At 72.3% G+C, this 57671-nt stretch carries 45 protein-coding genes (1 of these 45 running past the window's edge); 19 read left to right on the forward strand and 26 right to left on the reverse strand.

Annotation, left to right across the window (positions count from 1 at the left end; genetic code table 11):
- The first annotated feature begins 526 nt into the window (after positions 1-526).
- The 5 genes from HPY23_RS32170 to HPY23_RS32190 all read left to right on the forward strand — a co-directional run bounded on the left by HPY23_RS32170 (position 527) and on the right by HPY23_RS32190 (position 7085).
- A complete protein-coding gene (locus tag HPY23_RS32170) occupies positions 527-2296 on the forward strand; it encodes a methanol/ethanol family PQQ-dependent dehydrogenase (protein ID WP_091889931.1) in 1770 nt (589 codons plus the stop codon).
- Between the two features lie 55 nt (positions 2297-2351).
- Positions 2352-3560 (forward strand): lytic murein transglycosylase, encoded by a 1209-nt coding sequence (locus tag HPY23_RS32175; protein ID WP_091889934.1) that lies wholly within the window; start codon positions 2352-2354, stop codon positions 3558-3560.
- A gap of 206 nt (positions 3561-3766) precedes the next feature.
- Entirely contained in the window at positions 3767-4975 is a 1209-nt protein-coding gene (gene repA, locus HPY23_RS32180) for a plasmid partitioning protein RepA (protein WP_091889937.1), read from the forward strand.
- A gap of 282 nt (positions 4976-5257) precedes the next feature.
- Complete coding sequence (repC, locus tag HPY23_RS32185) at positions 5258-6544, forward strand: plasmid replication protein RepC (RefSeq protein WP_091889940.1); 1287 nt, start codon at positions 5258-5260, stop codon at positions 6542-6544.
- Between the two features lie 88 nt (positions 6545-6632).
- A complete protein-coding gene (locus tag HPY23_RS32190; RefSeq protein WP_082742733.1) occupies positions 6633-7085 on the forward strand; it encodes a MarR family winged helix-turn-helix transcriptional regulator in 453 nt (150 codons plus the stop codon).
- A gap of 10 nt (positions 7086-7095) precedes the next feature.
- Here HPY23_RS32190 and HPY23_RS33745 read toward each other — a convergent pair whose 3' ends face one another.
- Entirely contained in the window at positions 7096-7221 is a 126-nt protein-coding gene (locus HPY23_RS33745) for a hypothetical protein (protein WP_268926729.1), read from the reverse strand.
- A gap of 357 nt (positions 7222-7578) precedes the next feature.
- Between HPY23_RS33745 and HPY23_RS32195 the strand changes: the two genes are divergently transcribed.
- Positions 7579-8652: a catalase family protein gene (locus tag HPY23_RS32195; protein ID WP_200602159.1), complete on the forward strand. Its 1074-nt coding sequence runs from the start codon at positions 7579-7581 to the stop codon at positions 8650-8652.
- A 10-nt stretch (positions 8653-8662) separates the two neighbouring features.
- The gene (locus tag HPY23_RS32200; protein ID WP_060846062.1) at positions 8663-9061 is read left to right on the forward strand and encodes an MAPEG family protein; all 399 of its coding nucleotides are present in this window, start codon (positions 8663-8665) and stop codon (positions 9059-9061) included.
- Positions 9062-9081: 20 nt separating this feature from the next.
- On the opposite strand, the gene HPY23_RS32205 is transcribed toward HPY23_RS32200, so the two are convergent.
- Both HPY23_RS32205 and hydA read right to left on the reverse strand, forming a co-directional pair.
- On the reverse strand, positions 9082-10110 hold the full coding sequence (locus HPY23_RS32205) for a sensor histidine kinase (RefSeq protein ID WP_060846061.1): 1029 nt from the start codon (positions 10108-10110) through the stop codon (positions 9082-9084).
- 198 nt (positions 10111-10308) lie between these two features.
- Positions 10309-11697: a dihydropyrimidinase gene (gene hydA, locus HPY23_RS32210; protein ID WP_091889945.1), complete on the reverse strand. Its 1389-nt coding sequence runs from the start codon at positions 11695-11697 to the stop codon at positions 10309-10311.
- A gap of 59 nt (positions 11698-11756) precedes the next feature.
- Between hydA and HPY23_RS32215 the strand changes: the two genes are divergently transcribed.
- Complete coding sequence (locus HPY23_RS32215) at positions 11757-12410, forward strand: aspartate/glutamate racemase family protein (RefSeq protein WP_091889948.1); 654 nt, start codon at positions 11757-11759, stop codon at positions 12408-12410.
- A gap of 17 nt (positions 12411-12427) precedes the next feature.
- Here the strand turns inward: HPY23_RS32215 and HPY23_RS32220 are convergent, their stop codons facing one another.
- The 8 genes from HPY23_RS32220 to HPY23_RS32255 all read right to left on the reverse strand — a co-directional run bounded on the left by HPY23_RS32220 (position 12428) and on the right by HPY23_RS32255 (position 22003).
- Entirely contained in the window at positions 12428-13354 is a 927-nt protein-coding gene (locus tag HPY23_RS32220; RefSeq protein ID WP_091889951.1) for an N-carbamoyl-D-amino-acid hydrolase, read from the reverse strand.
- 218 nt (positions 13355-13572) lie between these two features.
- On the reverse strand, positions 13573-15231 hold the full coding sequence (nikE, locus tag HPY23_RS32225; protein ID WP_091889954.1) for a nickel ABC transporter ATP-binding protein NikE: 1659 nt from the start codon (positions 15229-15231) through the stop codon (positions 13573-13575).
- Positions 15231-16106 (reverse strand): ABC transporter permease, encoded by an 876-nt coding sequence (locus HPY23_RS32230; protein WP_060846056.1) that lies wholly within the window; start codon positions 16104-16106, stop codon positions 15231-15233. The genes nikE and HPY23_RS32230 overlap by 1 nt, the downstream gene beginning before the upstream one ends.
- Before the next feature lie 18 nt (positions 16107-16124).
- A complete protein-coding gene (locus tag HPY23_RS32235) occupies positions 16125-17156 on the reverse strand; it encodes an ABC transporter permease (RefSeq protein WP_060846055.1) in 1032 nt (343 codons plus the stop codon).
- A 1-nt stretch (position 17157) separates the two neighbouring features.
- On the reverse strand, positions 17158-18756 hold the full coding sequence (locus HPY23_RS32240) for an ABC transporter substrate-binding protein (RefSeq protein WP_091889957.1): 1599 nt from the start codon (positions 18754-18756) through the stop codon (positions 17158-17160).
- 125 nt (positions 18757-18881) lie between these two features.
- Positions 18882-20270 (reverse strand): NAD(P)-binding domain-containing protein, encoded by a 1389-nt coding sequence (locus HPY23_RS32245; protein ID WP_091889960.1) that lies wholly within the window; start codon positions 20268-20270, stop codon positions 18882-18884.
- A 9-nt stretch (positions 20271-20279) separates the two neighbouring features.
- Positions 20280-21026: an SDR family oxidoreductase gene (locus HPY23_RS32250; protein WP_091889963.1), complete on the reverse strand. Its 747-nt coding sequence runs from the start codon at positions 21024-21026 to the stop codon at positions 20280-20282.
- Positions 21023-22003 carry an NAD-dependent epimerase/dehydratase family protein gene (locus HPY23_RS32255; protein ID WP_091889966.1) on the reverse strand — a complete coding sequence of 327 codons (981 nt, stop codon included), beginning with the start codon at positions 22001-22003 and terminating at the stop codon, positions 21023-21025. The genes HPY23_RS32250 and HPY23_RS32255 overlap by 4 nt, the downstream gene beginning before the upstream one ends.
- A gap of 437 nt (positions 22004-22440) precedes the next feature.
- Between HPY23_RS32255 and HPY23_RS32260 the strand changes: the two genes are divergently transcribed.
- The 4 genes from HPY23_RS32260 to HPY23_RS32275 all read left to right on the forward strand — a co-directional run bounded on the left by HPY23_RS32260 (position 22441) and on the right by HPY23_RS32275 (position 29777).
- Positions 22441-24651, forward strand: a complete 2211-nt coding sequence (locus tag HPY23_RS32260) for a type I secretion system permease/ATPase (protein WP_091889969.1) — start codon at positions 22441-22443, stop codon at positions 24649-24651.
- On the forward strand, positions 24648-26168 hold the full coding sequence (locus HPY23_RS32265; protein ID WP_091889972.1) for an HlyD family type I secretion periplasmic adaptor subunit: 1521 nt from the start codon (positions 24648-24650) through the stop codon (positions 26166-26168). Before HPY23_RS32260 ends, HPY23_RS32265 begins: the two co-directional genes overlap by 4 nt.
- Positions 26169-26329: 161 nt before the next feature.
- Positions 26330-27280 carry a class I SAM-dependent methyltransferase gene (locus HPY23_RS32270; protein WP_091889975.1) on the forward strand — a complete coding sequence of 317 codons (951 nt, stop codon included), beginning with the start codon at positions 26330-26332 and terminating at the stop codon, positions 27278-27280.
- Between the two features lie 247 nt (positions 27281-27527).
- Entirely contained in the window at positions 27528-29777 is a 2250-nt protein-coding gene (locus tag HPY23_RS32275) for a TonB-dependent siderophore receptor (protein ID WP_091889977.1), read from the forward strand.
- Positions 29778-29808: 31 nt separating this feature from the next.
- Here the strand turns inward: HPY23_RS32275 and HPY23_RS32280 are convergent, their stop codons facing one another.
- A complete protein-coding gene (locus HPY23_RS32280) occupies positions 29809-33468 on the reverse strand; it encodes a glycosyltransferase family protein (protein WP_091889980.1) in 3660 nt (1219 codons plus the stop codon).
- Positions 33469-33479: 11 nt separating this feature from the next.
- The gene (locus HPY23_RS32285) at positions 33480-34448 is read right to left on the reverse strand and encodes a CgeB family protein (protein WP_091889983.1); all 969 of its coding nucleotides are present in this window, start codon (positions 34446-34448) and stop codon (positions 33480-33482) included.
- 330 nt (positions 34449-34778) lie between these two features.
- Between HPY23_RS32285 and HPY23_RS32290 the strand changes: the two genes are divergently transcribed.
- Positions 34779-37535, forward strand: coding sequence for a PAS domain-containing protein (locus tag HPY23_RS32290; RefSeq protein WP_175540053.1), 2757 nt, complete (start codon positions 34779-34781; stop codon positions 37533-37535).
- A 39-nt stretch (positions 37536-37574) separates the two neighbouring features.
- On the opposite strand, the gene HPY23_RS32295 is transcribed toward HPY23_RS32290, so the two are convergent.
- The 3 genes from HPY23_RS32295 to HPY23_RS32305 form a co-directional block, all read right to left on the reverse strand.
- On the reverse strand, positions 37575-38504 hold the full coding sequence (locus HPY23_RS32295) for a ferritin-like domain-containing protein (protein WP_091889989.1): 930 nt from the start codon (positions 38502-38504) through the stop codon (positions 37575-37577).
- A 284-nt stretch (positions 38505-38788) separates the two neighbouring features.
- The gene (locus tag HPY23_RS32300; protein ID WP_236012996.1) at positions 38789-39421 is read right to left on the reverse strand and encodes a 2-dehydro-3-deoxy-6-phosphogalactonate aldolase; all 633 of its coding nucleotides are present in this window, start codon (positions 39419-39421) and stop codon (positions 38789-38791) included.
- Positions 39418-40311 carry a 2-dehydro-3-deoxygalactonokinase gene (locus HPY23_RS32305; protein ID WP_060846045.1) on the reverse strand — a complete coding sequence of 298 codons (894 nt, stop codon included), beginning with the start codon at positions 40309-40311 and terminating at the stop codon, positions 39418-39420. Before HPY23_RS32305 ends, HPY23_RS32300 begins: the two co-directional genes overlap by 4 nt.
- Before the next feature lie 135 nt (positions 40312-40446).
- On the opposite strand from HPY23_RS32305, the gene hmgA reads away from it, so the two are divergent.
- From hmgA to HPY23_RS32320, 3 genes are read left to right on the forward strand one after another with little or no spacing between them, the layout of a single operon-like run.
- A complete protein-coding gene (gene hmgA, locus HPY23_RS32310; protein WP_091889992.1) occupies positions 40447-41808 on the forward strand; it encodes a homogentisate 1,2-dioxygenase in 1362 nt (453 codons plus the stop codon).
- Entirely contained in the window at positions 41808-43130 is a 1323-nt protein-coding gene (fahA, locus tag HPY23_RS32315) for a fumarylacetoacetase (RefSeq protein ID WP_091889996.1), read from the forward strand. Before hmgA ends, fahA begins: the two co-directional genes overlap by 1 nt.
- 10 nt (positions 43131-43140) lie before the next feature.
- Positions 43141-43461: a Rieske (2Fe-2S) protein gene (locus HPY23_RS32320; RefSeq protein WP_060846042.1), complete on the forward strand. Its 321-nt coding sequence runs from the start codon at positions 43141-43143 to the stop codon at positions 43459-43461.
- Positions 43462-43501: 40 nt separating this feature from the next.
- Here HPY23_RS32320 and HPY23_RS33750 read toward each other — a convergent pair whose 3' ends face one another.
- On the reverse strand, positions 43502-44551 hold the full coding sequence (locus HPY23_RS33750) for a Gfo/Idh/MocA family protein (RefSeq protein ID WP_091890000.1): 1050 nt from the start codon (positions 44549-44551) through the stop codon (positions 43502-43504).
- A gap of 111 nt (positions 44552-44662) precedes the next feature.
- Positions 44663-45580: a 2-dehydropantoate 2-reductase gene (locus HPY23_RS32330; protein ID WP_175540054.1), complete on the reverse strand. Its 918-nt coding sequence runs from the start codon at positions 45578-45580 to the stop codon at positions 44663-44665.
- 186 nt (positions 45581-45766) lie between these two features.
- Here HPY23_RS32330 and zwf point away from each other — a divergent pair, with 186 nt between their 5' ends.
- Positions 45767-47287, forward strand: coding sequence for a glucose-6-phosphate dehydrogenase (gene zwf / locus HPY23_RS32335; RefSeq protein ID WP_091890006.1), 1521 nt, complete (start codon positions 45767-45769; stop codon positions 47285-47287).
- Between the two features lie 213 nt (positions 47288-47500).
- Complete coding sequence (locus tag HPY23_RS32340) at positions 47501-50203, forward strand: MGH1-like glycoside hydrolase domain-containing protein (protein WP_091890009.1); 2703 nt, start codon at positions 47501-47503, stop codon at positions 50201-50203.
- 310 nt (positions 50204-50513) lie between these two features.
- On the opposite strand, the gene HPY23_RS32345 is transcribed toward HPY23_RS32340, so the two are convergent.
- The 3 genes from HPY23_RS32345 to HPY23_RS32355 form a co-directional block, all read right to left on the reverse strand.
- Positions 50514-50747, reverse strand: coding sequence for a hypothetical protein (locus HPY23_RS32345; RefSeq protein ID WP_091890015.1), 234 nt, complete (start codon positions 50745-50747; stop codon positions 50514-50516).
- Between the two features lie 119 nt (positions 50748-50866).
- Positions 50867-51421: a spermidine N1-acetyltransferase gene (gene speG / locus HPY23_RS32350; RefSeq protein WP_048435413.1), complete on the reverse strand. Its 555-nt coding sequence runs from the start codon at positions 51419-51421 to the stop codon at positions 50867-50869.
- 36 nt (positions 51422-51457) lie between these two features.
- On the reverse strand, positions 51458-51769 hold the full coding sequence (locus HPY23_RS32355) for a hypothetical protein (RefSeq protein WP_060846038.1): 312 nt from the start codon (positions 51767-51769) through the stop codon (positions 51458-51460).
- A gap of 237 nt (positions 51770-52006) precedes the next feature.
- On the opposite strand from HPY23_RS32355, the gene HPY23_RS32360 reads away from it, so the two are divergent.
- Entirely contained in the window at positions 52007-53281 is a 1275-nt protein-coding gene (locus HPY23_RS32360; RefSeq protein WP_139235040.1) for a L,D-transpeptidase family protein, read from the forward strand.
- 111 nt (positions 53282-53392) lie between these two features.
- On the opposite strand, the gene aroQ is transcribed toward HPY23_RS32360, so the two are convergent.
- The 5 genes from aroQ to HPY23_RS32385 all read right to left on the reverse strand — a co-directional run.
- Positions 53393-53839 carry a type II 3-dehydroquinate dehydratase gene (aroQ, locus tag HPY23_RS32365; RefSeq protein WP_200649731.1) on the reverse strand — a complete coding sequence of 149 codons (447 nt, stop codon included), beginning with the start codon at positions 53837-53839 and terminating at the stop codon, positions 53393-53395.
- Between the two features lie 18 nt (positions 53840-53857).
- Entirely contained in the window at positions 53858-54691 is an 834-nt protein-coding gene (locus HPY23_RS32370) for a shikimate dehydrogenase family protein (protein WP_091891851.1), read from the reverse strand.
- A gap of 58 nt (positions 54692-54749) precedes the next feature.
- Positions 54750-56114 (reverse strand): MFS transporter, encoded by a 1365-nt coding sequence (locus HPY23_RS32375; protein ID WP_091891856.1) that lies wholly within the window; start codon positions 56112-56114, stop codon positions 54750-54752.
- A 170-nt stretch (positions 56115-56284) separates the two neighbouring features.
- Positions 56285-57094, reverse strand: a complete 810-nt coding sequence (locus tag HPY23_RS32380; RefSeq protein WP_091891859.1) for a sugar phosphate isomerase/epimerase family protein — start codon at positions 57092-57094, stop codon at positions 56285-56287.
- A 48-nt stretch (positions 57095-57142) separates the two neighbouring features.
- Positions 57143-57671, reverse strand: the 3' portion of a protein-coding gene (locus HPY23_RS32385; RefSeq protein ID WP_091891872.1) for a GntR family transcriptional regulator. 164 nt of this gene lie beyond the right edge of the window; 529 of the gene's 693 nt are visible here — the last part of the coding sequence; the start codon falls outside the window, past its right edge — the gene reads right to left on this strand; it ends in the stop codon at positions 57143-57145.

Genomic DNA, 57671 nt, shown 5'->3' on the forward strand with positions numbered 1-57671 from the left:
AGGCTCACGACCGATCGGCGTTTCCACCTGATCGTGTGAGCACCGAAACGTCAGACCAGCATCATCCTACTCACGACCGGTTCCCAAGGAACCGACCCGCAGGGACGACGCCGTCCACGCTTCTCTTTCTCAGATGAACTTGTCAAAGAGCCGATCCGGTCGAAGCTGGATCTCGACCTTACCGGAAACGAAAAGCAGCGCCGGGTTGCCCTGGCCCTTGCTCGCTCGTCTCGGGGGAGGTTCGGCAGGGCGGCCAGTTCGTCGGCGCCCCGTCGGTGAGCGGCTGTCTAAGGGTAGCCGGCTCGACTGTCAACACGTCGGGATCCGGGCGAGCGGGCATCGCCGCCCGCCGGCACCCTCATGGACTGGCAAAGGTGTGTCCCGATCGGAGATGGGACGGGCGCGTGGAGCGTCAAGCGTCGGTCGGCGGCCGCGTCGGCGGGGGTCTCGCGGCGCGTGGCCCGGCGGGCGGGCAAGGCCTATGACGGTCCTCGCGCCCCGGAGCGGCCGGGCGAGGAGGATGGGCATGAGATCGATGACGCTGGCGACCCTGCTGCTCGGCCTCGGCCCGGCTTTCGCCGGAGAGGGGGTCCGGGTGGCGCTGCCGACCGTCGATTACGCCAACACGCGCTACTCGCGCCTCGACCGGATCACACCGGACAATGTCGGACGGCTGAAGGTGGCCTGGACCTACTCGACGGGCGTGCTGCGCGGGCACGAGGGCGCGCCGCTCGTCGTCGGCCACATCATGTATGTGCACACGCCGTTCCCCAACACGGTGACGGCCCTCGACCTGAACCAGGACGGCAGGATCCTGTGGCGCTACGCGCCGCGGCAGGATTCGGCGGTGGTCGCGGTGATGTGCTGCGACACGGTCCATCGCGGCCTCGCCTATAAGGACGGGCGGGTGTTCCTGCAGCTCGCCGACACCACCGTCGTGGCGCTCGAGGCCGAGACCGGGCGGGTGCTGTGGTCGGTCAAGAACGGCGATCCGGCCCGGGGCGAGACCAACACCGCGGCGGTGATGCCGGTGCGGGACGCCGTGATCGTCGGTCTGTCGGGCGGCGAGTACGGCGCGCGCTGCCACGTCACCGCCTACGACCAGGCGACGGGGCGGCGGCTCTGGCGCGCCTACGCCACCGGGCCGGATGCCGAGATGCTGGTCGATCCCGCGAAGACGACGGAGCTCGGGCGCCCGGTCGGCCCCGATTCGTCGTTGAAGAGCTGGGAGGGCGAGCAGTGGAAGACCGGCGGCGGCTGCGCCTGGGGCTGGTTCTCGTACGATCCCGGCCTCGACCTCGTCTATTACGGCACCGGCAACCCCTCGACCTGGAACCCGGCGCAGCGGCCGGGCGACAACCGCTGGGCGATGGCGATCGTCGCCCGCGACGCGACCACCGGCGTGGCGCGCTGGGTCTACCAGATGACGCCGCACGACCAGTGGGACTACGACGGCGTCAACGAGATGATCCTGACCGACCAGGAGGTCGAGGGGCAGAGGCGCCGGCTCCTCACCCATTTCGACCGCAACGGCTTCGGCTACACCCTCGACCGGGCGACCGGCGCGCTGCTGGTGGCCCAAAAGTTCGATCCGAGCGTGAACTGGGCCAAGCGCATCGAGCTCGACCCCGCCTCGCCGGCCTATGGCCGCCCGGTGGTGGACGAGCGCTACGCCCCGGGCACGACAGGCGAGGACGAGACCGTCACGGGCATCTGCCCGGGCGCGCTCGGCGCCAAGAACCAGCAGCCCGCCGCCTACTCGCCGGCGACCGGCCTGTTCTACGTGCCGACCAACCACATGTGCATGGATTACGAGCCGTTCCACGTCACCTACACGCCGGGACAGCCCTATGTCGGGGCGACGCTGACGCTGCATCCGCCGCCGGGCACCGACCGGACCGGCGCGTTCATCGCCTGGGACAATCTCTTGGGCCGCATCAAGTGGTCGATCCCCGAGCCGTTCTCGGTCTGGTCGGGGGCGCTCGCCACGGCCGGCGGGGTGGTGTTCTACGGGACCCTCGAAGGCTACCTGAAGGCGGTCGACGCCGTGACGGGACGAGAACTCTACCGCTTCAAGACGCCCTCGGGGATCGTCGGCAACGTCACCACCTACATGCATGACGGCCGGCAATACGTGGCGGTGCTCTCCGGCATCGGCGGCTGGGCCGGAATCGGGCTTGCCGCCGGGCTGACCGACCCGGCCGAGGGCTCGGGGGCGGTCGGCGGCTACGCCGCCTTGTCCCAGTACACCGCCGCGGGCGGGCAATTGACGGTCTTTGCCTTGCCCGAACCCTGACGCGGAGCGGCCGGACGCCTTATTCTCTCGGGATCACCGACCGGGAGGGTCTTCGATGCGGATGAGGTTGGTGCTCCTGGGGCTGATCGCCGGCCCGGCCGCCCTGGCGCAGCCGGCACCCGAGGCGCCGCCCGCGATGGCCGAGTGCCTGGCCGGCCTCGTCGCCAAGGCGCGGGAGCAGGGAGTGACGCCGACCCTGGCGGAGGCGCAGCTCTCCGGGCTCACCGCCGATCCGGACGTCGTCGCGGCGACGGGACGCCAGGCGGAGTTCGAGAAGCCGGTCTGGGCCTATCTCGACGCCGCGGTGAGCGAGGAGGCGGTGACCGACGGCCGGGCGAAGCTCGTCTCGGAGGCGCGCCTGCCGGCGGTCGAGGCATCGACCGGCGTCGACCGGCACGTGCTGGTGGCGATCTGGGGCATCGAATCGGGCTACGGCAGCGTGCTCACTGATCCCCGCAAGGTCCGGCCGGTGGTTCGCTCGCTCGCCACCCTCACCTGCGCCGGGGGGCCGCGGGTCGGCACCTGGACCGAGGAGCTGGTGGCGGCCCTGCGGATCCTCGATCTCGGCCGCACCAGCCCGGACCGCCTGACCGGCTCCTGGGCCGGCGCCATGGGCCACACCCAGTTCATGCCGACGACGTACCTGCGCCACGCCGTCGATTTCGACGGCGACGGCCGGGCCGACATCTGGACCTCGGCGCCGGACGCGCTCGCCTCGACGGGGCAGTACCTGCGGACCTTGGGGTGGCGGCCCGGGGAGGGCTGGGGCGGCGAGGTGCTGCTGCCCTCGGGGTTCGACTATCGCCTCGCCGACGAGACGACGATGCGGACGCTGGCCGAGTGGCGCACCCTCGGGCTCGCGCCGGCCGGCCGGCCGATCGGCGCGGACGGCGATACCGCGCGCCTCGTCCTGCCGGCCGGCGCGAAGGGCCCGGCCTTCCTGCTGCGCCCGAACTTTTCGGCGCTGCTCGGCTACAACGCCGCCTTCTCGTACGCGCTGGCGGTGGCGCATCTCTCAGACCGGCTGCGGGGCGAGCCGGGCTTCGTGCGGCCCTGGCCCCGGGACGACCGGCCGCTCGCCCGCGACGAGCGGCGGGAGATCCAGGCGCTCCTGGAGGCGAAGGGCCATCCGGCCGGCGGAGTGGACGGGCGGATCGGCCCGCTCAGCCGGGCGGCGATCCGCGCCTGGCAGGCCGAGGCCGGGCTCGTGCCCGACGGCTACGCCGATTCCGGACTGCTCGACCGGCTGCGCGCCGCGCGCTGATCCGGCGGCGGCGGCACGATCGCGATTCGGCTCCAACGCACGATTCGGCCCGTCGGTCCCAGCGCGATCGACGCGAAGCGCCTGACTCCTGTGGAGAAAAGGTTGTCGACTCCTGAATCGGAGGGCCCGGGGCTTAACGCTTGACTCCCCGTCCACCGAGCCGGCCAAACTACGCTCACAAGCTCGGATGAGGCTGGAAAGCGTAGATGTCGAAGGCTGTCGAAAGTCGAATCGCCGGGCGGAGGTCATCCTCCGCCGCGTCGTTCGATGCCGTGATCGCGGCCCATGCCGACGCGCTGTCGCGCCAGATCGGCGAGGTGCGCGAGCGCCTCGGCCCTCCGGCGGCGCGGCGCGAATTGCGGCGCTTTCCCACCGGCGAGGCGGCGCGCCTCATCGGCATCACCGACGCCTACCTGCGCCAGCTGATCCTGTCGGACGAGGGGCTGGAGCCCGAGAAGGGCCCGGCGGGCCGGCGGCAATTCACCCTGGCGCAGATCAACGACGTGCGCCGGCACCTGGCGCGGACGCGGCCGGGCTACCTGCGCCACCGCCGGACCGGCGAGCACCTGCAGGTCCTGGCGGTGACGAACGTCAAGGGCCGCTCGGGCAAGACCACGGTGGCGGCGCACCTGGCGCAGTACCTGGCGCTGCAGGGCTACCGGGTGCTCGCGGTCGACCTCGACCCGCAGGCGGCGCTGTCGGGCCTGTTCGGCTGCCGGCCGGAGCTCGACGTCGGCGTGAGCCAGACCCTCTACGGGGCGGTGCGGCGCGACGGCGGCGAGCGCCCGCTCGGCGAGATCGTGCGCCCGACCCATTTTCCCGGCATCGACCTCGTGCCCGGCCATCTCGAGCTGATGGCCTGCGAGCATGGGGGCCCGCTCTCGGCGGCGATGCCGGAGGGCGCGGTCGGCCGCGTCGCCGAGGCCCTGGCGGGGGTCTCCGGCCGCTACGACGTCGTGGTGGTCGATTGCGCGCCGCAGCTCGGGGTCCTCACCCTCGGGGCGCTCTGCGCGGCGACCGGCATCCTGGTGACCGTGCAGCCGCAGATGCTCGACCTCGCCGGCATGTCCGGCTCGCTGCGGATGACCGCCGACCTGCTCGGCGCCGTGCGCGAGGCCGGGGGCGACCTGCGTCACGACTTCCTGCGCTACCTCGTCACCCGCTACGAGCCGAATGACGGGCCGCAGACCCAGATCGTCGGGCTGTTGCGGGCGCTCTTCGGCGAACAGGTGATGACCCATGCGGTGCCGCTCGCCTGCGCGATCGCGCAGGCCGGCGCCTCGGGTCGGACCCTCTACGAGGCCGGCCGCGAGGGCGCGACGCGCCAAGCCTACGACCGGGCGGTCGAGGCGCTGGATGCGGTCAATGCCGAGATTGCCGGCGAGATCGTCAGGGCCTGGGGGAGGGCGGCGTGAGCCGGGCTCCCTCGTCCGCCAAGATCTTGGGCAAGATCTCGGTCAAGATCTCGCTCAGGTGAGAATCAGGCCACCCAGCCCGGTTTAACCCCGCCCCAGGCGGTTCCACTCACGCAAACCCAGAAAGGATCGATCCGGCAAAAGAAAAAGGCCCCCGAAGCGACGCCCCGGAAGCCCTTCTCTTAGTGCCTGGCAGCCTGAGAGAATCAAATCCGGCACATTCTGTCAAGCGTGGCGCCGATTCGGCGAACCCTTTTCTGTTGCCTGACGACAGGCACAGCCATGTCCCAGACCCAACCGACGACGCCCTTCGGGCGGCGGCCGTTGTCGCTCGCCATGATGGCGGCGCAGGCGGCGGCGAAAGCGTGCCCGGACGAGGCCGCCAGCCACAAATGGCGGACCTTCCGCAACCTGACCGAAGCGAAGGCCCGCCTCGGTATCGGAGACCGGGCGCTCGCCGTCCTGTCGGCGCTCCTGAGCTTCCACCCCGAGACCGCCCTGACCCCGGGCGCCGACCTGGTGGTGTTTCCCTCCAACCGTGAATTGTCGGTGCGCGCCCATGGCCCGTCGCCGACGACGCTTCGGCGGGCGCTGACGCAGCTCGTCGAGGCCGGCCTGGTGATCCGCCGCGACAGCCCCAACGGCAAGCGCTACGCGAGGCGCGGCGAGGGTGGCCGGATCGAGCAGGCGTTCGGCTTCGACCTCGCGCCGCTCGTCGCGAGGGCCGCCGAGTTCGAGGCGCTGGCCGGCGAGGTGCGGGCGGCCGCCAAGGCACGGGCGCTCCTGCGCGAGGAGATCTCGCTCCTGCGCCGCGACATCACGAAGATCGTCGCCTTCGCCCGCGCGGAGGGGCTGGCAGGCGCCTGGGACGCGGTCGAGGCTCATCTCGCGGGAGAAGGCGCGATGCCGCCGCGCTCGGCCGGCAACGCGGCTCTGGCCGAGATCGCCTGCGGGTTGCGGGATTTGCGGGCGGAAGTGAATAAGTGCCTGGCGGAATCGCTGGAATTCGGAAAAACGGGCGCCAGTGAGTCCCAGATCGGCTGCCACCATCAGAGTTCAAAACCTGAGTCTTTCCAGAATCTTGAACGGGGTTTGCGGGGACAGGAGACGGATCCCGGGGAGACCGGACCCGACACCGTGGTGCCGCCGACGCGGGTGCTGCCGTTGAGGCTCGTCCTCGAGGCCTGCCCGGATGTCGGGGCTTACGCCCGGCACGGGATCGGACATTGGCGCGACTTTCTCGGCGCGGCGTTGCTGGCGCGGGCGAGCCTCGGCATCGGACCGACGGTCTGGACCGGGGCGGTGGGCGTCATGGGCGAAGAGACGGCGGCAATCGTCGTCGCGGCGATCCTCCAGCGCGGGACCGCCATCGCGGCGCCGGGAGCCTACCTGCGCGACCTGACCGACAAGGCGCAGGAAGGACGGTTCTCGCCCTGGCCGATGGTGATGGCCTTGTGGCGGGCCCGCCAGGAGGTCATTGCACCGGCCGACGTGCCGTTCGCGGGTCGCCTGTCCGAATCGGCGAGAGGTCCGGGGCGGCGTGCCGGACCGGAGCGATCGTGGGGATGAGCGGCCGGACGCCGGATAATATGTTGCGCTCGCAACTTCATATAGGGTGCGAACCCGCTCAAGCGCCGTGGAGGCGAACGCGAAGCCGATGGACCGCCTGAACCTGCTCGCCTTCTCGCCGTTCCGGCTCAACCGGCTCGCCAGCGAGTTCAGCAACGCGCTGGCCGCCGACTACGCGCGGTTCGGGATCGACATCCCGGAATGGCGGGTGCTGGCGACGCTGGGGCAGCACGCGGAGCCGCGCAGCGCGGCCTACGTCGTGCGGTGCACCCGCACCCACAAATCGCGGATCAGCCGGGCCGTCGGGCACCTGATCGAACTCGGCCTGGTCGCCCGGCGGGAGAGCGGCGACGACCGGCGCGAGATGATGCTGGAGCTCACGCCGCAGGGGCGCCAGACCTATGCCGAGCTGGTGCCGATCCTGCTCGCGCGCGAGGCCAAGCTCCTGTCCGGGCTCAGCGAGGCGCAGAGACGGGATTTCGACCGGCTGCTCGGGGCGCTGGAGGAGTCGCTCGGTCTGGTGCGGGAGAGGGAGGAGTGAGCGCGGCGCGCTACCGCAGGATCGCGTCGATCCGCGCCACGTAGGCGGTGAGGGCGACGAAAACCGCGATCGTCAGGGTGTTCCAGGCGAGGATGCGGCCGCGGTCGACCAGGGTACGGGCCTTCACGGCGGGCATGGGGAGTGCTCCTCGTAGTGGTGTTCCGGCCGGGCGCGACGCCGCGCGGCCCCGGGTGGTCCTGTGCGGTGCATTCAAGCCGTGCCGGGGATGGGCGTCAATGAACGCGCTTCCCAAACTCCGCGCGGCACGGAGAAGAAATTTGCCGCCGAACGCCTGTTGTAAAGAACGATGTGCTCCCGGGGCCGGCCCTGGACCCGGAGCGGCAAAAATCGTTTCCTTGGTCGCGGGGGTGGACTGGTAACCCGCCCGGGCGATGACTGCCGCATCGAGAGCCGGAACACCGGCTGCAGGTAACCGTTTCTGCTGACGCAGCGACGCTTCCGGCGTCCTCGACCTTCAGCGAGACCCGCCACGATGCAGTCGCCGATTCGCTTCGATCCATCCCTCGAGGTCGTCCAGCCCGACGAAGAAGAGGTGCAGGCTGAGATGATCCGGGTCTTCCGGAAGATCCAGGAGACCACGCTGGAGGATTACGGCCACGCGGTGCGCGGCGTCCACGCCAAGAGCCACGGCCTCCTGACCGGTCGGCTGACCGTGCTGCCGGGTCTTCCCCCGGCGCTGGCGCAGGGGCTGTTCGCGACGCCCGGCTCCTACGACGTCGTCATGCGGCTCTCGACCAACCCGGGCGACATCCTCGACGACAGCGTCTCGACCCCGCGGGGCCTTGCCGTGAAGGTGATCGGGGTCTCCGGCGAACGGCTCCCCGAGGCCGAGGGCGAGACCCAGGACTTCGTGCTGGCGAACGCTCCCGCCTTCACGGCGCCTGACGCCAAGGCGTTCCTGAAGAGCCTGAAGCTCCTGGCCGCCACCACCGATACGCCGCAGGTGTTCAAGAAGGTGTTTTCCGCCGCGCTTCGCGGGCTCGAAGGGGCGCTCGAGGCGGTGGGGGGCAAGAGCGCGACGCTGATCAGCCTCGGCGGCCATCCCGAGACCCATATCCTCGGCGAGACCTTCTACAGCCAGGCGGCCCTGCGCTGGGGCGATCACGTCGCCAAGGTGGCGGTCGCTCCGGTCGCGCCGGCGCTGACCGCCCTCACGGGGGCGTCGCTGAATGTCAACGGCAAGCCGAACGGCCTGCGCGAGGCGGTCTCGGAGTTCTTCCGCGCCCACGAGGGCGTGTGGGAGCTGCGGGCCCAGCTGCTGACCGACCGCGAGACGATGCCGGTCGAGGATGCCTCGAAGCCCTGGCCGGAGGAGGCGAGCCCCTACGTCCCGGTGGCGCGGATCACGATCGCGCCGCAGGAATCGTGGAGCGACGAGAAGGTCCGGCGCCTCGACGACGGCCTCGCCTTCAGCCCTTGGCACGGCCTGGCGGCGCATCGGCCGCTCGGCTCGGTGATGCGGGCGCGCCGCGCCGTCTATCCGAGCTCGGCCGGATTCCGGGCGGAGCACAACGGTTGCCCCATCCATGCGCCGACTCGCGCTTGAGGAGACCACCATGGTTTTTCCGTCCCTGACCGCCGGCTACGCAGCGGTCCTGGCCCTGCTCTTCGCCGGGCTGTCGATCTGGGTGATGGCGCGGCGACTCTCCGCCAACGTGCTGCACGGCGACGGCGGCGATGCCGTGCTGCTGCACCGCGCCCGCTCCCAGGCCAACTTCGCCGAGTACGTGCCGCTGATCCTGATCGTCGTCGGGCTGCTGGAGGCCCATGGCGGCAGCCGGGGCCTGGTCCACGGCCTGCTCGCGGTGCTGCTGGTCGGCCGGGTGCTGCACCCGTTCGGCATGACCGCGCCGGCGAACTCGCCGCGCCAGTATGCCTGCCGCGGCGGCGGCATCCTGGCGACCTTCGCGGTGCTGATCGTCTCCGCCCTGGCGCTGCTGCTGCGCCTGTCCTGACGGATGGGCGGCCCCTGCGCTCAGGCGCCCGGGGCCTCGGCGGCGAAATCGAGCCGCACCACCGTGCCGGGGCCGCCCGCATAGGTGAGGGTGCCGTCGAGCTGGGCCGCGAGCCCTTGCGCGATGCGCAAGCCGAGGCTCCGGCTCGCCTCCGGGTCGAACCCGGCCGGAATGCCGCGCCCGTCATCCGCGATGGTGAGCGCCATCCGGTCCGGCGCCGTCGCCTCGATCCGGATCGTGATGGAGCCGCGGGCACCCTCGGGAAAGGCGTGCTTCAGGGCGTTGGTCACCACCTCGACCACGAGCAGCGACAGGGTGGTGAGCCGCGTCAGGTCGAAGCGCACCGGCGGCACGTCGACCAGGCAGACGATGTTGCGGGCCCCCGTCGCGTCGAGGAGGTCGCCGCAGAGCTCCTGCAGGTACTGGCCGACCGGCAGGGAGATGCGGCTCGGGTCGTAGAGCCGCCGGTGGATGCGCGAGATCGTCTCGAGGCGGATGCGCGCCTCGTCGAGGGCGGCGAGCGCCGCCTGCGGGTCGTTGCCGACCCGGCGCTTCTGAAGGGTGAGGAGCGCCGCGACGAACTGCATGTTGTTCGCCACCCGGTGCTGCAGCTCCTGGAACATGGTGCGCTGCTGCTCGTAGAGCCCGGCCGTCACGGCGCGCTCGTGCCGCAGCCGCACGCTCGCCGTGTGCATGATGTGGATCAGCCCGATATCGACGGCGACGATGAAGACGTAGAAGGCGAGCGCCAGCCCCGACTGCGCCGAGAGGATGAACCCCGTGCTCGGCGGCAGGAAGAAGTACCAGGCCGACAGCCCGCTCAAGGTGGCGCAGGTGATGCCGGCCCGCAGGCCGCAGAAGAACGTGGTGAGGATCACCGCCGGGAAGAAGGTCAGGTAGGGAAAGCCCGGCGGCAGCACGTCGTCCACCGCCAGCCGCAGGCCGAGCGCCGCCGCGGTCGCGCCGAGCGCGACGAGGTCGCCGAGCCAGGCCCGGGCGCGCAGGCGCTCGGTGGCCTGGAGCGCGGTCCAGAACCAGCTGCGGCGCACCGTCGAAGCGGTGGATACCGGGGCAGTCGTCGACTTGGCCGTTGACAGCGGGATGACTCCTCGATCGAGTCTCCAACCTAGGGCGACTCTCCCGCCACACGCCACGGATCGCCGCGGAATCGGGCGATCCGCGGCCGATCTCCGGTCACCGTGGCTTCGCTGCCGCTGTCGCGGCGAGGACGAGCGCCCGCGTCAGCCTCAGTGCCGCCGGATCGGCGCGCCGCTGCCCGCCTCCGCCGTCACCGTGCCGCCCTCGGCGATCACCCGGCCGCGGCGGAGCACCGTCTCGGGCCAGCCTTTCAGGTTGCGCCCGGCATAGGGCGTGAAGCCGGTGCGGTCCTCCACCATGTCGTCCGAGAGGGTGACGCGCTTGTCAGGGTCCCACAGGCAGAGGTCGGCATCCATCCCCACCGCCACCGAGCCCTTGTTCGAGAGGCCGTAGATCCCGGCCGGTGCCGTCGCGGTGATCTCGACGAACTTCTTCAGCCCGAGCCGCCCGCCCGACACCATGGCGTCGAAGAGCAGTGGCAGGCGCATCTGCAGGCCCGGCATCCCGTTGGCGATCTCCTTGAAGGTCGCGCCCGGACCCGCCTTGAGCTTGCCGGTCTCGTCGTAGCGGTAGGGGGCGTGGTCGGAGGAGACGGTCTGGAGGTCGCCGAGATCGAGGGCGCGCCACAGGGCCTCCTGGTCGCGGGCCTCGCGCAGCGGCGGCGAGCACATCCACTTCGCCCCCTCCAGCCCCGGCCGGTCGAGGTCGGATTCGGTGAGGAAGAGGTATTGCGGGCAGGTCTCGGCATAGACCTTGGCGCCCTCGCCGCGGGCCCGACGCAGGATCGCGGCGCCTTCCTCGGTCGAGACGTGGAAGATCATCACCGGCTGGTCGAGATACTGCGAGAACCGCACCACCCGCTCGAACGCTTCCGATTCCGACAGCCGCGGATGGCTGGCGGCATGGTATTTCGGCGCCGTCTTGCCCTCCTTCAGCAATTGCCGGCTCGCGAAGGCGATGAGCCCGTAATTCTCGGCGTGGACGCAGACGAGCGCGCCCACCGCCTTGGCCGCCGCCATCAGGTCGAGCAGGGCCTCGTCCGCGAGCCGCAGGCGGTCGTAGGTCATGAACGCCTTGAGCGAGAGGTGGCCCTCCTTCGCCAGCGCCGGGATGTCCCGGCTCAGGGCCTTCTCGGTCGCGTCGGCCACGATAAGGTGGAAGGCGTAGTCGATCACCGCGCCGCGCGCGGCCAGCGCGGTGTAGTCCTCGACGACCTTCGCCAGATCCATCCCGACATGCTGGGCCGCGAAGGCGACGACGCTGGTGGTGCCGCCGAGCGCCGCCGAGCGGGTCGCGCTCTCCCAGGTGTCGGCGTTCATCAGCCCGGAGGCCGAGAGCTGCTCGATATGGGCGTGGCTGTCGATTCCGCCCGGCAGGACGAGCTTGCCCCGCGCGTCGATCTCCCGCCGTCCCGGGGCGAGGTCGAGGCCGATCGCCGCGATCCGGCCGTCCAGGATGCCGAGATCGGCGGAGAAGACGTCGCTCGCGGTGGCGACGGTGCCGCCGCGGATCACGGTGTCGAAGGCGGGCTCACTCATACAAACGCTCCTCGTCCGAAACTTGCTAGGCTGAAGGTCTGACACATCAGAGGACCACCATGACGACAGACCGGCGCATCCTCGTCATCAACCCGAACTCGAACGACGCCGTCACCCGCGGCCTCGATCACGCGCTGGCGCCCCTCGCGCGGCCGGGCCTCGCCATCGACTGCCGGACGCTGGCCGAGGGGCCGTTCGGCATCCAGTCGCAGGCCGATGTCGAGCAGGTGGCCTTGCCCCTGCGCGACCTCGTGCGGCGCGAGGCGGCGGACGCTTACGTCATCGCCTGCTACTCCGATCCCGGCCTGCACGTCTGCCGCGAGGCGACCGACCGGCCGGTCCTCGGCATCGCCGAATGCGGGATCCTGACCGCGCTCGCCCGGGCCGACCGGTTCGGCGTGATCGCGGTGGCGAGCCGCTCGATCCCGCGCCACCTGCGGGCCCTGCGCCAGATGGGCGTGAGCGAGCGGCTGGCCGGCGAGCGGGCGCTCGAGATGACGGTGGCCGAGACCGCGAGCGGCCCGGACACGCTCGCCCGGATGATCGCCGTCGGCCGCGACCTGCGCGACCGGGACGGGGCCGGGGTCATCGTGATGGGCTGCGCCGGCATGGCGGTGCACCGCCGCGGCCTGGAGCGGGAGCTCGGCATCCCGGTCATCGACCCGACGCAGGCCGCGGTCGCGATGGCGATCGGCATCGTGGCGCTCGCCTGAGGTCGCGCCGCCGGGCTTCACTCGGGCAGCACCACGCCGGTCTGGGCGGTGATGCGGCCGTAATGTTCGGGTCGGCGGTGGCGGGCGAAGTCGAAGATCGTCTCCTTGCCGAACCGGGTCTCGTCGAGGTCGCAGGCGGCGACGATCACGCCGTCGGCCTCGCCGGGGAGCTCGGCCACGATCTTCCCGTTCGGGTCGACGATCAGGGTACCGCCGGTGAGGTGATGACCGTCTTCCGATCCGGCCTTGGCCACCGCCACCACCCAGGTGGCGTTCTGGTAGGCGCCGGCCTGGACCGAGAGGCGGTGGTGGAACAGCCGCTCCTCGATGCCCTCGGCGTTGCGCTGGCTGTTGACCGAGGGGGTGTTGAAGCCGAGCACCACCATCTCGACGCCCTGCAGCCCCATCACCCGGTAGGTCTCGGGCCAGCGCCGGTCGTTGCAGATGCACATGCCGAGGATGCCGCCGAGCATCCGCCAGACCGGGAAGCCGAGGTCGCCCGGCTCGAAGTAGCGCTTCTCCAGGTGCTGGTGGGTGCGCTCGGGGTCGAACTCGTCGTGGCCGGGCAGATGGACCTTGCGATACTTGCCGACGATGGCGCCGTCGCGGTCGACCAGGATCGAGGTGTTGAAGTGCCGGCCCTCCGGCGTCAGCTCGGCATAGCCGAACGACATCGCCATGCCGTGCTGGCGCGCCCGGGCGAAGAGCGGCGCGGTGGCCGGGCCCGGCATCTCGCGCTCGAACCAGGGGTCGGCCTCGGCCCGGTCCGCGTGGTACCAGCGCGGGAAGAAGGTCGTGAGCGCCAGTTCCGGATAGACGATCAGGTCGGCGTCCTGGCTTTTGGCCTCGTCCATCAGGGCGATCATCCGGGCGACGACGCTGTCGCGGCCCTCGGCCTTCTGAATGGGCCCGAGCTGGGCGGCGGCGGTGCGGATCACGCGCATGGTAAAATGTCCTACGAGTATCTGTCAGACGATGTTTGAGTGCGGGGGCATCCTGCCCACGGCCTCATCCTGAGGTGCCCACGAAGTGGGCCTCGATGGAGGGCTCCAGGGATCGCCGAGACAACTGGAGGCCTCCTTCGAGGTCAGTCCATCTCTGATGGACTGATACTTCAGGACGAGGTGCCGGATGGGAGATAAGTCCCCTGAGTGCGGACGCCTCACGCGGCCGGCTCCGCCGCGAGCCCCCGCGGCTGCCCCGGCCGGAAATGCGGGATCGCGGCCAGCAGCTCCCGCGTGTAGGCGGTGCGCGGAGTGCGGAAGAGGTCGCGGCTGACGCCCTCCTCGACCACCCGCCCGCCCTGGAGCACCAGGGTGCGCTCGCACATCATCCGCACCACGTTGAGGTCGTGGCTCACGAACAGGACGGCGAGCCCGTCCTCCCGGCGCAGGTCGTCGAGGAGGCGGAGTACCCCGGCCTGGACCGAGACGTCGAGGGCCGCCGTCGGCTCGTCGAGGACGAGGAGGCGCGGCTTCACGGCGATCGCCCGGGCGATGCCGATGCGGGCCTTCTGGCCGCCCGAGAGCTGGTGCGGGAAGCGGTCGAGGAGAGCCGACGGGAGGCCCGCCCGCTCGGCGCTCTCGATCACCCGGAGGCGCAAGGGTTCGCCCCGCAGGGGCGTCAGGCGCTTGAGCGGATGGGCGATGCAGTCGAAGGCCGAGAAGCGCGGGTTGAGGCTGTCGGTCGGATCCTGGAACACGATCTGGATCGCGCGCCGATGGGGCGAGCGGTGGAAATCGCGGGCCGGAATCGTGCCGATCGACTCGCCGTCGAACAGGATCTTTCCGGCGCTGGCATCGAGGAGCCGGCAGATCATCCGCGACGTGGTGCTCTTGCCCGAACCCGATTCGCCGACGAGACCGAGGCTCTCGCCCTCGCGGAGCGAGAAGGACACGTCCTCCACCGCCATGGCGCCGCCGAACATCTTTCCGAGTCCCTCCACCGCGAGGAGCGGCGGGGTGCCGGGGGCGGGGGCCGGGCGCGGCCGGGCCGGGGAGCGAGGACTCTCCGGCACGAGGTCGGAGAGCGTCGAGGTCGGGGTCGGCGAGGCGGCGACGAGGCGCTTGGTGTAGGGGTGGCGGGGCTTGGCGAACAGAGCTCCCGGCTCGCCCTCCTCGACGAGGCGGCCCTGCTCCATCACGGCGATGCGGCCGCAATACTGCGCGGCGAGGCCGAGATCGTGGGTGATGAGGATCATCGCCATGCCGCGCTCGGCGGTGAGCCGGGCGACGAGATCCATCACGGTCTTCTGGGTCGTCACGTCGAGGCCGGTGGTCGGCTCGTCGGCGATGAGAAGCGCCGGCCGGCAGGCGAGCGCCAGCGCGATCATCACCCGCTGGCACATGCCGCCGGAGAGTTCGTGCGGATAGGCATCGAGGCGGCGCGCGGCGTCGCGGATGCGCACCGCCTCCAGGCTCTCCAACGCTCGCTCCTTCGCCTGGACCTTCGACAGCCCGCCCGCCATCAGCACGTCGGCGAGCTGGCGGCCGATCGGACGGATCGGGTTCAGCGCCGCCCGCGGATTCTGGAAGATCATCCCGATCGCCTGGCCGTGCGCCGCCCGGAGATCCGCCGCCGCGAGCCGGGTCACGTCCTGGCCGCGGAAGCGCACGCTGCCGCCGGTGATGCGACCGGCCCGGTCGAGGAGGCGCGCCGCCGCGAAGGCGGTGACGGACTTGCCCGAGCCCGATTCGCCGACGAGGCCGAGGCTCTCGCCCGGCGCCACCGAAAGCGAGACGCCGCGCAGGGCCTCGACCGGGCCGCGCCGGGTCGCGAAGGTGACCCGCAGGTCCTCGATCGAGAGAAGGGGAGGCTGCATCAGGTCCGCATCCGGGGATCGAGGATGTCGCGCAGGCCGTCGCCGAGCAGGTTGAAGCAGAGCACCGCCAGCATCAGGGCGAGGCCCGGGAAGGCGACGAGCCACCACTTGCCGGTGGTGATGAAGCGCGCGCCCTCGGCAACGAGGATCCCCCATTCCGGCGTCGGCGGGCGCACGCCCAGCCCGATGAAGGACAGGCCGGCCGCGTTGAGGATCGCCCAGCCGAGGTTGAGCGAGATCTGCACCGCCATGGCCGGGAGCACGTTCGGCAGGAGGAAGCGCAGGACCACCGCGAGGTGGCCCTCGCCCCCGGCCCGCGCCGCCTCGACGTAGCCGGCATCGCGCCGCACGTTCACCTCGGCCCGGGCGAAGCGGATGTAGAACGGCAGGTTGATGATCGCGGTCGCGATGACGATGTTCTCGACCCGGTTGCCGAGGGCCGCGACGAGCGCCATCGCCAGGACGAAGAGCGGGAAGGCCATCAGCACGTCGACGAGGCGCCCGACCACCCGGTCGAGCCGGCCGCCGGCATAGCCGCTGACCCCCCCGATCACCGCGCCGAGCGCGAAGGAGAGCCCCACCGCCGAGAGCGCGATGGCGAGGTCGAGCCGGGTCGCCGCGACGATGCGGCTCAGCACGTCGCGGCCGAGCTGGTCGGTGCCGGCCCAGTGCGCGGCGCTCGGCGGCTGGAGCGCCACCGAGACGTCGGAGGCGACGGGATCGTAGGGGGTGAGCCAGGGGCTGAAGACGGCGACGAGGCAGAGCAGCGACGCGCCGGCAGCGGCGACGGCGGTCAGCGGATTCTCGCGCAGCACGTAGGCAGCGTGCCGCAGGGTGCTGGGCGGGGGCGCGAGGGTCGGGGAGACGGCGTTCATCGGGTTCCTCGCATCCGATCACTCGATGGAGACGCGCGGGTCGGCGAGGCCGTAGAGCACGTCGACCGTGAGGTTCACGACGACGAACAGGCTCGCCATCAAGAGCACGAAGCCCTGGACCGGGGCGTAATCGGAGGCGAGCAGCGCATCGAGCGCGTAGGAGGCGACCCCGGGCCAGGAAAACACTTTCTCCACCAGCACGTTGGCCCCGAGCATGGTCGAGAAGACGATGCCCGCGATGGTGAGCACCGGCAGGATCGCGTTGCGCAGCGCATAGGTCACGATCACCCGCCGCCGCGGCAGGCCGAGCGACCGGGCGGTGCGGATGAAGTCGCTGCCGAGCACGCTCAGCATCGCCGCCCGGGTGATGCGGGCGAGCGGCGCCAGCACGAACAACGCCATGGTGAGCGCCGGCAGCACCAGTTGCCCGGCCGCGGCGCGAAAGCCCTCCCAGTCGCCGACGAGCGGGAAGTCGATCAGCAGGAAGCCGGTGATGTCCGGTGGGCTCGCCGCGAACACGTCGACGCGGCCGGTCGGGTCCGGCGCCACGCCGAGCAGGTAGTAGAAGACGTAGATCAGCAGCAGCCCCGACACGAAGGTCGGGACGCAGACACCGAGCGCGCAGAGGAAGCGCACGGCGTGATCCACCGCCGAGCCGGGCCGGAGCGCCGCCGCGATCCCGAGCGGGATCGCCAGCGCGAGCGCGATGACGAGCGCCGAGACCGTCAGTTCGAGCGAGGCCGGCAGGCGCTGGCGCAGATCCGCCAGCACGGGCTGGCCGGTCGTCATCGAGCGGCCGAGCTGGCCGCGCGCCACGTCGCCGAGATAGCGCACCAGCTGCTCGGGCACCGGCTTGTCGAGGCCCATCTGGCGGCGGATCTCCTCGATCTCCGCCTTGCCGGCATTGGGCCCGGAGGCGAAGAACACCGCCGGGTCGCCGGGCAAAACCCGCATCAGCAGGAAGGTGAAGACCAGGACGCCGAGAAGTGCCGGCAGCGAGGACAGGAAGCGCCGCCCGGTGCGCCGGGCGATGCCGGAGGCGGAGGCCATCCTACTTCCTCGACAGGTCGCGGTAATCGACCTGGCGGTGGAACTGGTAGGTGTAGCCCTCGACGGATTGGGCCATCACGGCGTCCTGGTTCGGTTGCCAGATCGGGATCTGCGGCATCAGGGCGAGGTGGCGCTTGTTCAGGGCCCGGGCCTCGTCGTCGTACTTCGCCGGGTCGCGCTCGAACCGCGCCTTGGCGGCGAGCTCGTTGATCTCGGGATCGTCGATCGAGCTGTAGTTCCAGCGCTGGTTGCCGGTGTAAAAGTTGCGGTAGAAGTAATCCGGCGAGGGCAGCCAGGCGACGATGCCTTCCGTGAAGAACGGCAGCTTCTTTTCGCTCACCTGCGTCGACATCTGCGCGTCGGGCAGCTTCTGGATCTCGACCTTGACGCCGATCTTTTCGAGCGATTCGCGGATCAGCGCGGCCATCGGCTCGGCGGTGGCGGCCTGGCCGACATTGAAGCTGAAGGTGGTCGAGAACCCGTCCGGCAGCCCGGCTTTCGCCAGCAGCGCCTTGGCCTTGGGCAGATCGAGGGTCACCGGCTGGGCGACGGGGAAGACGGGGGCCGGATCGCCCTCGCCCCAGGTCGCACCGAAGAGCGGCTTGCCGCGGCCGAACAGGGCGGCCTTGAACATCGAATCGTAGGGCAGGGCGTAGGCGAGCGCCTGGCGCACCTCGACCTTGTCGAAGGGCGGCAGCTTCGTGTTGAAGGAGATCAGCGTCACCGCGTTGAATTGCGGCGTGGCGATCACCTTCAGCTTGCCCCGCTCCTTCAGCGCCAGCGCGTCGTTGGCCTGGAGGTCGATGACGATGTCGGCGTCGCCCTTCTCGACGAGGTTGGCGCGGGTCGCCGGATCGGGAATGGTCTGGGCGATGATGCGCTTGAAGCCGGCCGGCTTGTCCGGCGCGGCGCCGGTCCAGTCGGCGTTGCGCTTCAGCACCACCTGCTCGCCGGGCTTGAACACGTCGACGCCGTAGGCGCCGCTGCCGACGGCGTGGTCCTTGAGCCATCCTTGCGCCCACGGGTCCTCCGGCGTCGCGTGCGACTTCGCGACCTTGGAGTTGATCACGATGGCGTAGACGGTGGCGAGGTTCGGGAGCGCCAGCCGGTCGGGCTTCGGCAGCGTCACCTTGAAGGTGTGGGGATCGACCACCGTGAACTGGTCGGGGCTCGTCAGCGAGCCGGTGAGGAGCTGCGGCGCAGCCAGCGACTTCGCCGAGACGGCGCGGTCGAGCGACCATTTCACGTCGTCGGCCGTGACCGGGGTGCCGTCCTGGAACTTGGCGTCCTTGCGCAGGTAGAAGGTGAGGGTGAGGCCGTCGGCGCTGACCTCGTAGCGCTCGGCCAGCTCGCCGCGCACCGAATCGAGGTCGAACACCCAGTTGTCGCCGAGCTTCTTGCGGCCGAAGGTGACGAGGCGGTCGTAGGTCGAGAGGCTGATCGCGAAGGCCTCGCGGGTGGTGCCCGGCATGGTCGGGTCGAGGGTGTTGACCGCGGCCCCCGTGACGTAGCGCAGGGTCTCGGCCCGGCTCTGGGCTCTCGCCGGCCCCGCCACGACGAGGGCCGTGAGCAGGGCCGCCGCGAGGCTGCCCGTCCGCATGCTGGTCTTCGTCACGCCGGTTCCTTCCCTGCATCCCCGATCCAGTCGGCCTTCTTGCAAGGGCCGTTCCAGCGAGCGCCATTCGAGACCAGGGACGAGCCGGGAGCAAGAGCTAACACGAAGGCTCAGCGCAGCACCGCCTGGGGCACGTCGTACGCCTGGAAGTCGGTCCAGTGGCGGTCGAGATCGGCGGTGAACAATCCCCGGGTCAGGCCAGAGACGAGGCGCGGCACCGCGGTCGTCATCGCGTTGATCGACGAGCCGGAGGGGCCGTGGCTCACCGTGGAGGCGATGCCGAACAGGTGGATGTTTCCGATCCACGGCGTCAGGCCGGGCTCGCGCTCGGTGAAGGCGTAGTCGTCGCCGAGATACGGGTAGGCGGCGAGGCGCTCGTCGCGTTCCTCCGGCGGCGGGGCGTAGCGGTCGCCCCAGGTGGCGATGTTGTGGGCAAACGCTAACAATTCGGGCCGCGCCGCGTAATCGACGGCGATGCCGGTGGCGGCGATCGCGAGATCGGCGGTCACCACGCCCCGCGGCGTGTCGAGGACGACCGCGCCGCCCTCCATCCGCGCCGCGCGGATGGGGGCGCCGGGGAGAAACCGAAAGGCCGGGTGCCGGGCGCAGCGGTCCCAGGTCGCCTGCGGAAAGCCCTCGCGCAGGCCCATCACCGCACTCATGAAGCGCCAGCGCCAGGCGTCGTCGAGGTCGCCGAGATGGCGCAGGAAGCCCGCGAAGGTCAGCCAGCGATAGGGCTGCACCACCTGCGCCTCGGCCCGCCGGCACAGCACGGTCACCGCGGCGGCGCCGGCTTCCAGCGCCGTGGCGGCGTTGTCGAAGGCCGAGGCACCGGCGCCGATCACCGCGACGCGCTTGCCCGCGAGATGCGCGAAGTCGATGGCGTCGTCGGTGCGGGCGACGCGGCCGGCCGGCAGGTCGCGGAGTGCGTCGGGCAGGGCCCAGCGCCCGGCGCCCTCCTGGCCGGTGGCGAGCACCACCTTGCGGGCGTAGCGCACCGTGCCACTCAAATCCGTCACTGCCAGGAGATCGCCGGCCGGCGCGATCCCGGTGACGGTCACGCCGTTCTCGACCGGCGCGCCGGTGGCGTCGCGCACGAAGGCGAGATACGTGGCCCAGTCCTCCCGGGGGATCAGGTCCAACGCCTCCCAGGCGGCCTGCCCGTAGCGGGCCTCGTGCCAGGACTGATAGGTGAGCGCCGGCAGGCCGAGATCGGGTCCGGTGAAGTCCTTCGGGCTGCGCAGGGTGCGCATCCGCGCGTAGGTGAGCCAGGGGCCCTCGAAGCCTTTCGGTGCCCGGTCGAGCACCAGGATGTTGGTGACCTGCGCCCGCATCAGCCCGAACGCGATGGCGAGGCCGGATTGCCCGGCCCCGACCACGATCACGTCGTGGGCGGGTCGGCCGTCCGGGCCGGTGCGGGGGGTGAGCCAGGGCGCGCGGGGATGGGCCGTGCGGGCGATCTCGTCGCGGACGCGGAGCCGAAGAGCGTCGAGGGACATGCAAAACCTTCAGGCGGAGAGCCAGCCGCCCTCGACCGGCAGGGCGGCGCCGGTGGTGAAGGAGGCGGCATCGCTGGCGAGATAGAGGACGGCGCGGGCGACCTCCTCGGGCTGCCCGAGGCGCTTCATCGCGTGGCGGGCCTCGGAGGCCGCGCGGGCGGCGGCCGGGTCGGCGGCGCGGGCGAAGCTGCGGGCGAGGAGCGGCGTCTCGACCGCGCCCGGCACCACGGCGTTGACCCGGATGCCGTCAGCGGCGAAGTCGAGCGCCATGGTGCGGGTGAGGCTCAGCACCGCGCCCTTGGCGGCGATGTAGGCGCTGTTGCCGCGCCCGCCGGCGAGCGCGAGCTGCGAGGCGACCGTGACGATCGCGCCGCCGCCGCGGGCCCGCATCACCGGCACCGCTGCCTTGGCCCACAGCCAGGTGCCGCCGACATGGGCGCGGAACACCGCGTCCCAGTCCGCGGGCGCGGTGGTCTCGACGGTGCCGCCCACCGAAAAGCCCGCCGCCGTCACCAGGACATCGATGCCGCCGAGGCCCGAGACGATCGCCGCGGCGTCGGCGGCGACCGCCCCGGGATCGCCGACATCCGAGGCCCGGGCGAGGCCGCCGATCTCCGCCGCCACGGCCTGCGCGGCCGCATCGTCCCGGTCGATCACCGCCACCCGGGCGCCGGCCTCGGCGATGAGCCGCGCCGTCGCGGCGCCGATCCCGGAGCCGCCGCCGGTCACCACCGCGACCTTGCCGTCGAACCTCATCGGACATCCTCCCGCGCGTCGTGCCAGGCCAGGAACGCGTCGGCGGAGGCGTCGCATCCATAGGCGGCCTCCCAGCCGAGCTCGTCGCGCAGCCGGTCGGTCGCCAGCGGCGGCCGGTCGGTGTCGCCGTGCAGCGTGATCGTCGGGGCCTCGCCCGGTGCGGCGAGGCGGCAGGCGAAGCCGGCCTGTGCGAGCCGGGACCGCGCCAGCCGCTCGCCCCAGGCCAGCACCGGCCAGACGACGGGGCTCGACACGTTGTAGAGCCGGGAATCCAGGCGCGGCGCGTGGAGGATCCGCGCCACCGCGGCGGCGGCGTCCGGGGCGTAGAGCCAGTCCCGCAGACCCGGCCGCGGCAGCAGGGCCGGGGTGCCGGCCCGCGCCGCCGCCCAGATCTGCGCCTGCGGGCTCAGGGTATCGCGAAACGACGTGTCGCGCTCGAACGGGCCGAACACCGCGCTCAGGCGCACGCTCACCCCGTCGAGTCCCCAATGCCCGCAGAGCCGCGCCAGCACGGCCTCCGAGGCGAACTTGGTGACGGCGTAGAGGCTCTCGGGCCGCGCCGGCAGGTCCTCGGACAGGCGCTCGGCTCGCGTCGCGCCGTAGGCCGCCGCCGAGGACAGGTTCACCACCCGGCGCACCCCGGCCCGGCGGCAGGCCTCCAGGATCGGGACGACCGCCGAGAGATTGACGGCGAGGATGGATGCCGGATCGGCGGCCTCGCGGGCGGCGTCGGCCGTCACCGCGGCGGCGATCGCCACCGCGTCGGTGCCCGGGCGGATCGCCGCCGACAGGGCGGCCGGATCGGTCACGTCGCCGGGCACGAGGTCGAGGCGGCCGGGCGGCGCGGCGAGCGCCGCGAGGAGCGCCGGCGGAGGCGGGGCCCGGTCGAGGAGCCGCACGTCGCCGCCGCCCGCGAGGAGGTGGTGGGCGAGGTTCAGCCCGACGAAGCCGGCTCCGCCCAGGATGACGGTGGTCATGGGGTGGGAGAGCTCATGAGTTGGAGGGCCTCACGGGGCGAGGATTCCCTTGGCGCGAGGAGTCCCTTGGGGCGAGGAGTCCCCTGGGGCGAGGGCGCTCGCGCGGCCCGCGATGCGTCTGCGGACGAGGTGCCGGCATCGAGCCTCCCATGATCGGTTCGGCGCAGCACCATGCACGAAGCAGGCCGACCGGCGGGTGGCCCCGGCGCGTCCCCTGTCATGAAACCATCATGCCGTCCGGCCAAGAGGTTTCCGGATTCAGCCGACGCGAAACAGTCGCGGCCCGCGCGCCGTGCGGAGCGTTCGCCGCGGAGCGCCGGGCCGGCCGCGACCAAGCCGGTCTCGAACGGTCGAATTCTCTCAAGCGCCGCGAGTCCGCGAGATGGATGCGCGGCACGAGCCGGCAAGGCTGCGCAGCAGAATCGGGGGCAACGGACATGGTGCAAGACGCGGCCGCACAGGCCGGCCCCGGCCACGCGGGACCCGGAGCCGCGGAGCTGCCCGCGGCGCGGCCCGATTCGGGCCTCGGCGCACTCGCCCTCGTCGCCTCGTTCCACCAGGTCCCGTGCGAACCGGCCCAGGTCCGCCACGACCTCGGCCTCGGCCAGGCCCCGATGAGCGGCGTCGACGTCGTGCGCGGCGCCCGCCGCCTCGGCCTCAAGGGCCGCCTGCTCCAGGACCAGAAGCCGGCGCGCCTCGACGGCATCCCGCTCCCCGCCATTCTCGAGGTCGACGACGGCCGCTTCGTCGTCCTCGGCCGGCGCCTCGAGGACGGCAAGCTCCGGATCATCGATCCGGTCGCCCGCACCGCCGACCACGTCGAGCCCGAACTGTTCCTGGCCCGCTGGACCGGCACCATCGTGCTGATCGCGCGCCGCGCCAACCTCCAGACCGCGCTCCACCATTTCGGCCTGACCTGGTTCGTCCCCTCGGTCTGGCGCTACCGCAAGCCGCTCGCCACGGTGCTGGTCGCCTCGCTGTTCATCCAGCTCTGCGCGCTGATCACCCCGATCTTCTTCCAGATCACCATCGACAAGGTGCTGGTCCACCGCGGCTACTCGACCCTGACGCTCGTCGCCGTCGGCCTCGTGGCGCTCGGCCTGTTCCACGTCGTGCTGCAATACCTGCGCGGCTACATCCTCACCCATACCGCGAGCCGGATCGACGTCGAGCTCGGCGCGCGGCTGTTCGACCACCTGATGCGCCTGCCCCTCGGCTACTTTGAGACGAGGCCCGCCGGCCAGACCGTCGCCCGGGTGCGCGAGCTCGAGACGGTGCGCAACTTCCTCACCGGCCAGGCGCTCACCTCGGCGATCGACGTGCCGTTCACGCTGCTGTTCCTCGCGATCCTGTACGTCTACTCGCCGCTGCTCGCGCTGATCGTCACCTTGTCGATCCCCTGCTACATCCTGGTGGCGGTGCTGCTGCGGCCGGTCCTGCGCGAGAAGACCCTGGAGCAGTTCAACCGCTCGGCCCTGTCGAGCCAGTTCCTGATCGAGTCGGTGGTCGGCATCCACACCGTCAAGGCGCTCGCGGTCGAACCCACCCTCAAGAGCCAGTGGGAGGAGCGGCTCGCCGCCTACGTCAAGACCTCGTTCGTTGCCGGCCTCGTCGCCAGCATCGGCCAGAACGCGATCCAGTACATCTCCAAGGTCACGACCGCGCTCGTGCTGTTCTTCGGCGCCTACGCGGTGATGAACGGCGAATTGACCGTCGGCAGCCTGATCGCCTTCAACATGATCATGGGCCAGGTCACCGCGCCGATCCTGCGCCTCAGCCAGCTCTGGCAGGACTTCCAGCAGGTCAAGGTGTCGCTGGAGCGCCTCGGCGACGTGCTCAACTGCCCGCCGGAGACCCGGGCGCTGGCGCAGGCCCACCTGCCGCCGGCCAAGGGCCAGGTCACGGTGCGGGGTGTGACCTTCCGCTACCAGCCCGGCACGCCGGAGGTCCTGAGGGACGTCAGCCTCGACATCCCGGCCGGCCAGGTCATCGGCATCGTCGGCCCGTCGGGCTCGGGCAAGTCGACCTTCACCAAGCTCCTGCAGCGCCTCTACGTGCCCGAGAAGGGCCAGGTGCTGGTCGACGGGGTCGACATCGCCCAGGTCGATCCGGCCTGGCTGCGGCGCCAGATCGGCGTCGTGCTCCAGGAGAACCTGCTGTTCAACAAGACGGTGTTCGAGAACATCGCGCTCGCCAATCCCGGCCTGTCGCGGGCGCAGGTGATGCAGGTGGCCCGGCTGGCCGGCGCCGACGAGTTCATCAACCGGCTGCCGCTCGGCTACGACACCCCGATCGAGGAGCGCGGCGCCAACCTCTCGGGCGGGCAGCGCCAGCGGCTCGCCATCGCGCGCGCGCTCGCCACCAACCCGCGCATCCTGATCCTCGACGAGGCGACCTCGGCGCTCGACTACGAGAGCGAGCGGATCATCCAGGAGAACATGAAGCACATCGTGCGCGGCCGCACCGTGATCATCATCGCCCACCGGCTCGCGGCGGTCAGGATCTGCGACCGGATCATCGCGCTTCAGGACGGGCGCATCGTCGAGGACGGCACCCACCGCGATCTGGTCGAGCGTCCGACCTCGCTCTACGGCCGACTGTGGCGCCTGCAATCCGACCACGGCTCAGCCCAAGGAGAGGCCGCGTGAGCGCCAAGCCGCAACCCTCCGAGCCGCAACCCTCCCTGCCGGCGCCCCGCCGCGCCCCGCCGCCGCCGGCCCGCTTCAGCCCGCGCGGCCTGACCGACCGCGTGCGGCGGCTCGCCGACGACCGCTCCGACCAGGAATTCCTGCCGGCGCATCTCGAGATCCTCGACACCCCGCCCTCGCCCTACGCGGTGGTGTTCACCTGGGTGATGTGCCTGATGTTCGGGGCCGCGCTCGTCTGGAGCATCTTCGCCCAGATCGACATCCACGCGGTGGCGACCGCCCGGATCCAGCCCTCCGGCCGCTCGAAGGTCGTGCAGCCCTTCGACACCGGCAAGGTCCAGACCATCGCGGTCGAGAACGGCAGCCGGGTCCAGGCCGGCGACGTGCTGCTGACCCTCGAACCGACCGAGGCCGAGGCCGACCTGTCCTCGCGCCAGGGCGACCTCGCGGCGCTCGAGGCCCAGATCGCCCGGCGCCGCGCCACGATCGAGGCGGTGGAGAAGAACCAGCCCACCGCCAAGGTCGAGTTCCCGGCCGCGGTGCCCCCGGCGGTGCGGGCCCGCGAGGAGGGCGCGATGCTGGCCGAGATCGGCCAGTACGTCACCACCCGGGACGCATTCGAGGCGCAGCTCGCCGAGAAGGTCGCGACGCAGGAGCGCTTCACCGCCAGCATCGCCGCCCGCCAGCGGCTCCAGGCGGTGCTGAAGGAGCGCGCCGACATGCGCGAGACCCTGGTGGCCAAGGCCGCCGGCACCCGCGCGGCGGTGATCGACGCGGTGCAGCAGGTCGAGCAGGTCGCGGCCGACCTCGCCTACGACCGCGGGCAATTGACCGAGGCCAAGGCCGGCGCCGTCTCGCTGCAGCGACGCATCACCCAGCTCACCAGCGAGACGGTGGCGCGCCAGTACCAGGCGCTGACGGAGGCGGCGCAGAAGCGCGACGCCCTGGTGCAGGACGTGGTGAAGGCGACGCTCAAGCGCGAGCGCACGGCGCTGAAGGCGCCGATCTCCGGCACGGTGCAGCAGCTCGCCGTGACGACGCTCGGCCAGGTGGTCACCGCCGGCCAGCCGCTGATGGTGGTGGTGCCGACCGACGGGCCGATCGAGGTCGAGGCCCAGGTCCAGAACAAGGATATCGGCTTCATCCTGCCCGACCAGGAGGCGGTGGTGAAGATCGACGCCTTCCCGTTCACCCGCTACGGCTCGATCGAGGGCAGGGTGGTGCGGGTGTCGCGCGACGCGGTCGACGACCGCGAGGCGGGGGGCGGCAGCGACGCCCTGTCGGTGGCGCGCGGCCAGGGCCTCAATCCCGTGACGGGCATGCCCAAGACCCAGAACCTGATCTTCCCGGTGACGGTGGCGCTCTCTCGGACGGTCATCAAGGCCGACGGCAAGGAGGTGGCGCTCACTCCCGGCATGACCACGACGGTGGAGATCCGCACCGGGCGGCGCCGGGTGATCGACTACCTGCTCTCGCCGGTGCGCGAGACCACCGCGACGGCCGGGCACGAGCGCTGAGGGCGCCGGCCGGCGCGCCGGGCCTTCCTTTCGCCGGACAAACCCCGCAAGGGAGGGATGAAGACCGGGCTCTCGTCCGTCTCATTCCTTGGTAAGGCCGGGTGATCTTCGTCGTGCGCGGTGCGGGCGGCCGCCGGCCGCGATCCGCGAAAAGGCCGCCGATGTCCCCCTCGCTCCACCTCGTCCGGCACGCCGTGCCGTTCACCGGCTACCCGTACCGGGGCGAGGCGATGGCCTGCAACCTGTGCGGCGGCACCGGGACGCTCGTCGTGGCCGAGACCGACCGGCGGCTGAAGCGGCTGCGCTCCGTCGCCTGCACGGAATGCGGCCTGATCCGCACCGACCCGATGCCGACGCAAGCCGAGCTCGGCGCCTACTACGCCTCGGCCTACCGCGCCGCCTACCAGTTCGCCCTCGGCAAGCGCCCGCCGCGCCACCATCTCAACCGCTCCCGGCGCGAGGCGGCGTTTCGTGCCGACCTGCTCGCGCCCGCCCTGCGGCCCGGCGCCCGGGTGCTCGATTTCGGCTCCGGCTCGGGCGAGTTCCTGGCCGCCGCGCGGGAGCGGGGCGCGACCGTGACGGGGGTCGAGCCCGGCCTGTCCTATGCCGCCTTCGCGCGCGAGGAGCACGGCGCCCGGGTGCTGGACCGCCTCGATGCCCTGGCGCCCGACGAGGTCTTCGACGTCGTCACCGTCCACCACGTGCTCGAGCACCTGCGCGACCCGGTCGACATCCTGGAGCGCCTCGCCGCCCGGCTGGCGCCCGGCGGAGTCCTCTACGCCGCGGTTCCCAACATGGCGGCGACCGGCAAGCCGCCGCACGAGCGCTTCCACTTCGCCCACGTCCACGGCTTCGTGCGCGAGACCCTCGACCGGGCCGCCGCCCGCGCCGGCCTGGCGCCGCATCCCGAGTACTGGCGCGAGGACACCACCGCGGTCTACCGGCGCGACCCCGCCGCCGCGCGGGCGCCGGCCCGGACCGACCTCGCCCGGGCCCTCGCGGCCGCCCTCGCGCCGGTGAGCCCCGGCGCCTACATCGCGTCCGGCGCCTGGCTCCGCCCGATGATCCGCCGCAACGCCAAGGCGATCCGCGACACCTTCGCGTCCCGCTGACGGGCGGCGCGACCGCGGACAAGCCATCGCCGCCGACCCGGAGCGGGCACGCTCCGGGCAACCGGTCGTTGCGGATTTGCCACGGGCCCTAACAACTGCCGCGCGATCCGGAAATCCCGGTTCGCGAGCCGGCAACGCATGCTAAAAACCCTATTAGGAACAATAACTTAGTATCATTCTAAAGAACGGCGCCAGCCCGGGCGGGTCTCTCCCCGGGGCAGGGAGGCCGTTGCCCGAAGGTCTCGACATGCGTGCCCAGCCCAGCGCTCCCGTCCCGCCCCGTCGCCGCGTCGTCGCGATGCTCGCCGCCGGCGTCTCCCTCCTCGGGCTGACGGCCGGCTCGGCGGCAGCCCAGGAGGCGACGCCGCCCCGGCAGGGCGCGGCGGCGGGCGGCGCGATCCAGCTCGAGGCGATCGACGTCGCGGGCAACGGCACCCGGCCCGCGGCCGCAATCGTCGCGGCCCGGCCCCAGGAGGATCCGCGCGGCCCGATCGACGGCTACGTCGCCAAGCGCACCCTGACCTCGACCAAGACCGACACTCCGCTGATCGAGACCCCGCAATCGGTCACCGTGATCGGGCGCGAGCAGATCGACGCCCTCAAGCCGCAGCAGGTCGGCGACGCGGTCGCCTACTCGGCCGGCGTCTTCGGCAACGTGTTCGGGCCCGATCCGCGGGTCGACTTCTTTCTGATCCGCGGCTTCACGGCGAACGACACCGGCCTGTACCGGGACGGCCTGCAGCTCTTCAACTACGGCTTTGCCGCCTACAAGGTCGACACGTTCGGGCTGGAGCGCATCGACGTGCTGCGCGGCCCCGCCGCGGTGCTGTTCGGCCAGGGCGGCCCCGGCGGCCTGATCAACCTGATCAGCAAGAAGCCGCCCGTCGACCCCCTGCGTTACATCGAGGTCGGCGGCGGCTCCTTCGGCCAGAAGTACCTCGCCTTCGACCTCGGCGGGCCGGCCGACAAGGACGGTCATTGGTTCTACCGCCTGACCGGCATCGGCCGGCAGGGCGGTACCCAGGTCGACGGCCTCGACGAGAATCGCGGCTACATCGCCCCGACCGTCACCTACAAGCCGGACGGCGCCACCACCTTCACCCTGCTGTCGAGCCTCCAGTACGACGATACCGGCCGCCTCAATGCGTTCCTGCCGTATTACGGCACGGTGCGGCCGACGGTGCTCGGCCTGCGCGTCCGGCAGAGCGACAACGTCTCGGATCCGTCCAACAATACCTACCGCCGCATGCAGGCCAACATCGGCTACGAGTTCGAGCACGTCTTCGACGACACCTGGACCTTCCGGCAGAACCTGCGCTACGCCTTCAGCGACTCGCTCGACGACGCGTTCCTGGGCGGCCTCGGCTATGCCGACGCCAACCAGACCCAGATCGCCCGCTACCGCTTCCGCGCCGCCTCGCGGGCGCGCCTGTTCAACGTCGACAACCAGGCGGTGGCCCGGTTCGACGACGGGCTGTTCAGGCACACGGTCCTGATGGGCCTCGACTACAAGAATTTCCAGCTCAACGACAACCAGGCCACCGGCGGCTTCGCCGGGGTGCCGGTCCCGAACTTCAACATCATCACGCCGAATTACGGTGCCCCGAGCGTCCCGGTCGCGCCCTATCTCGTCAACTACGACGTGTTCCAGCAGCTCGGCCTGTACTACCAGGACCAGATCAAGCTCACGCCCGAGCTGACCCTGGTCGTGTCCGGCCGCGGCGACTTCACCTCGAACGAGGTCAACAACCGGCTCGCCAGCACCCAGACGCGGCAATCGGCCAACGCGTTCACGCAGCGCTACGGCCTGATCTACAACTTCGACTTCGGCCTGGCGCCCTACGTCAGCTACGCGACCTTCTTCAACCCGCAGGTCGGCACCAACTTCTTCAGCCAGCCGTTCAAGCCGACCACCGGCGACCAGTTCGAGGCCGGCATCAAGTACGAGATCCCGGGAGCGAACGCCTTCCTGACGGTCGCGGCCTTCGACCTCGCGCTGGCCAACTCCCTGACCTCCGATCCGACCAACCCGCTCAACCAGCTCCAGCTCGGCGAGACCCGCTCGCGCGGCTTCGAGGCGCAGCTGGTGGCCAACATCACCACGGACTTCAACGTCGTCGCGTCGTTCACGAGCTACAACCTCGAGATCACCAAGGGCGACGTCGGCGCCATCGGCCGGACCCCGACCAACACGCCCGAGACCCTGGCCTCGATCTTCGCCGACTACACCATCCCGACCGGCGACTGGGCCGGCTTCGGCTTCGGCGCGGGCGTGCGCTACGTCGGCCGCTCCTTCGCCGACGTGAACAACACCCTGACGGTGCCGGAGCGGGCCCTGTTCGACGCGGTGGTGCATTACAGCCGCGACAACTGGCGCTTCGCCATCAACGCCGCGAACCTCGCCGACAAGCGCTTCGTCTCGTCGTGCCAGTCGGTCAACGCCTGCTTCTACGGCGAGCAGCGCCGCATCACCGCGAGCCTGAGCTACAAGTGGTGAGGCGACGGGCGGGGAGGCGGCTCCCCGCCCGTCACGCCGGATCCGGCATCATCCCGGCGACGTGGCCGGGAAAGCCCGGCAGGGCCACCGTCCCGCGCTCGTAGACCTGGAACACCCGCAGCATCCCGTCGCGGATCGCCTCGCGGGGCAACAGGATCTCGAACCCCGCATTCAGGGCGTCGGCCTCCTTCAGGTGCGCCGCCACGTCCTGCCGGGCGAAGCACTCGGCGACCATGTACCGGCGCTGCCCCCGCGCGCCCCAGCGGGCGATCCAGGCGAGCGGCCGCCCGCGTCCCGGCACGAAGCACCAGCCCGAGACCGCGACGGTCGGGCCGAGCAGGTCCGACGTCTCGCCGGTCACCACGGCATCGAGGTTCGGCCGGGTGCGCAGCTTCGGGATCCAGGCCCGGCGCAGGGCCGGCGGCGCCGTGGCGGTGACGAGGCAGGCGCGGGTGGAGGGCGCGACGAAGAGCGTGGCGCCGGTCTCGAACAGCTCGGCCCCGGGCCGCTCCGCCCCACGATCGTCCTCGATCGCGACCGAGAGCCGGTAGGGACCGGGCGCGAGGTCGCGGGCCTGCGCCTCGGCGCCGGCCCGCATCGTCCCGTCCTGCTCGCGCCCGACCGCCCGGGTCCAGGCGGCCCCCTGCGGGCCTTCGAGCACCAGGACGGGCTGTCCCGTCCCGGCGCCCGCCGGCAACGCAACCTCGATGCGGGTGAGGCCGCCCTGGCGCGCCACCGGCACGCCCTCGACGAGCGGGAGCCCGTGACCCGTCACCGCCGCCCGCACCGCGCTCCGGCGCAGGGCGAAGTCCGGCAGGCCCGGCCGCCACGGCGTGACGGGCCCCGGCGGGGCGAATCCCGCAGCGGTGAAGCGCGCGACTCCCTCGGCGACCGCGAGGTGGTCGGAAAAGACCTGGACGAGGTCGACGGTGTGGAGGCCCGCCACCAGGCCGGCGGTACGGATCCGGGCCGCGAATCCGGCCTGCTCGGCCCGGCCGGTACCGAACCGGCCGGCGAGCTCCGGACGGCGCTCGGGCAGCGCGGCGACGAAGCGCGTGGCCGCGCCGGAGCGCAGCCGCAGCCAGGTCTGGATCGGCCGTGCCGCGTCGGGCCGCCAGAGCCAGCCGCGCAGGGACAGGCTGTCGCCTGCCGCGCAGGCACCGATCCGGCCGGGCAGCCGCTGGCCGTCGGCGACGAGGTCGGCGATCTCCCAAAACAGGGTCGGATCGTCCGGCACCAGCGGCCGCTCGGGCAGCAGCGCAACGGCGGGCGGCAGGGCGTCGACGATCGCGCTCGTCTCGTCGGTCCCGTCCCAGACGATCGTCGGGTCGGTCCAGTCCGGGTTGTTGAGACGCAAGCCGAGATCGAGGGCCGAGAGGGTGAAGGGCGCGGCCGGCGCGTCGGGGACCGCATGCGGCACCGGCCGGGCCGCGATCAGCTCGCGGTAGAGCGCCCCCAGGGCGGCGGCGTGCCCGGCGACCGTCGGGAAGGTCTTCTGGCGGATCGCGGCGCGCAAGGCGGCGACGAGGTCCGGGTCGTGGGCGAGCCGCCGCAGGGCCTGGCGCACCGCGCCCGCATCGCCCGGCTGCACCTTGAGCCCGTCGACGCCCTGCGTGACCCGTTCGCCCGGCGCGCCGAGATCGGTCACGATCGGGATCAGTCCCGCCCGCCACGCCTCGGTGAGCGAGATCATGTAGGTCTCGGGCCAGAGCGAGAGGTGGAGGGACACGTCGCAGCCGGCGAGAAGCCCCGGCACCTCGTCGCGGGTGTAGCCGCCGCGCAGGTGCAGCCGCTCCCCGGCCATCGCCTCGAAGGCCGCGACGAGGTAGCTCTCGACGTAGCCGAGCACCTCGAACACGATCGCCTCGCCCTCGGTGATGCGCACGAGCTCGAGCAGCGTGCGGGCGCCCTTGTGGTCGACGACGTTGCCGAGGACCGCGACCCGCAGGGCGGGCCGGGCGTCGGGCCCGCGCGCCGGGAGCGGCGCGCCAGGGCCCGAGCCGGCCGGCCCGGCATCGATCATCTCGATCACCGCGACCCGGGCCGGTGCCTCGGGGTAGAACGCCCGGACATAGGCGGCGGTGGCGGGCGTGCTGGCGACGAGGGCGTCGACGCTCCCGAGCATCCGCGCCACGAACCCGTCCCGGCGCGCCTTCGAGCCGGGTGGCAGTCCCTCGGTGCTCGACAGGCATCCGTCGCATGCCCTCTCGCCGCGGTGCACGACGTCGCAGAAGACGCCGTGCTGGTTCATGAGGGTGAAGCGGCTGCAGACCAGGAAGAAGTCGTGCAGCTGCGCGACCACCGGCACGCCGTGGGCCCGGGCGATCGTCGGCAGGCTCAGCGGCAGGCCGAGGAGGTGGTGGACGTGGACGAGGTCGATGCGCCGCTCGACCAGGATGCGCTCGACCAGCGCCTCGATTTCCGGGCTGGCGAGCAGCCGCTCCGCCGACGGGATCGGCAGCGCCTCCGAGGTCTCGCCCTCGTCGAGGCGCAGGACCCAGGCGTCCTCCTCGAAGGAGGGGTAGAGGAACAGGACCTCGAACCCGTCGAGGCCGGCATCGAGCGCGTCCGCGAGCTGTTCCTGGTAGAACTCGACCCCGCCGCCCTGGCGCCGCCCGGCCCGGTTGTGGGTGACGAAGAGGAGGCGGGGCTTCCCCGCGCCGGGAAGGGGGCTCGTGTCCTTCGCCGACGGCGGGGCCGTCGCGGTCTCGCGTTCCCGCACCGCCCGCAGGATGACGTCGACCCGGTGGTCGTAGAGGTGCCCGGTCAGGGTGCGGGCACGGGCGCGCTCCGCCATGGCGATCCGGCCCTCCGGATCGGCCAGCAGGGCGGCGAGCGCCTCCACGGCGTCCTCCTCGGCGCAGGCCCGGATCTCGCGGTCCGGCGCGTAATAGGCGAAGGTCTCGGGGTCGGCGCCGACGACGAGCTGCGCGCCGCCGGCCAGCGCTACCTCGAACAGCCGCGGCGGCGGCGTCGTGCCCGAGGCCGCCTCGCCGGCGCCGGCGGTGAAGACCCGCGGCAGGGTCAGCACCACCCGGCTGGCATGGGCGAGCCGGGCGAAATCCGCGTTGCCGCAGCGCCAGTCGACGACGAGGTCGTCGCGCACCAGCACCGGCGGGGCCAGGTAGGCGTTCGCCGGCAGCGCGATCTTCGCCTTGAGGTCGCGCGGCAGGCCGGCGAGGATCCGGTTGAGCGTCGCCACCCGGTTCGGCCAGGCCGTGCCGACGAACAGGAGATCGTAGCGGTAGGCCGCGTCGTCCCGCAGGACGGGCAGGTCCTGGAACAGGGTCGTGGCCGCCAGGGGCAGGTGGCGGGCGCCTGCCCCGTAGCGGGGCAGCGAGCCGCGGTCGTTGGTGAAGACGAGGTCGAAGCAGCCGGCGAGCCGGGCGTTGGCGGCGGCGAGATAGGGGTCCTCGGTCGTCCACAGCGCGCTGGTGCCGGCGAGCGCGCAGAGGCGGCGCAGCAGGGCGTGATGGCGGCTCGCCCCGCCGAGGGCGAGGACGAGGTCGAACCGCGCGTCCTGCGCCAGCGCCACCGCGTCGGCGTGGGTCGCCCGCACCACCCGGGCGACGGCGGGGTGGCGCGCCAGGGCGTCGGCGACCGCGAGCGCGATGTAGGCGTTGCTGGTGCGCGGCTCGGTGTCGAGGAGCAGCACCGAGAGGGGCGCGCGGGCGGACCGGGAGGGGGGCATGGGAGTGTCCGTCACGCGGCCATCGCCGCCAGGATGGTCTCGGCCCGGTGGCGGTAGGTGTGGGCGTCGAGCACCCGGGCGCGGGCGCGCTCCGCCATCGCCAGGAAGGCGGCGGGCTCGCGGTGGGAGCGGGCGATCGCCTCCGCGATCTCCTGCACGTCGTCGAAGAGCAGGATCTCGCGGCCCTCGTCGAGGTAGTCCAGGATCTCGAGGCCGGCGGTAAAGCAGAGCTGCGGGGTGCCGGCCAGCGCCGCCTCGAACACCCGCGGCCCGGGCGTCGAGGCCGGCAACCGGTAGCGCCGGTTGGCGATGTCGAGGTCGCGGCCGACCGCGAGGACGAGGCGGGCCGCGCTCGTCCGGTCGGCCATCGCGGCCGCGCTCAGGCGGGTGTTCTCGGCAAACGCCAGCGAGGCCGGCCAGCCAGTGCCGAAAACCTCGACCCGGTGCCCCGACAGGCTCGGCTGGGCGCGCTCGAGGAGGGCGATCCGGTTGGGAAAGGCCGCGCCGCAGAAGAACAGGTCGAGGGTCCGCTCGGCCATCGGCCGCACCGGCCGCAGGTGCGTCCGGCGGCAGGCGGCGAGCGGCAGGTGCGAGACCGAAGGATGCCGGTAATGCGGCAGGGCCCAGCGGTCGTTGGTGAAGAGGTGGTCGGCCAGGGCCTCGGCCCGGAGCGCGTAGTCGAACTCGTAGGGGTCGTCGTGCAGCCAGAAGGCGAGGCGGGCCCCCGCCCGCCGGGCGCTCCGCGCCAGGGAGCGCAGGGGCGCGGCCTCCACGGCGACGCTGCCGAGGCCCACGACGAGGCTCGGGCGAAACCCCGCGATCGCCTCCTCGGCGAGCTCGAGCGGGCTGTCCCGCACCGCGCCCGCATCGAGCACCTCGGCGAAGCCGTCGCGCAGATAGGCGCGGATCGCCGCGTTGTGGTTGACCGCGTCCGGGCTCAGGCTCGTGACCAGGACCTTCGCGGAAGCTGTGGGGCGCATGCGGACCGGTCGGGAGGAGGGGGCGGATGATGGCGAAACACGCAAATGCCGCCGAGATCAAGGCTCTGCCCTCGCCGCGTCCTCCCCGCATCCCCGGGGGCGGGGCCGGGTGCGCGTTCCCGACGGGCGATCCGGAGCGCGCCTCGAGCCGCGATCCGCCGGTTCCCCGCCGCGGCCGGAGCGTCGGCATCGGCGACACGCCCCCGCGCGCGTGGTAGCGTCACCCATCATGACCGTCCTCCCGCTTTCGTCACGTCACCCCGTCGCGTCCCCGCGCCGGCCCACGGCCCTTGCGCGGCCCGTCCTGCGCGGTCTGCCCGGATGAGCGACGTGACGCCGGGACTGGATTACCGCCGCCTCTTCGACGCCTCGCCCGAGCCCTGCCTGGTCCTCGATGCCGAGGGCCGCATCCTCGCGGCGAACCGCGCCTATCGCGACGCGGCCGGTGGGCGCGACGACCTCCCGGGACTGCGCCTGCACGAGGTCTTTCCCGCCGAGGCCGCCCTCGTCGGGCCGATCGAGGCCTCGCTCGCCCGCGCGCTCGCCACCGGGCGGCCCGACGCCCTGACGCTGCCCTATCCGGGTCGCACCGGCCCGGACGGCGCCCCGGCGGGGCGCTGCCGGCGCATCACCCACAGCCCGGTGCCGGGCGCCGACGGCGCGGCCCCCATGGTGCTCCACCGCGTCGGCGAGCCGCCGGCGGCCGACGACGGGGCAGGGCGCCCGGCGCTCGATCCCGCGGCCGGCCTGGAGGCGGACGGCGACCTGCAGGCGGCGCATGCCCGGCGGGACCTCGTCTTCCAGCAGATGCCGGGCTTCGTCGCCGTGCTGCGCGGGCCCTGCCACCTCTTCGAGTACGTCAACGACGCCTACGTGGCGATCGCCGGGTCGCGCGACTTCCTCGGGCGCACCGTGCGGGAGGTGTTTCCCGAACTTGCCGATCAGGGCTTCTACGAACTCCTCGACAAGGTCTACCGCACCGGCCGGCCCTTCGCCGCCCGCGCCCTGCCGATCCGGCTCGGCCACGAGGAGGCCGACCGGGCGATCGACCTCCTGTACCAGCCGCTGCGGGACGGGGAGGGCACGGTCACCGGCATCTTCGTCGGCGGCTACGACGTCACCGAGCAGGTCCGCTCCCAGGCGGCGCTGCGCGACAGCGAGGAGCGCTACCGCACGCTGCTCGACAGCCTCGACGTCGGCTTCTGCATCCTCGAGATGAAGTTCGACGAGGCGGGCCGCGCGATCGACTACCGGATCGCCGAGGCCAACCCGGCCTTCGCCCGCCAGACCGGTGCCGACGTGGCGGGCCTGTGGGTGAGCGAGTTCGCCCCCGACCTCGAGCGGTACTGGTTCGACACCTACGGCCGCGTCGCGCTCACCGGCGAGCCGATCCACTTCGAGAACCAGGCCGACGTGTTCGGGCGCTGGTTCGACGTGCGGGCGCTGCGGATCGGCGATCCGGCGCAGGCGCGGGTCGCGGTGTTCTTCAGCGACATCTCGGACCGCAAGCGGATGGAGGAGGCGCTGCGTGTCCTCAACGCCTCGCTCGAGGCGCAGGTCGCCGAGCGCACGGCCGAGCGCGACCAGATCTGGCAGGCCTCGACCGACCTGTTCTGCGTCGCCAGCTTCGAGGGCCGCCTCGTCAGCCTCAACCCGGCCTGGACGGCGCTCCTCGGCTGGAGCGTGGGCGAACTGCTCGGCCGCCCGTTCCTCGATTTCGTCCACCCGGACGACCGCCCGGCGACGAAGGCCGCGGCCGAGGCTCTCGCCCGCGGCGAGCCGCAGCCGAACTTCGAGAACCGCTACCGGCACCGCGACGGTTCCCACCGCTGGCTGTCCTGGAACGCCGTGCCCCGGGACGGGCGCATCTACGCGACGGTCCGCGACGTGACGGCGGTCCGGGCCCAGGCCGCCGCCCTGGCCCAGGCCGAGGAGGCCCTGCGCCAGTCGCAGAAGATGGAGGCGGTGGGCCAGCTCACCGGCGGGGTCGCCCACGACTTCAACAACCTGCTCACGATCATCCGCTCGTCGGTGGATTTTCTGCGCCGGCCCGAGCTGCCGGAGGCGCGGAAACGCCGCTACCTCGACGCGGTCTCCGACACGGTGGACCGGGCCGCCAAGCTCACCGGCCAGCTCCTCGCCTTCGCCCGCCGCCAGGCCCTGTCGCCGGCGGTGTTCGACGTCGGCGAGAAGGTGCGCGGCGTCGCCGACATGATCGACACGGTCACCGGCGCGCGGGTGCGGGTGGTGGTCGAGGTGCCCGACCATCCGTGCTTCGTGCGCGCCGACCTCAGCCAGTTCGAGACCGCGCTCATCAACATGGCGGTCAACGCCCGCGACGCCATGGACGGCCAGGGCACGCTCACCCTGACGCTGACCTGCGGTGCCGCGATGCCGCCGATCCGGGGACACGCCGGCTCGCAGAACGCCTTCGCGGCGGTCTCGCTCACCGATACCGGGCCCGGCGTGCCGCCGGACCTGATCGGCCGCATCTTCGAGCCGTTCTTCACCACCAAGGAGGTCGGCCGCGGCACGGGGCTGGGCCTGTCGCAGGTCTTCGGCTTCGCCAAGCAGTCGGGCGGCGACGTCGACGTGACGAGCAGTCCCGGCCGCGGCGCCACCTTCACGCTCTACCTGCCGGAGGCGCCGGCCATGAGCGAGTCCGGCGACGGGGCTGCCGCCGACGCGCCGGCCTCGCCGATCGGTGCCGGCGAGAGCGTGCTGGTCGTCGAGGACAACATCGAGGTCGGCCGCTTCTGCACGCAGATCCTCCAGGATCTCGGCTACCGCACCACCTGGGCCACCAACGCCGAGGAGGCGCTGGAACGGCTCGGGCCGGACGGGGCGGGGTTCGACGTGGTGTTCTCCGACGTGGTGATGCCCGGCATGGGCGGGCTCGCGCTCGCCCACGAGCTGCGGCGCCGGATGCCGGGCCTGCCGGTGGTGCTCGCCTCCGGCTACAGCCACGTGCTCGCCCAGGACGACGCCCACGGCTTCGAGCTCCTGCACAAGCCGTACTCGGCCGAGCAGCTCGGCCACATCCTGCGCCGGGTCGCCCGGCCGGGACGGCCGCGCCGGACGGCCTGACCCGGGCGACGCGGGGCCGAGCGCCGCCCGGGGACGCCGTTAGGGCCTCGGCGCGGCCTGCCCGGGCGTCCCTTGGGGGGCCGTTTGGCCCGGAGCCATTTGGCCGGGTTCGGCGCCGGGCTGTCCGGGCAGCTCGACCGGCTTGCCGTCGTTGAGGTCGCGGCCGGCATTCGGGTCGGTGCCGGTGCGCTGCAGGTGGGCGCGCATCTGCCACTGGTACTTGGCAATGCCGTGCTCGACCTCCTGGAGCAGGTTCGAGGTGGTGGGGTCGATGTCCTCCGTCACCTTGATGCCCCGGTTCACCTCCTCGCCGACGCGCTTGTAGGCCTGGGTGAACCAGGCCAGGACCTGGGCGTCGTCGAGGAAGCCGCCCGGAATCTCCGGCACGCCCGAGGTCCGCACGATGGTGTTGGCCCGCCCGTCCGCCGAGGCGCCGACGGCGAGCAGCCGCTCGGCGATGGTGTCGGCGTATTTCGACAGGCCCTCGTAATGCTCCTGCAGCAGCAGGTGCAGCGGGTAGTACAGGGTGCCGGAGACGTTCCAGTGCGCCTGCTTGGTCTGGAGCTGGAGCTGCTGCAGCTCGGTCAGCGTCTGCTGCAGGGCGCCGATGTCCTTGCGCAGCGCATCCTCGCCGGCGCCGAGGTCGATCCAGGGCTGGCGGCTGATCTCGTTCGTCGGAAAGGCGCCGGTCGGCTGGCGGCTCGCGACCGGCGTGGGCGAGGCCCGGCGCACCGCGTCGCTGCGGGCCGCCGCGGCCTGGGAATCGCCCGCGGGCGCGGCGGGCTGGCCGCTGGAAGCCCCGGCGGCCGGTCCGGTGGCCTCTGCGACCCGGATGCGGGCGAGGATCGCGGCCGCCCCGGGGGCACCCGCCGTGCCGGTAGGCACGGTCCCGGTGGCGGCCAGCGCCGGCGACAGGGTGGCGGAGCCGGCGAGGAGCAGCGCGGCGAACGCGCGGAGGGAGTGGGTCATCAGAACGATCCGAGGTTGCGGCGGCGTCGGGACCGATCGGCCCGGCGCCCGCATCTCAAGGAATCCGGCGGAGCGCCGTTCCTGAATGACAAGGAATTTAGTCTCACGTACCACGGGGCCGGCCCTGTGGCCCGGGGGCGCGAACAGCGCCTGTCCGTCCGATCTCCCGAAGTGTTCCATAATGCTAATTATGCGACTCGCGGATCGGGGTGCGCTGCCTGTGTCTGCCGGGCTCCGGCCCCCCGCCCCGCGAGAAAAAACCCGCGGGGCGTCGCGCCGGGTCGTCAGAGCGCCGCGATCAGCGTCCGGGCCTTGGCGGCGACCTGTTCGGGCGTGTCGCCGGGCTTGTAGAGCGAGGAGCCGCAGCCGTAGCCGCTGGCGCCGGCGGCGCGCCAGGCCGGGAGGCCGGCGGCATCGACTCCGCCGACCGGGATGAGCGGCGTGCCCGCCGGCAGCACCGCCCGCAGGGCCTTCAGCATCGGCGGACCGCCGGCCTCGGCGGGAAACAGCTTGAGCGCGTCGGCCCCGGCATCGAGCAGGCCGAACGCCTCGGCCGGGGTCAGGAAGCCCGGCATCGCCACCAGGCCGCGGGCCTTGGCGGCGCGCACCAGGGCCGGATCGGCGTGGGGCGTCACCAGCAGGCGGCCGCCCGCCCCGGCCACCGCCGCCACCTCGGCCTCGCGCCGGATCGTCCCGGCGCCGACGAGGGCCCGGTCGCCGAGGCGGGCCGCCAGGCGGCGCACGCTCTCGATCGGCTCGGGCGAGTTGAGCGGCACTTCGAGGATCGCCACGCCGGCGTCCACCAGCGCCTCGCCGACCGCCTCGACCTCGTCCGGCCGCACGCCGCGCAGGATCGCCACCAGCGGGCAGCGCGCCAGCCAGCCCGTCACGTCCGGGGTTCCGTCGTCGCGCATCATGCCCACTGGATCCTCTCCCCGATCAGCGCCAGGCCGCGGGCGGCCGCGTCGGGATCGCCGGGCACCGCCTCGCCGCCCTTGAGGGCGATCGCCCGGCCGTAGAGCGCCATCAGCGGGCCCGAGCCCACCAGGCGCACGAGCGCAGGTCCCGCCATGGCGGCGCCCTCGAGGGCGGCCGCGACCTCGTGCCCGATCAGCAGGCCCGACAGGTAGCTCGCCGCATCCTCCGGCGCGAGCCGGCCGAACAGCCCGAGGGTGCGGGTGCCGAACAGGTGGTGGAGCAATCCGCCGCCCTCCGCGGAGCGGGCGACGCCCGCCGCGAAGGCCGGCCCGACCTCCGCCGGCCCGGTCATCATCCGGCCCAGGATGGTATGGTCCTTGAGCGCCGCGAAGGCCTCGCCGGTCATGTGGGTGGAGAAGCCCGCGATGCGCCCGCCCGCGACCCGCACCCACTTGGCGTGGCTGCCCGGCAGGCAGAGGAGCGCGTCCTCGTCCGGCCGCGCGAGCGTCCCGACGACCTGGACCTCCTCGCCGCGCATCACCTCGGGCGTGCCCGCCGCGTCCGTGGCGCTCAGGCCCGGCACCAGCCGCACCGCGGCGCCCGGGAACGGCACCGGCACGACGGCGCCGGCGAGCGCGTCGAGCCCCGCCGGACAGGCGAGGTACGGCGCCTCCTGCCAGCCTTGGCGGCTGCCGACCATGCCGGCGAGCAGCACCCGGGTCTCCCCGTCCGCCAGCCAGTCGCCGACCATCTCGGTCAGCGCCGCCGGAAAGCCGCCCTCGGGCACCCGCAGGATGCCGCCGGCGCCCTCGCGCCGCGCCAGCACCGCTCCGTCCGGCGCGAGCCGGTAGGCACGGGCGCTGCTCGTTCCCCAATCCACCGCGATCATGCGCAACCCTGTGCCCCAAGGGCGGTGCACGCGCAACCGCGCCGCGCACCGCTTGACGCCGGTTTCGGCCGCTCCTATCCAGACGGAAAGGTTGCAACTGAAACCAATTCGACTGGGCAGGAAAGGACCGCCGCCATGACGATCCAGGCGCCGTCCGGGCTTCGTCCCGCCGCGACAGGCTCGGGCTTGAGCCCAGGGTACATGTCTGGCTTCGGCAACGGCTTCGAGACCGAGGCGCTGCCGGGCGCCCTGCCGGTCGGCCGCAACTCGCCCCAGAAATGCCCCTACGGCCTCTACGCCGAGCAGCTCTCCGGCTCGCCCTTCACCGCGCCGCGCACCGCCAACGAGCGCTCCTGGCTCTACCGCATCCGCCCGACGGTCGCCCATTGGGGCGCGTTCCGGCCGGTCGATGCCCGCCTCTGGCTCACCGCCCCGGGCGGGACCGTCGACCTGCCGCCGGCGCCGCTGCGCTGGGACCCGGTGCCGATCCCGGCCGAGCCGCTGTCCTTCGTCGAGGGCATCCGCACCATGACGCTCGCCGGCGATGCGGGGGCGCAGGCCGGCATGGGCGCGCACCTCTATCTCGCCACCCGGTCGATGCGGGACGAGTATTTCTATAACGCCGACGGCGAGATGCTGGTGGTGCCGCAGGAGGGTGGCCTGCGCTTCCGCACCGAGTTCGGGGTGATCGAGGCCGGCCCCGGCGAGATCGTGGTGATCCCCCGCGGCGTGAAGATCGCCGTGGAGCTGCTCGACGGCCCGGCCCGGGGCTACCTCTGCGAGAATTACGGCGGCGCCTTCACGCTGCCGGAGCGCGGCCCGATCGGCGCCAACTGCCTAGCCAACCAGCGCGACTTCCTCACGCCGGTCGCGGCCTACGAGGACCGCGACGCCCCCGGCACGATGCTGGTGAAGTGGGGCGGCCGGCTCTGGGCGGCGGAGATCGCGCACTCGCCCCTCGACGTGGTCGCCTGGCACGGCAACTACGCGCCCTACAAGTACGACCTGCGCAAGTTCGCGCCGGTTGGCCCGATCCTGTTCGACCACGCCGACCCGTCGATCTTCACGGTGCTGACCTCGCCCTCCGAGACACCCGGCACGGCCAACATCGACTTCGTGATCTTCTCCGACCGCTGGCTGGTGGCGGAAAACACCTTCCGGCCGCCCTGGTACCACCTCAACGTGATGAGCGAGTTCATGGGGCTGGTCTACGGCGTCTACGACGCCAAGACCGGCGGCGGCTTCCGGCCGGGCGGCGCCTCGCTGCACAACACGCTCCTGCCGCACGGGCCTGACGTCGACGCCTTCGAGAAGGCCTCGAACGTCGAGTTGAAGCCCCACAAGCTCGAGGGCACGCTGGCCTTCATGTTCGAGACGCGGTTTCCCCAGAAGGTCAGCCGCTTCGCCGCCGAGACCCCGGCGCTCCAGGCGGAGTACGGCGCCTACGGCCGCAAGCTGGAAAAGCACTTCGACCCGAACCGCCCGGAGCCGCGCTGATGCCGACCGCCGACCGGACCGATCTCGACCACACCCACGACCCGGGCGTCCGCTGCGGCGTGCCGGGGGCCGACGGGCACCCGGACTTCCCGATCCAGAACCTGCCGCTCGGCGTCTTCTCGCCCGCCGACGGGGCGCGCCGGGCCGGCGTCGCGATCGGCGACCACGTCCTCGACCTCGCCGCGGCGCACGCCGCGGGCCTGCTGACCGACGAGGCGGCCCGGGCGGTCGCGGCGGCCGAATCCGGCGACCTCGCCGGGATGCTCGCCCTCGGCGCCGGGCCGCGCCGGGCCCTGCGCCACCGGCTCTTCGCGCTCCTGCGGGCGGACAGCCCGGACCGCGACCGGGTGCCGGCGCTGCTGCACGAGGCCGGCGCCTGCACCCTGCACCTGCCGGCGCGGATCGGCGACTACACCGACTTCTTCGTCGGCATCCACCACGCCATGAACACCGGGCGCCAGTTCCGGCCCGACCAGCCGCTGCTGCCGAACTACAAGCACCTGCCGGTCGGCTATCACGGCCGCGCCTCGTCGATCCGTCCCTCCGGCACGCCGGTGCGCCGGCCGCGCGGTCAGGCCAAGCCCCCGCATCTCGACGCACCGGTCTTCGGCCCGTCGCGCCGGCTCGACTACGAGCTGGAGCTCGGGGTGTGGATCGGGCCCGGCAACGAACTCGGCAACCCGGTGCCGGTGGCGGAGGCGGCCGACCGGATCGCGGGCTTCTGCCTGCTCAACGACTGGTCGGCGCGCGACATCCAGGGCTGGGAGTACCAGCCGCTCGGGCCGTTCCTGGCCAAGAGCTTCGCCACGACGATCTCGCCCTGGATCGTCACCCCGGAGGCGCTGGCGCCGTTCCGCATCCCCCAGGCGCCGCGGCCCGACGGCGATCCGACCCCCCTGCCCCATCTCCTCGACCCCGCCGACCAGGCCGGCGGCGCCCTCGACCTCGACCTCGAGGTCCTGCTCTCGACCGCGTCCTCCCGCGAGGCCGGGCTGCCGCCCCACCGGGTCGCGCGCTCCAACGCGCGCCACATGTACTGGACGGTGGCGCAGATGGTGGCCCACCACACCAGCGGCGGCTGCAACCTGCGCCCGGGCGACCTCCTGGGCACCGGCACCCTGTCGGGCCCGGAGCCCGAGGCCTGCGGCAGCCTGCTCGAGACCACCGAGGGCGGCAAGGCCCCGCTCCGCCTCGCCCACGGCGAGGAGCGCCGCTTCCTCGAGGACGGTGACGAGGTGATCCTGACGGCCCACGGCCGGCGCGAGGGTTTCGCGCCGATCGGCTTCGGCCCCTGCCGGGCCGTGGTGCTGCCCACCCCGTGAGCCGGCTGCCATGACCTGGTATCCGGTCGCCGACCTCGCCGACTTCGCGGAGCGCCCGGTGCTCGCCCGCGAGGCCGGGGGCGTCGCCCTCGCGCTCTATCGCCTCGACGGTGCGGTCCACGCCACGCAGGCTTTGTGCACCCATGCGGGCGTCCCCCTCGCCGGGGGCGAGGTCGTGGAGGGCTACATCGAGTGCCCCGCCCATTACGGCCTGTTCGAGATCGCCACCGGCCGGGCCCAGGGCGGGCCGGTCTGCCGCGACCTCGCGACCTACCCGGTCCGGGTCGAGGGGACGGTGATCTGGGTCGAGGTCGCGCCGCGGGGCGCGTGACCGGACCGGGATCCCTCGGGTGCTCGCCGCCCCGCCCGCGTCAGCGGGCCGGGATCTCGATCGTGCCGCTGGTGCGGGCCGCCCGCGTGATCGCGTCGACGACCCGCAGGTTCTGCAGCCCGTCGCGGGCGCTCACGAGCGGTGCGGCCTCGCCCCGGATCACCGCCGCGAAATGCGCGATCTGCTCCGCCAGCGGGTCGGTGCGTTCCACCGCCAGCGTCTCACAGGCGAAGGGCTCGAACCAGGAGCGCGCCCCCGCGTAGCGCTTCACCCGCATGGTCGGCACGGCGAGCGAGCCCTCGGTGCCGAGGATCGTGTAGGCGTCCTCGTCGGGATAGGTCGGGTAGTCGGCGTTCTCGCGCGAGGTCTGCTCCCAGCTCCGGGCCGCAGCGGCCGTGTCGGAGAGCAGGAAGGTGCCGAGGGCACCGTTGGCGAAGCGCAGGGTCGTCGCCACCGTGTCCTCGACGGCAAAGCCCCGCACGGCGTTCGAGGCGGTGGCCTGGACCGCGGCGATCTCGCCCACCAGGGCGCGCAGGTTGCCGATCTCGTGGATCATGTTGATGAGGAGCGGACCGCCGCCCGGCTCGCGCCGCCAGGCGTTGGCCCCCGCGAAATAGGCGTCGGGCTTGCAGAAGACCGCGCTGCCCATCACCCCGACGATCCGGCCGAGGAGCCCGGCCCGCACCGCCTCGACCGCGCGGCGCAGGAGGGGGCTGTGCAGGCGGTGATGGCCGACCAGCACCCGGGCCCCGGCCGCCTCCGCCGCCGCGACCAGGCGCTCGCCCTCCTCCAGGCCGTGCGCGAGGGGTTTCTCGATGAGAACCGGGATCCCGGCCGCGATGCAGGCGAGCCCCTGCGGGACGTGCAGGCGGTTGGGCGTCGCCAGCACCACCCCGTCCGGCGGATCGGCGGCCAGGCACGCCTCCAGGGTGTCGTGGAACGCGACGCCCTCCCGGGCGGCGATGGCGGCGGCGTCCGGGCCGGGATCGACGATCGCCGCGAGCCGCGTCCCGGGGTTCCTCCCGATCTCCTCGACGTGCCGCCGCCCGATCTGCCCCGCCCCCGCGACGGCGATTCTCACCTCGTCCATGTCTGCCCGTGCGTGGTCGCCGCCCCGTCGCGCCGGTTCCGCGGCGCTCGGGCGGGCTGACGCCGGGCCTCGGCCCGGCGCAGGGCCGGTATCCGGCAGGATGCCTCGGACCTACCGGTCCCCCGCCAGCCCCTGCCCGCTCGCCGCCCCGGCGAGCGCCAGGATCGCCCGGTTGAGCGGCACGGCGATCCCGTGCCGCTCGGCCGCCGCCACGACGGCGCCGGTGAGATGGGCGTGCTCCAGCGGCCGGCCGGCGAGGCGGTCGTAGAGCATCGAGCTGCCGCCGTCGGCCGGCATGCGCGTGTAGCCGTCGAGGATGCGGGTGGCGTCCTCGTCGGTGAGCCGCGCGCCCTCGGCGTTGGCGACCCGGATCACCTCGTCCATCAGCCCGCGGCCGAGCTCCCGGATCGCCGGGTCGTTGAAGACCACGATGCGGCGCAGGGTGAGCGCCGTGACCGGGTTGACCACCGCGTTGCTCAGCAGCTTGCGCCAGGCGACGGTGACGAAATCCGCCTCCTGCGTGATCTCGAACGGCGTGCCGGAAAACAGCTCGGCGAAGGCGGCGCCGTCGGCGCCCGCCGGCACGGTCATCCGGGTGCCGCCGTGATGGGCGATGCGGCCGGGCGCCGTGCGCTCGACCGAGCAATAGATGATCGCCGGCAGCACCGGCGCGCCCGCCGGCAGGTGCGGCCGCGCCCGTTCGGCCTGGCCGACGCCGTTCTGGATCACCACCACCCGGGTGCCGGGCCCGACGAGGCTGCGAAACCAGGGCTCGGCGCCCGCGGTATCCTGCGCCTTGGTGGTCACCAGCACCCAGTCGGCGGGGCCGACCGCGCCCGGATCGGCGACGATGCGCACCGGCACCTCGCGCTCGCCGGACGCGTCGGTGACGACGAGGCGGTCGAACGGCGTGCGCACGTAGAGCGTCACGTCGCGCCCAACCCGCTCCAGCGCCCCCGCCAGGTAGCCGCCGATCCCGCCGCTCCCGATCACCGCGACGCCGCCCGCCTGCCTGGTGCCGTCCGCCATGTCCCGCTCGCTCTCGATATCGATTCCAGGGACTAACCTTAGGCCGGCGCCGGGGCCCCGGAAAGGCGGCGGGGATGCGGGTGAGGCCTGCATCCCCGGCGCGCCGCCGTCCGGTTCCGTCCCTTGTCCGCTGCGGTGCGGGATCTAGCTTCCCGGCCGCAAGCGCCCAAAGGTCAGGAGAGCCCCATGACGTCGCACGTCCCGGTGGAGGGGCACGCCGCCTCCGGCAGCAAGCCGGCCCCGCCCGCGACCCTGGTGATCTTCGGGGCCGGCGGCGACCTGACGAAGCGCCTGCTGATGCCGGCGCTCTACAACCTCGCCGGCAGCCGCCTCCTCGACGAGACGACCACGATCTGGGGTGTCGACCATACCGGCGGCTCGGACGAGAGCTGGCGCAAAAGCCTCTCCGACACGATGGAGTCCTTCACGAAGGACGAGACCGCGGAGTTCCACGCCAAGCACATCGACCCCACGGCCTGGGGCTTCGTGCGCGACCGGCTGCACTACCTCAAGGGCGACTTCCTGGCGCCCGAGACCTACCGGGCCATCGCCGAGAAGATCCCCGGCAACGCGGTGTTCTACCTCGCGGTGGCGGCACGGTTCTTCGCGCCGATCGTCGAGCACCTGGGCCAGGCCGGGCTCCTGAAGCAGTCCGACGACGTTTTTCGCCGCGTGGTGATCGAGAAGCCGTTCGGCAGCGACCTCGCCTCGGCCCAGGAGCTGAACAAGCGGCTGCTCGCGGTGGCCGACGAATCGCAGCTCTACCGGATCGACCACTTCCTCGGAAAGGAGACGGTGCAGAGCATCATGGCGATCCGCTTCGCCAACGGGATGTTCGAGCCGATCTGGCGCCGCGACTTCGTCGACCACGTCCAGATCACCGCCGCCGAGACCATCGGCGTCGAGGAGCGCGGCGCCTTCTACGAGCCGACCGGGGCGCTGCGCGACATGGTGCCCAACCACCTGTTCCAGCTTCTCTGCATGACCGCCATGGAGCCGCCGGTCTCCTTCGACGCGGAAGCCGTGCGCACCGAGAAGGCGAAGCTCGTCCAGGCGGTGCAGCCGGTCCAGCCCGGCGACGCGGTGCGCGGCCAGTACCGGGCCGGCACCGAGCAGGGCCGCGCCGTGCCGGGCTACCGCGACGAGCCGCATGTCGCGGGCGACAGCCGCACCGAGACCTACGCGGCGCTCAAGCTCACCATCGACAACTGGCGCTGGGGCGGGGTGCCGTTCTATCTTCGCACCGGCAAGCGGATGACCGGGCGGCGCACCGAGATCGCGGTCCACTTCAAGCCGGCGCCCTACCGGCTGTTCCGCGACACGCCCGTGGACCAGGTCGCCCCCAATATCCTGCGGATCATGGTCGATCCGGTCCAGGGGATGACGACCGAGTTCAACGCCAAGGTGCCGGGCCCGTCGATGCGGCTCGGCGCCGTGCGCTCGACCTTCCGGGAGGGCGAGTTCTTCCCGCAGGAGCCGAATGTCGGCTACGAGACCCTGCTGTACGACTGCCTGTGCGGCGACGCGACCCTGTTCCAGCGCGCCGACAACATCGAGGCGTCCTGGGCCGCCGTCGATCCGCTGGTGAAGGCCTGGGGGGCGGGCGGCGAGCCGGAGCCCTACGAGGCCGGCAGCGCCGGGCCGAAGGCGGCGGACGAGCTTCTGGCCCGCGACGGCCGGCGCTGGCTGCCGCTCGACGGCGACTGACCGCGGAGCCGCGCGGCCGGCCGACGGGCCCGGGGCGTCGCCTCGGGCTTGGGTCCCCCGGGGCACGGCGCGCGGCCGACGAATCGGCGTGACCGAACCGGAGCGCCTCACGATCGCGCTGCAATCGCGAAGCTATCTAAGCGTTTGTTTTGTCGTGCTTTCTGCAACGAACCGGTTTCCGCTTCGTCCGAAAATGCTCGAGAGAATCCAGCGATGCCCGATCCCGCTCCCCACCTCGCCGACACCGAGGAAGGCCGCCGGCTCGCCGCCGTCGAGGCCGAGGGCTGGCACCTTTGGGGGCCGTACCTGAGCGAGCGGCAATGGGGCACGGTGCGGGAGGATTACAGCGAAGGCGGCTCCGCCTGGGACTACCTGCCCCACGATCACGCCCGCTCCCGCGCCTATCGCTGGGGCGAGGACGGCATCGCGGGCTTCAGCGACGACCGCCAGCTCTGGTGCCTGTCGCTCGCCCTGTGGAACGGCCGCGACCCGATCCTGAAGGAGCGGATGTTCGGGCTCACCAACGACGAGGGCAACCACGGCGAGGACGTCAAGGAGCTGTGGTGGTACCTCGACGGGACGCCGACGCATTCGTACATGCGGATGCTCTACAAGTACCCGCACGCCCCCTACCCTTACGCCGACCTCGTCGCCGAGAACGCCCGGCGTAAGGGGAAGAACCTGCCCGAATACGAGATCGCCGATACCGGCGTGTTCGAGGGCGGGCGCTACCACGACGTGACGGTGGACTACGCCAAGGCCGCGCCCGACGACGTGCTGATGCGGGTGACCCTCGTCAACCGCGGGCCGGAAGCGGCCGACCTCCACGTCCTGCCGCAGCTTCTGGCCCGCAACACCTGGTCGTGGGGCCGCGAATCCTGGGAGGCCGAGCAGCCCCGGCCGCTGCTGCGCCTGACCGACACCGGCGCCGTCGCGGCGACGCGCGGGCGCGCCCCGGCCCTGCGCTTCGCGGCCCTCCAGCCGGCCGAGTTCCTGTTCTGCGAGAACGAGACCAACACCGGCCGGCTGTTCGGCACGCCCGGCCCCGCCCACCCGAAGGACGCGATCAACGACCGGGTGGTCTCGGGCCGGCACGAGGCGGTGAACCCGCTCGCCGAGGGCACCAAATGCGCCGCCTGGACGAGGATCGCCGTGCCGGCCGGCGGCACCGTGGTCTTGCGCTTTCGCCTGGGCCCGGCGGCGAGCCCCGACGACCGCGACCCGGCGGCCTTCGACGCCGTGATGGCGCGCCGCCTGTCCGAGGCCGACGCCTTCTACGGCGCGCTCCAGCGCGACATCGCCGACCCGGATGCCCGCCTCGTCCAGCGCCAGGCGCTCGCCGGCATGCTGTGGTCGAAGCAGTTCTACCATTTCGACGTCCGGCGCTGGCTCTCCGGCGATCCGGCCCAGCCGGCCCCGCCGGAGGCCCGCCGCCACGGCCGCGACGGCGAGTGGACGCACCTCAACAACGCCGACATCGTCTCGATGCCGGACAAGTGGGAATATCCCTGGTACGCGGCCTGGGACCTCGCCTTCCACTGCGTGACCTTCGCGCTGATCGACCCGGCCTTCGCCAAGGGCCAGCTGATCCTGCTCACCCGCGAATGGTACATGCACCCGAACGGGCAGTTGCCGGCCTACGAATGGGCCTTCGGCGACGTGAATCCGCCGGTCCATGCCTGGGCGGCGCTCCGCGTCTACCGCATGGACCAGGCGATGACGGGAAAACCAGACCGCGCCTTCCTGGAGCGGGTGTTCCACAAGCTGATGCTGAACTTCACCTGGTGGGTGAACCGCAAGGATGCCGGCGACCGCAACGTCTTCCAGGGCGGCTTCCTCGGGCTCGACAATATCGGCCTCTTCGACCGCTCCGCCGAGCTCCCCACCGGCGGCACCCTCGACCAGGCCGACGGCACCGCCTGGATGGCCATGTACAGCCTCAACCTGATGCGCATCGCGCTGGAACTCGCGGTCGAGAATCCGGTCTACGAGGACATCGCCACCAAGTTCTTCGAGCATTTCCTCACCATCGCCGAGGCGATGACCCATGTCGGCGGTGACGGTTCCGGGTTGTGGGACGAAGCGGACGAGTTCTACTACGACGTGCTCAGCCTCCCCGGCGGCCGCCAGGTGCCGCTGCGGGTGCGATCCCTCGTCGGGCTGATCCCGCTCTGCGCCGTCGAGGTGCTGGACGAGGGCGTGTCCGAGCGCTTCCCGGCCTTCGCGCGGCGCGCCCGCTGGCTGCTCGCCCACCGCCCCGACCTCGCCGCCCAGGTCTCGCGCTGGGAGGAGCCGGGCCGCGGCAACCGGGTGCTGCTCTCGCTGCTGCGCCGCCACCGCATGAAGGCGCTGCTGCGCCGGATGCTCGACGAGGCCGAGTTCCTCTCCCCCCACGGCGTGCGCTCGGTCTCGAAGGCGCACGCCGCCGCCCCCTTCCGCTTTCCCTGGGACGGGCAGACCTTCGCGGTCGATTACGAGCCGGCGGAATCGACCACCGCCGTGTTCGGGGGCAACTCGAACTGGCGCGGGCCGATCTGGCTGCCGATCAACTACCTCCTGGTCGAGGCGCTCACCGAGTTCGGCCGCTTCCACGGCCCCGACTTCACGATCGAGTGCCCGTCGGGCTCGGGCCGCTACCTCACCCTGCCGGAGATCGCCGGGGAGCTGTCGGCCCGCCTCACCCGCCTGGTACTGCGCGGACCCGACGGCCGCCGCCCGGTCCTGGGCGAGAACCCGCTGTTCCAGGACGACCCGTACTTTCGCGACCACGTCCCGTTCCACGAATACTTCCACGGCGACACCGGCGCGGGCCTGGGCGCGGCGCACCAGACCGGGTGGACGGGGCTGATCGCGCTGCTGCTCCAGCCGCGCCGCGAGGTGGCGGGCGGGCCGGTACCGGCGCCGCCGGAGGGGTGAGGGTCCAGGCAGACTTGTCGGTGGCGGGCCGATGCTTCGCCCGCTCGGAATCCGGTTTCGTCGCAGGTTCTTGCCGCAAAACCGGCGGTCACCTTTCGCGAGATCCGCCTGGAGCGCTGCACGATCGCGTTGCAATCGCGAAGCACTCTAGGTTTTTGATTGTGCCGCATCGTCTTCGACGAACCGGCATCCGCCTCGTCGGAAAATGCTCAAGAGCACTTCACGATCGCGTCGCAATCGCGAAGCTCTCAAGTCTTTGTTTTGTCGCATTTTCTGCGACGAACCGGTTCCCACTTCGTGGGAAAATGCTCTAGCCTCGCCCCGCGCCCTCGTCCCACACGCTCCAGCGAAACACCTCGGTGCCGGCGCCGTCGACGATGCGCACCGCCTCGGCGGCGGGGCCGGAGCGCTGGGGCACCCGGGCGCGGCGGAAGAGGCGCAAAGCCCGCTCTCGGGCGGCGTCGAGGCCGGTGGTGCGGACCGAGGCGCGCTGCACCGGCGCGTCCTCGGGGCCGACGATCTCGATGTGGTAGGTCTCGCGCAGCAAGGCTCTGGGGGCTCCCGGTCGGCCCCCTCCATACGGGAGCCGGGCCGGTCGGCGCCAGAGGCCCGGTGCCGCATTCCACCCCCGCGCGGCGCGGGGGGGCTTCGGTCCATCGGGGATCAGGTCTTCAGCACCGGCTCGTTGACGTCGCCGCCGCCGCGCCGGGCGAGGTAGGCCGGCTGGAACATGCACATCCGCACCGCGTCGCGGTACTTGCCGTTCACGAAGAACTCGTCGCGCAGGGTGCCCTCGGTCTCGAAGCCGCAGGCCTCGTAGATGCCGATGGCGCGCCGGTTGTCCTTGTCGACGTGCAGGTAGAGCTTGTGGATGTTGAGCACCTTGAAGGCGTAGTCCATGGCGATCTGCGTCGCCCGCAGGGCGTAGCCGCGGCCCTGGAACGACGGGTGGATCGCGATCTGGAACTCGCAGGAACGGTGCAGGTGGTTGATCTCGACGAGCTCGACCAGCCCGGCGCGCTCGTTCTCCGGCGTCGCGATGATGAAACGACGCTCGGTCTGGTTGTGGATGTTGCGCTCGTAGAGCTGCGCCAGCTCGGCGAAGGACTCGTAGGCCTCCTCGAACCAGTAGCGCATGATGCTGTCGTTGTTGTTGAGCTGGTGCACGAAGAGAAGGTCCTCGCGTTCCAGCGGTCGCAGCTTGATGGTCGGGGCCATGGTCGTTCGGAATCTGCCGGCGGGAAGGCCGCGACCCTACTCCTCCGGCGGCGCGCCGTCACCCGCCGACAGCGCGGCGACCGCCTCGGCGAGGCGGTCCCAGCCCTCCGCGATCTGCGTCACCTCGGCGGCGAGCCGGGCGAGGATCGCCGCCGTCTCGGCCTCCTCCGGGCCCGCCTCCGGCCCGGCGCGGATCGGGTCCCGGCGCAGGGCGGCGAGATGGTTGCGCAGCTGGCCCCGCAGGGCGGCGAGGCGTCGCCGTCCGGCCTCCCCGGGCAGCGGCGCGTCCGCCGCCTCGCCTTGCGCGTCGTCCACCAGCTGCAGCCAGCGCGGTTCGGCCCGGGGCATGGCGGCCTCCCTCTGTCCGGCGTCCCTGGCGGGACGGGCGTCCCTGGCGGGACGGGCGTCCCCGGCGGGACGGGCGTCCTGCGGCAGGACGAAACGCCGGATGCTGCCCGCCGGGCCGCGAACGGGCGCTTAACGAAATCCTGCGAATGCGAGGGATGCCCCGCCGGCCGGCTCGGCGGCGCGAAAACCGCCACATTGCCGTGCCAGGCACGGGGCCGGGCGAGGAGGAAGCGGCGGATGGACGTGCGGGGAAGGACGATCCTGTGCCTGGCTGTCCTCCCGGGCCTCATCCTGGCGGCCGGCCCGCCCGCCGAGGCGGCGCCCAAGCACCTCGCCCCGGTGCCCCCGGCCACCCTCGGCCTGATGGCGGCGCGCAACACCGCGCCCTCGGCGCCGGTGCTGCTCAGGGCCTACAAGCAGGAATCCGAGATCGAGGTGTGGAAGCGGGCGGCGGACGGCCGCTACGTCCACCTCAAGACCTTTCCGATCTGCCGCTGGTCGGGCCAGCTCGGCCCCAAGACCCGCACCGGCGACCGCCAGTCGCCCGAGGGGTTCTACACCGTCGCGGCCCGCCAGCTGAACCCGAACTCGGCCTACTACCTCTCCTTCGACATCGGCTATCCCAACGCCTACGACCGGGCGCATGGCGGCACCGGCTCGGCCCTGATGGTGCACGGCACCTGCTCGTCGGCGGGCTGCTTTGCGATGACCGATCGGCAGGTCGGCGAGATCTACGCCCTGGTGCGCGACGCGCTGGCCGGCGGGCAGGCGGGGTTCCAGTTCCAGGCCTTCCCGTTCCGGATGACCGCGCGGGCCATGGCGCGCCACCGCACCGACCGGCACATCGCCTTCTGGCGCCAGCTCAAGGAGGGCTCGGACCGGTTCGAGGCGACGGGCCGCGAGCCGCTGGTGACCGTCGAGGGCGGGCGCTACGTCTTCGCCCCCTACCCCGACCCGGCGGTCGAGGCCCTGGCAGCGGCGCGGCGCAGCGAGGAGGAGGGCCGCATCCAGGCCCTGGTCGAGGGCGGGATCGAGGCGGTGCGCACCACCTACGCCGATGGCGGGCAGCATCCGAGCTTCACCGCGCTGATCAAGCGCGCCGCGGCCTTCGGGGCGGCGGCCACCGGGGCGACGGCCCCGATGACGAATGCGGCGGCGACCGCCGCCACCGTGACGAGCGCCACCGCCTACGCGCCGGACCCGAGCCCGGCGGCGAGCCCGTTTTCCGCCTTCGTCGTGCCGGCCGGTCTCGGCGAGGTCAGCCGGCCCGAGGCCCTGGCGCTCGCCGGGCGCGAGGTGGTGGTGATCCCGGCGCGCCGACGCCCGCCCGCCCCGATCCACCAGATCCAGGTCGCGGCGGCCTTCGTGCCGCTGCCGGTGATCGAGACCGAGCCGTCCCCGTTCTCGCGCCTGCGCCTGGCGGAGGAACCTTCCCGCCTGACCCTCGCGGCCTCGCCCGAGCCGGCCAAGCCCCGGTTCCTGACGGCGCGGTTCGCGGCGCGGCCCTACTAAGCGGATTTCGCCGAAGTGGTGACCGGTTCGGCACCGAAAATCTGCGACAAGACAAGACCCTGAGCGGGCGAAGCGTTGGCCCGCCAACGCAAGTCTGCTGAGGGGCGCGGCTCAGGCCTTCGCGTCGATGAGCTGGGCGATGCGGCGCAGGGCCAGCCCGTAGCCCTGCGTGCCCAGGCCCGCGATCACCCCGTCGGCGCGCAGCGAGACGTAGGAGTGGTGGCGGAAGGCCTCGCGCTTGTGCACGTTCGAGATGTGCACCTCGATCACCGGCGGATCGAAGGCGTTGAGCGCGTCGAGGATCGCCACCGAGGTGTGGGTGAAGGCCGCCGGGTTGATGACGAGGCCGCCGGCGGTCTCGCGCGCCTCGTGGATCCAGTCGATGATCTCGTATTCGCGGTTCGACTGGTGGAAGCGGATCTCCAGGCCCAGTTCGCCGGCGAGCGCCCGGCAGGAGGCCTCGACGTCGGCGAGCGTCTCGCTGCCGTAGATGTGCGGCTGGCGCTTGCCGAGCAGGTTCAGGTTCGGGCCGTTCAGCACGTAGACGAGGCGGCTCATGGGAGTTCTCCGGGACGCTCAGTAGGACAGGCGGGCGACCGCCCGCAATTCCTCGGCGGTGGTGGTGCCGAAGCCGAAGAATTCGAGATAGGCGGGGATCTGCTCGAACAGCATGTCGGTGCCGACCTGGATCGGGCAGCCCTTCTCCAGGGCGGCGCGCAGGAACGGCGTGTGCTCCTGCTTCATCACCACCTCGCCCACGAAGGTGCCCGGCGCGATGCGGGCGACGTCCATCGGCAGGGGGTCGCCGTCCTTCATGCCGAGCGGCGTGGCGTTGACCACGACGTCGTAGCCGGCCGGGTCGTTGCTGCCGGTGGCGACCGCGAGCGCGGGGTAATGCGCGCGCAGGCGACCGGCCAGCGCTTCGGCGACGGCCGGATCGTGGTCGCAGACCCCGATCCCCGCGATGCCGGCCGCCGCCAGCGAGGCGGCGATGGCCGAGCCGACCCCGCCGCTGCCGACGACCAGGACCCGGGCGCCGGCGAGGTCGCGGCCCTTGCGCTGGACTCCGCGCACGAAGCCGGCGCCGTCGAACATGTCGCCGACGAGCGTCCCGTCCGGGCGCCGCAGCACCGCGTTGCACGAGCCGGCGATCGTCGCGGTGGTGCTGATTTCGTCGAGGAGCCCGAGGGTGGTGATCTTGTGCGGCATGGTCACGAGGGCGCCGCGGATGTTGGTGAGCCGGAACAGCGACCGGAAGACGTCCGGATAATCCTCGGCCTTGACGCCCATCGGCATCACCACGTCGTCGATCCCGCGGGACTCGAACCACGGATTGTAGATCATCGGCGCCTTGAACGACTCGGTCGGATAGCCGAGATGGGCGATCAGCGTCGTGGTGCCTCGGATCATGGCGGTGCCTCCTCGTGATGCGGGGAGGGGCGGCCGGGAGGCCGCCCTCTGACTGGCGCTACGCGGTCCGGGCGCGGCCGGCGGCGGGGGCGGACACTCGCTTGCCCAGCGCGTGCATCGGCGTCCGATAGGTCTCGCGCGCGGTCACGATCGACACCGCCGCGATGGCGCAGGTGATCATGACGAAGATCGCGACGGGAACCCAGCCGTCCTGGCCCTGGCCCTGGAGCGCCGCCGCGATGCTCGGCGCGAAGCCGCCGATGGCGAAGCCGATCTGGGTGCTGATCGCCATCCCGGACAGGCGGATGCGGGTCTCGAACATCTCAGCGTACAGGCACGGCCAAATCCCGTTCGCCGCACTGTAGACGACGCCCGAGAGAAGCAGCCCGAGGACGTAGATGAGCGTGATGTCGGCGCGGCTGATCGCCCACAGGTAGGGGTAGATCAGCACGGCGCAGCCGACCGCGCCGAAGATGAAGACCGGGCGGCGGCCGATCCGGTCGGCCAGCATGGCCCAGAGGGGAATCGCCGCGAGCGCGATCACGTTGGCGAGGATCAGGAGCGTCAGCATCGTCGGCCGCGGGATCTTCACCACGGTGACCGCGTAGGACAGCGTGTAGACCGCGAAGATTGTGCTCACCACCGAGACGATTGCGGCGAAGATCACCCGCAGCACGTCCGGCCACTGGGTGCGGAACAGCGCCAGCACGGGGGCGGAGGCCTCGTGGTGCCGGTCCTTCTCCTCCTCGAAGGCGGGCGTCTCCGGCAGGGTGCGGCGGACCCAGAAGCCGACCGCCACCACGATCAGGCTGAGGAAGAACGGGATGCGCCAGCCCCAGGCCAGCATCTGCTCCTCGGGCATCGCCGAGACCGGCAGGAAGGCGAGCGTCGCCAGGATCAGCCCGGCCTGGGTCCCGCTCAGGGTGAAGCTGGTGAAGAAGGCGCGGCGGTGGGGCGGCGCGTGCTCCAGCGTCATCGAGCTGGCGCCGGCCTGCTCGCCGGCGGCCGAGATGCCTTGCAGAAGGCGGGCGACGACGAGCAGGATCGGCGCCAGGATGCCGGCCTGGCCGTAGGTCGGCAGGCAGCCGATCATGAAGGTCGAGAAGCCCATCAGCAGCAGCGTGAAGGTCAGGACCTTCTTGCGGCCGAAGCGGTCGCCGATATGCCCGAGCACCACCGCGCCGAGCGGCCGGGTGATGTAGGCGACGCCGAAGGTCGCGAACGAGGCGATCGCCGCGGCCTGCGGGTTCTCGGCCGAGAAGAAGAGCTTCGGGAAGATCAGCGCCGCGGCGGTGCCGTAGATGAAGAAGTCGTAGTACTCGACCGCGCTGCCGATCCAGCTCGCGAGCGCGGCCTTCTTCGGTTCGTGCACGCCGGACGGTTCGAGCCCGGCCGGTGTCGACGGATCGATTCGTGTCGTCATGGTGGTTCCCCCCTGCCAATCGAGGCGCACGGATCCTCTGCCCGGATCGGAGCCAGGCACCGGCGCGTCGTTCCCTTGTTTTCTTGAGGCCGGCGGGGCGTTTCGCGCTCCTGCCGGGTCCGTCGCCGCGTCGGGCCCGGTGCCGGCCCTGTGCCGGCCCTTTGCCGCGTTCAGCCGGCGAGGAGCCGCCGGGCCGCCGCCAGGTTCGCCCGCAGGTGCGCCTCGGGCGAGGTGCTTCCGGTGATCGGCACCTCGATCGACAGGGCGGTCGTGGGCGGCAGGGCCGCGACCAGCGCGCCCAGGGGCAGCGCCCCCTCCCCCGGGGCCAGGCGCCCGGCCCGGGCCTCCTGGATGATCGCGTCCGTCGATGGCGGCGTCTCGGCCGGCGCGTCGCAGAGCTGCGCGTGGCGGATCAGGCCGGGCGGCACGGCGCGCACGTCGTCGGGCGATCCGCCGGTCCGGGCGAGGTGGAGCGCATCGACGAGGACGCCGCCGTTCGGCCGGCCGGCGGCCTCCACCACCCGAACGGCGTCGGGCAGGCTGGCGACCCGGCGCCAGGCCATGCATTCGAGGTCGACCCCCATGCCGAACCCGGCCGCGAGGTCGCAGAGCTCGGCGAAGCGCGCGACGAGACGCGCGCGGTCGGGATCGTCGCCGCACACGCTCAGGCGCCGTGCGCCGAGCCCTGCGGCGGATTCGAGGATGCCGGCGAGCGAGGCCGGGACGAAGTCCTCGCCGATCGTGACGAACTCGATGTCGTGGACGCGCATCCCCTCGTCGGCGAGCGCGCGGCGCATCTCCCGGAAGGCGTCGCGTCCCGGCGGCAATTCGTAGAACGGCGCGCCCGGAAAGGCGGGGTGGAGCCGCAGGCCCACGGCGGCGCAGCCGGTCCGGGCGGCGAGCCGGACGAGGTCGACGGGCGGCACCCCGATGCAGGTGAAGTGGGCGAGGCCGAGCGGCCAGTCGGACGAGGCGTGCATGGGTGTCGCTCGAAGGGGGCGATCGCGGGATCGGGAGGGCGCGGGCGCCTACGGGGCCAGCGTCTCGGACAGGCGCCGCTGCAGGTTGGTGCCCGTCCGGTGGATGTGTTCGCGCAGGCGGGCGCAGGCGAAATCGGCGTCGCGGGCGACCGCGCCCTGCGCGATCTCGCCGTGCTCCTGGGCGACGTTGCGGTCGCCGCCGGGCGTGCGGCGCAGGAAGGAGCGCCGGTAGCGGTCGTTCAGGCTCAGGAGCACGCTGCAGAAGTTCAGCAGCAGCGGCATGCGGCAGCCGGCGATCAGCGTGAGGTGGAACTCGCGGTGATACGCCTCCCACTGCTCCAGCGTGTCGGGCTGGTCGGCGTCGCGCGCGATCCGGTTCATGCGGTGGAGGGCGCGCATCACGTCGCCCTCCCAGTCCACGGTGCCGATCGCGATCGCCTGGCGCAGGGCCAGGACCTCGAACTCCTCGCGCAGCCGGGTGATCTCTTCCAGGTTCGACAGCGAGACCGGCGCGACGCGGTAGCCGCGATTGTCCTCGAACACCACGAGCCCGTCGGCGATCATCCGGGCCAGGGCC

It is taken from the genome of Methylobacterium ajmalii (assembly GCF_016613415.1).
GTDB lineage: Bacteria > Pseudomonadota > Alphaproteobacteria > Rhizobiales > Beijerinckiaceae > Methylobacterium > Methylobacterium ajmalii.

Bases quoted from the DNA above. Each gene is read 5' to 3' on its own strand.
- HPY23_RS33750 (WP_091890000.1), bottom strand. From the start codon at position 44,551: ATGGACGAGGTGAGAATCGCCGTCGCGGGGGCGGGGCAGATCGGGCGG.
- HPY23_RS32235 (WP_060846055.1), bottom strand. From the start codon at position 17,156: ATGGCCTCCGCCTCCGGCATCGCCCGGCGCACCGGGCGGCGCTTCCTG.
- repC (WP_091889940.1), top strand. From the start codon at position 5,258: ATGTCCCAGACCCAACCGACGACGCCCTTCGGGCGGCGGCCGTTGTCG.
- HPY23_RS32320 (WP_060846042.1), top strand. From the start codon at position 43,141: ATGACCTGGTATCCGGTCGCCGACCTCGCCGACTTCGCGGAGCGCCCG.
- HPY23_RS32275 (WP_091889977.1), top strand. From the start codon at position 27,528: ATGCGTGCCCAGCCCAGCGCTCCCGTCCCGCCCCGTCGCCGCGTCGTC.
- HPY23_RS32220 (WP_091889951.1), bottom strand. From the start codon at position 13,354: ATGCGCGTGATCCGCACCGCCGCCGCCCAGCTCGGGCCCATTCAGAAG.
- HPY23_RS32295 (WP_091889989.1), bottom strand. From the start codon at position 38,504: ATGACCCACTCCCTCCGCGCGTTCGCCGCGCTGCTCCTCGCCGGCTCC.
- HPY23_RS32300 (WP_236012996.1), bottom strand. From the start codon at position 39,421: ATGATGCGCGACGACGGAACCCCGGACGTGACGGGCTGGCTGGCGCGC.
- zwf (WP_091890006.1), top strand. From the start codon at position 45,767: ATGACGTCGCACGTCCCGGTGGAGGGGCACGCCGCCTCCGGCAGCAAG.
- HPY23_RS32260 (WP_091889969.1), top strand. From the start codon at position 22,441: ATGGTGCAAGACGCGGCCGCACAGGCCGGCCCCGGCCACGCGGGACCC.
- HPY23_RS32255 (WP_091889966.1), bottom strand. From the start codon at position 22,003: ATGACCACCGTCATCCTGGGCGGAGCCGGCTTCGTCGGGCTGAACCTC.
- HPY23_RS32280 (WP_091889980.1), bottom strand. From the start codon at position 33,468: ATGCCCCCCTCCCGGTCCGCCCGCGCGCCCCTCTCGGTGCTGCTCCTC.
- HPY23_RS32230 (WP_060846056.1), bottom strand. From the start codon at position 16,106: ATGAACGCCGTCTCCCCGACCCTCGCGCCCCCGCCCAGCACCCTGCGG.
- HPY23_RS32370 (WP_091891851.1), bottom strand. From the start codon at position 54,691: ATGATCCGAGGCACCACGACGCTGATCGCCCATCTCGGCTATCCGACC.
- HPY23_RS32360 (WP_139235040.1), top strand. From the start codon at position 52,007: ATGGACGTGCGGGGAAGGACGATCCTGTGCCTGGCTGTCCTCCCGGGC.
- repA (WP_091889937.1), top strand. From the start codon at position 3,767: ATGTCGAAGGCTGTCGAAAGTCGAATCGCCGGGCGGAGGTCATCCTCC.
- HPY23_RS32380 (WP_091891859.1), bottom strand. From the start codon at position 57,094: ATGCACGCCTCGTCCGACTGGCCGCTCGGCCTCGCCCACTTCACCTGC.
- HPY23_RS32190 (WP_082742733.1), top strand. From the start codon at position 6,633: ATGGACCGCCTGAACCTGCTCGCCTTCTCGCCGTTCCGGCTCAACCGG.
- HPY23_RS32170 (WP_091889931.1), top strand. From the start codon at position 527: ATGAGATCGATGACGCTGGCGACCCTGCTGCTCGGCCTCGGCCCGGCT.
- HPY23_RS32195 (WP_200602159.1), top strand. From the start codon at position 7,579: ATGCAGTCGCCGATTCGCTTCGATCCATCCCTCGAGGTCGTCCAGCCC.
- HPY23_RS32375 (WP_091891856.1), bottom strand. From the start codon at position 56,114: ATGACGACACGAATCGATCCGTCGACACCGGCCGGGCTCGAACCGTCC.
- HPY23_RS32240 (WP_091889957.1), bottom strand. From the start codon at position 18,756: ATGCGGACGGGCAGCCTCGCGGCGGCCCTGCTCACGGCCCTCGTCGTG.
- HPY23_RS32305 (WP_060846045.1), bottom strand. From the start codon at position 40,311: ATGATCGCGGTGGATTGGGGAACGAGCAGCGCCCGTGCCTACCGGCTC.
- HPY23_RS33745 (WP_268926729.1), bottom strand. From the start codon at position 7,221: ATGCCCGCCGTGAAGGCCCGTACCCTGGTCGACCGCGGCCGCATCCTC.
- nikE (WP_091889954.1), bottom strand. From the start codon at position 15,231: ATGCAGCCTCCCCTTCTCTCGATCGAGGACCTGCGGGTCACCTTCGCG.
- HPY23_RS32245 (WP_091889960.1), bottom strand. From the start codon at position 20,270: ATGTCCCTCGACGCTCTTCGGCTCCGCGTCCGCGACGAGATCGCCCGC.
- HPY23_RS32285 (WP_091889983.1), bottom strand. From the start codon at position 34,448: ATGCGCCCCACAGCTTCCGCGAAGGTCCTGGTCACGAGCCTGAGCCCG.
- HPY23_RS32270 (WP_091889975.1), top strand. From the start codon at position 26,330: ATGTCCCCCTCGCTCCACCTCGTCCGGCACGCCGTGCCGTTCACCGGC.
- hmgA (WP_091889992.1), top strand. From the start codon at position 40,447: ATGACGATCCAGGCGCCGTCCGGGCTTCGTCCCGCCGCGACAGGCTCG.
- speG (WP_048435413.1), bottom strand. From the start codon at position 51,421: ATGGCCCCGACCATCAAGCTGCGACCGCTGGAACGCGAGGACCTTCTC.
- fahA (WP_091889996.1), top strand. From the start codon at position 41,808: ATGCCGACCGCCGACCGGACCGATCTCGACCACACCCACGACCCGGGC.
- HPY23_RS32200 (WP_060846062.1), top strand. From the start codon at position 8,663: ATGGTTTTTCCGTCCCTGACCGCCGGCTACGCAGCGGTCCTGGCCCTG.
- HPY23_RS32330 (WP_175540054.1), bottom strand. From the start codon at position 45,580: ATGGCGGACGGCACCAGGCAGGCGGGCGGCGTCGCGGTGATCGGGAGC.
- HPY23_RS32215 (WP_091889948.1), top strand. From the start codon at position 11,757: ATGACGACAGACCGGCGCATCCTCGTCATCAACCCGAACTCGAACGAC.
- aroQ (WP_200649731.1), bottom strand. From the start codon at position 53,839: ATGAGCCGCCTCGTCTACGTGCTGAACGGCCCGAACCTGAACCTGCTC.
- HPY23_RS32355 (WP_060846038.1), bottom strand. From the start codon at position 51,769: ATGCCCCGGGCCGAACCGCGCTGGCTGCAGCTGGTGGACGACGCGCAA.
- HPY23_RS32250 (WP_091889963.1), bottom strand. From the start codon at position 21,026: ATGAGGTTCGACGGCAAGGTCGCGGTGGTGACCGGCGGCGGCTCCGGG.
- HPY23_RS32340 (WP_091890009.1), top strand. From the start codon at position 47,501: ATGCCCGATCCCGCTCCCCACCTCGCCGACACCGAGGAAGGCCGCCGG.
- HPY23_RS32175 (WP_091889934.1), top strand. From the start codon at position 2,352: ATGCGGATGAGGTTGGTGCTCCTGGGGCTGATCGCCGGCCCGGCCGCC.
- hydA (WP_091889945.1), bottom strand. From the start codon at position 11,697: ATGAGTGAGCCCGCCTTCGACACCGTGATCCGCGGCGGCACCGTCGCC.